This is a genomic window from Achromobacter sp. Root83 (assembly GCF_001428845.1).
GTDB lineage: Bacteria > Pseudomonadota > Gammaproteobacteria > Burkholderiales > Burkholderiaceae_B > Achromobacter.
On record NZ_LMIU01000002.1, the window covers coordinates 1 to 55,026 of the forward strand.

56 protein-coding genes, 1 tRNA gene and 1 riboswitch (1 of these 58 only partly in view) are annotated in these 55,026 nt (G+C 66.8%); of the genes, 30 read left to right on the forward strand and 27 right to left on the reverse strand.

Annotated features, from left to right (window positions below):
* Nucleotides 1–633: 633 nt before the first annotated feature.
* The 10 genes from ASE30_RS05445 to ASE30_RS05490 form a co-directional block, all read right to left on the reverse strand.
* Entirely contained in the window at nt 634–1,764 is a 1,131-nt protein-coding gene (locus ASE30_RS05445) for a M20 family metallopeptidase (protein WP_057283285.1), read from the reverse strand.
* Between the two features lie 36 nt (nt 1,765–1,800).
* Nucleotides 1,801–2,706 (reverse strand): hydrolase, encoded by a 906-nt coding sequence (locus ASE30_RS05450; RefSeq protein ID WP_057283286.1) that lies wholly within the window; start codon nt 2,704–2,706, stop codon nt 1,801–1,803.
* Nucleotides 2,706–3,716, reverse strand: coding sequence for an ABC transporter ATP-binding protein (locus ASE30_RS05455; protein WP_057283287.1), 1,011 nt, complete (start codon nt 3,714–3,716; stop codon nt 2,706–2,708). Before ASE30_RS05455 ends, ASE30_RS05450 begins: the two co-directional genes overlap by 1 nt.
* The gene (locus tag ASE30_RS05460) at nt 3,713–4,696 is read right to left on the reverse strand and encodes an ABC transporter ATP-binding protein (RefSeq protein WP_057283288.1); all 984 of its coding nucleotides are present in this window, start codon (nt 4,694–4,696) and stop codon (nt 3,713–3,715) included. The genes ASE30_RS05455 and ASE30_RS05460 overlap by 4 nt, the downstream gene beginning before the upstream one ends.
* Nucleotides 4,693–5,613, reverse strand: a complete 921-nt coding sequence (locus ASE30_RS05465) for an ABC transporter permease (RefSeq protein ID WP_057283289.1) — start codon at nt 5,611–5,613, stop codon at nt 4,693–4,695. The genes ASE30_RS05460 and ASE30_RS05465 overlap by 4 nt, the downstream gene beginning before the upstream one ends.
* A 6-nt stretch (nt 5,614–5,619) precedes the next feature.
* Entirely contained in the window at nt 5,620–6,597 is a 978-nt protein-coding gene (locus ASE30_RS05470) for an ABC transporter permease (protein WP_057283290.1), read from the reverse strand.
* A 75-nt stretch (nt 6,598–6,672) separates the two neighbouring features.
* The gene (locus tag ASE30_RS05475; RefSeq protein WP_057283291.1) at nt 6,673–7,644 is read right to left on the reverse strand and encodes a succinylglutamate desuccinylase/aspartoacylase family protein; all 972 of its coding nucleotides are present in this window, start codon (nt 7,642–7,644) and stop codon (nt 6,673–6,675) included.
* Nucleotides 7,645–7,730: 86 nt separating this feature from the next.
* On the reverse strand, nt 7,731–9,344 hold the full coding sequence (locus tag ASE30_RS05480; RefSeq protein ID WP_057283292.1) for an ABC transporter substrate-binding protein: 1,614 nt from the start codon (nt 9,342–9,344) through the stop codon (nt 7,731–7,733).
* 378 nt (nt 9,345–9,722) lie between these two features.
* The gene (locus ASE30_RS05485; protein WP_057283293.1) at nt 9,723–9,956 is read right to left on the reverse strand and encodes a hypothetical protein; all 234 of its coding nucleotides are present in this window, start codon (nt 9,954–9,956) and stop codon (nt 9,723–9,725) included.
* A gap of 119 nt (nt 9,957–10,075) precedes the next feature.
* Complete coding sequence (locus ASE30_RS05490; RefSeq protein WP_057283294.1) at nt 10,076–10,936, reverse strand: NAD(P)H-hydrate dehydratase; 861 nt, start codon at nt 10,934–10,936, stop codon at nt 10,076–10,078.
* A 116-nt stretch (nt 10,937–11,052) separates the two neighbouring features.
* Here ASE30_RS05490 and ASE30_RS05495 point away from each other — a divergent pair, with 116 nt between their 5' ends.
* Nucleotides 11,053–11,886, forward strand: coding sequence for an enoyl-CoA hydratase/isomerase family protein (locus ASE30_RS05495; protein WP_057283295.1), 834 nt, complete (start codon nt 11,053–11,055; stop codon nt 11,884–11,886).
* Nucleotides 11,887–11,895: 9 nt separating this feature from the next.
* On the opposite strand, the gene ASE30_RS05500 is transcribed toward ASE30_RS05495, so the two are convergent.
* Both ASE30_RS05500 and ASE30_RS05505 read right to left on the reverse strand, forming a co-directional pair.
* Nucleotides 11,896–12,633 (reverse strand): enoyl-CoA hydratase-related protein, encoded by a 738-nt coding sequence (locus ASE30_RS05500; protein ID WP_057283296.1) that lies wholly within the window; start codon nt 12,631–12,633, stop codon nt 11,896–11,898.
* Nucleotides 12,630–13,601, reverse strand: a complete 972-nt coding sequence (locus ASE30_RS05505; protein ID WP_057283297.1) for a nitronate monooxygenase family protein — start codon at nt 13,599–13,601, stop codon at nt 12,630–12,632. The genes ASE30_RS05500 and ASE30_RS05505 overlap by 4 nt, the downstream gene beginning before the upstream one ends.
* A gap of 149 nt (nt 13,602–13,750) precedes the next feature.
* Between ASE30_RS05505 and ASE30_RS05510 the strand changes: the two genes are divergently transcribed.
* The 4 genes from ASE30_RS05510 (at nt 13,751) to ASE30_RS05525 (ending at nt 18,535) form a co-directional block, all read left to right on the forward strand.
* On the forward strand, nt 13,751–14,374 hold the full coding sequence (locus tag ASE30_RS05510; protein WP_057283298.1) for a TetR/AcrR family transcriptional regulator: 624 nt from the start codon (nt 13,751–13,753) through the stop codon (nt 14,372–14,374).
* A 52-nt stretch (nt 14,375–14,426) separates the two neighbouring features.
* Entirely contained in the window at nt 14,427–15,575 is a 1,149-nt protein-coding gene (locus ASE30_RS05515; RefSeq protein ID WP_057283299.1) for an acyl-CoA dehydrogenase family protein, read from the forward strand.
* A gap of 114 nt (nt 15,576–15,689) precedes the next feature.
* Entirely contained in the window at nt 15,690–16,919 is a 1,230-nt protein-coding gene (locus ASE30_RS05520; RefSeq protein ID WP_057283300.1) for a CaiB/BaiF CoA-transferase family protein, read from the forward strand.
* Nucleotides 16,920–17,011: 92 nt separating this feature from the next.
* Nucleotides 17,012–18,535, forward strand: a complete 1,524-nt coding sequence (locus ASE30_RS05525; RefSeq protein WP_057283301.1) for a 3-hydroxyacyl-CoA dehydrogenase — start codon at nt 17,012–17,014, stop codon at nt 18,533–18,535.
* 85 nt (nt 18,536–18,620) lie between these two features.
* On the opposite strand, the gene ASE30_RS05530 is transcribed toward ASE30_RS05525, so the two are convergent.
* Complete coding sequence (locus tag ASE30_RS05530; RefSeq protein ID WP_057283302.1) at nt 18,621–19,502, reverse strand: cytochrome c5 family protein; 882 nt, start codon at nt 19,500–19,502, stop codon at nt 18,621–18,623.
* Between the two features lie 231 nt (nt 19,503–19,733).
* On the opposite strand from ASE30_RS05530, the gene ASE30_RS05535 reads away from it, so the two are divergent.
* From ASE30_RS05535 to ASE30_RS05555, 5 genes are all read left to right on the forward strand, one after another.
* Nucleotides 19,734–19,808: transfer RNA gene (locus ASE30_RS05535), tRNA-Arg, on the forward strand.
* A gap of 173 nt (nt 19,809–19,981) precedes the next feature.
* The gene (locus tag ASE30_RS05540; RefSeq protein WP_057283303.1) at nt 19,982–21,550 is read left to right on the forward strand and encodes a tetratricopeptide repeat protein; all 1,569 of its coding nucleotides are present in this window, start codon (nt 19,982–19,984) and stop codon (nt 21,548–21,550) included.
* Nucleotides 21,551–21,940: 390 nt separating this feature from the next.
* Nucleotides 21,941–22,420, forward strand: coding sequence for a carboxymuconolactone decarboxylase family protein (locus tag ASE30_RS05545; protein ID WP_057283304.1), 480 nt, complete (start codon nt 21,941–21,943; stop codon nt 22,418–22,420).
* 9 nt (nt 22,421–22,429) lie between these two features.
* On the forward strand, nt 22,430–23,185 hold the full coding sequence (locus ASE30_RS05550) for an SDR family oxidoreductase (protein WP_057283305.1): 756 nt from the start codon (nt 22,430–22,432) through the stop codon (nt 23,183–23,185).
* A 20-nt stretch (nt 23,186–23,205) separates the two neighbouring features.
* A complete protein-coding gene (locus tag ASE30_RS05555; protein ID WP_057283306.1) occupies nt 23,206–23,700 on the forward strand; it encodes an Ohr family peroxiredoxin in 495 nt (164 codons plus the stop codon).
* A gap of 4 nt (nt 23,701–23,704) precedes the next feature.
* On the opposite strand, the gene ASE30_RS05560 is transcribed toward ASE30_RS05555, so the two are convergent.
* The 4 genes from ASE30_RS05560 to ASE30_RS05575 form a co-directional block, all read right to left on the reverse strand.
* Nucleotides 23,705–24,709, reverse strand: a complete 1,005-nt coding sequence (locus ASE30_RS05560) for a LysR family transcriptional regulator (RefSeq protein WP_057283307.1) — start codon at nt 24,707–24,709, stop codon at nt 23,705–23,707.
* 178 nt (nt 24,710–24,887) lie between these two features.
* Entirely contained in the window at nt 24,888–25,322 is a 435-nt protein-coding gene (locus ASE30_RS05565) for a cupin domain-containing protein (RefSeq protein WP_057283308.1), read from the reverse strand.
* A 120-nt stretch (nt 25,323–25,442) separates the two neighbouring features.
* Nucleotides 25,443–26,321: an RNA polymerase sigma-70 factor gene (locus ASE30_RS05570; protein WP_057283309.1), complete on the reverse strand. Its 879-nt coding sequence runs from the start codon at nt 26,319–26,321 to the stop codon at nt 25,443–25,445.
* Between the two features lie 131 nt (nt 26,322–26,452).
* Nucleotides 26,453–27,454, reverse strand: coding sequence for a bestrophin family protein (locus ASE30_RS05575; protein ID WP_057283310.1), 1,002 nt, complete (start codon nt 27,452–27,454; stop codon nt 26,453–26,455).
* 288 nt (nt 27,455–27,742) lie between these two features.
* Between ASE30_RS05575 and ASE30_RS05580 the strand changes: the two genes are divergently transcribed.
* The 3 genes from ASE30_RS05580 to ASE30_RS05590 are packed head-to-tail and all read left to right on the forward strand — an operon-like array spanning nt 27,743 to nt 30,319.
* Nucleotides 27,743–28,576: an alpha/beta fold hydrolase gene (locus tag ASE30_RS05580; protein ID WP_057283311.1), complete on the forward strand. Its 834-nt coding sequence runs from the start codon at nt 27,743–27,745 to the stop codon at nt 28,574–28,576.
* A 31-nt stretch (nt 28,577–28,607) separates the two neighbouring features.
* On the forward strand, nt 28,608–29,525 hold the full coding sequence (locus ASE30_RS05585; RefSeq protein ID WP_057283312.1) for an MBL fold metallo-hydrolase: 918 nt from the start codon (nt 28,608–28,610) through the stop codon (nt 29,523–29,525).
* A 44-nt stretch (nt 29,526–29,569) separates the two neighbouring features.
* Nucleotides 29,570–30,319 (forward strand): SDR family NAD(P)-dependent oxidoreductase, encoded by a 750-nt coding sequence (locus tag ASE30_RS05590; protein WP_057283313.1) that lies wholly within the window; start codon nt 29,570–29,572, stop codon nt 30,317–30,319.
* A 96-nt stretch (nt 30,320–30,415) separates the two neighbouring features.
* Here the strand turns inward: ASE30_RS05590 and ASE30_RS05595 are convergent, their stop codons facing one another.
* Nucleotides 30,416–30,661 (reverse strand): hypothetical protein, encoded by a 246-nt coding sequence (locus ASE30_RS05595; protein WP_057283314.1) that lies wholly within the window; start codon nt 30,659–30,661, stop codon nt 30,416–30,418.
* 209 nt (nt 30,662–30,870) lie between these two features.
* Between ASE30_RS05595 and ASE30_RS05600 the strand changes: the two genes are divergently transcribed.
* From ASE30_RS05600 to ASE30_RS05655, 12 genes are all read left to right on the forward strand, one after another.
* Complete coding sequence (locus tag ASE30_RS05600) at nt 30,871–31,995, forward strand: cupin domain-containing protein (RefSeq protein WP_057283315.1); 1,125 nt, start codon at nt 30,871–30,873, stop codon at nt 31,993–31,995.
* Nucleotides 31,996–32,084: 89 nt separating this feature from the next.
* Nucleotides 32,085–32,996 (forward strand): fumarylacetoacetate hydrolase family protein, encoded by a 912-nt coding sequence (locus ASE30_RS05605; protein ID WP_057283316.1) that lies wholly within the window; start codon nt 32,085–32,087, stop codon nt 32,994–32,996.
* A 47-nt stretch (nt 32,997–33,043) separates the two neighbouring features.
* Nucleotides 33,044–34,237 (forward strand): ABC transporter substrate-binding protein, encoded by a 1,194-nt coding sequence (locus ASE30_RS05610; RefSeq protein WP_057283317.1) that lies wholly within the window; start codon nt 33,044–33,046, stop codon nt 34,235–34,237.
* The gene (locus ASE30_RS05615; protein WP_057283318.1) at nt 34,234–35,148 is read left to right on the forward strand and encodes a branched-chain amino acid ABC transporter permease; all 915 of its coding nucleotides are present in this window, start codon (nt 34,234–34,236) and stop codon (nt 35,146–35,148) included. The genes ASE30_RS05610 and ASE30_RS05615 overlap by 4 nt, the downstream gene beginning before the upstream one ends.
* The gene (locus ASE30_RS05620) at nt 35,145–36,131 is read left to right on the forward strand and encodes a branched-chain amino acid ABC transporter permease (protein ID WP_057283319.1); all 987 of its coding nucleotides are present in this window, start codon (nt 35,145–35,147) and stop codon (nt 36,129–36,131) included. The genes ASE30_RS05615 and ASE30_RS05620 overlap by 4 nt, the downstream gene beginning before the upstream one ends.
* Complete coding sequence (locus tag ASE30_RS05625) at nt 36,121–36,891, forward strand: ABC transporter ATP-binding protein (protein WP_057283320.1); 771 nt, start codon at nt 36,121–36,123, stop codon at nt 36,889–36,891. The genes ASE30_RS05620 and ASE30_RS05625 overlap by 11 nt, the downstream gene beginning before the upstream one ends.
* Nucleotides 36,878–37,570, forward strand: coding sequence for an ABC transporter ATP-binding protein (locus ASE30_RS05630; protein ID WP_057283428.1), 693 nt, complete (start codon nt 36,878–36,880; stop codon nt 37,568–37,570). The genes ASE30_RS05625 and ASE30_RS05630 overlap by 14 nt, the downstream gene beginning before the upstream one ends.
* A gap of 87 nt (nt 37,571–37,657) precedes the next feature.
* Entirely contained in the window at nt 37,658–38,419 is a 762-nt protein-coding gene (locus ASE30_RS05635; RefSeq protein WP_057283429.1) for a GntR family transcriptional regulator, read from the forward strand.
* Entirely contained in the window at nt 38,412–39,296 is an 885-nt protein-coding gene (locus ASE30_RS05640; protein ID WP_057283321.1) for an alpha/beta hydrolase, read from the forward strand. Before ASE30_RS05635 ends, ASE30_RS05640 begins: the two co-directional genes overlap by 8 nt.
* Nucleotides 39,297–39,326: 30 nt before the next feature.
* Complete coding sequence (locus ASE30_RS05645; RefSeq protein WP_057283322.1) at nt 39,327–40,241, forward strand: LysR family transcriptional regulator; 915 nt, start codon at nt 39,327–39,329, stop codon at nt 40,239–40,241.
* 136 nt (nt 40,242–40,377) lie between these two features.
* On the forward strand, nt 40,378–41,370 hold the full coding sequence (locus ASE30_RS05650; RefSeq protein WP_057283323.1) for a tripartite tricarboxylate transporter substrate binding protein: 993 nt from the start codon (nt 40,378–40,380) through the stop codon (nt 41,368–41,370).
* Between the two features lie 110 nt (nt 41,371–41,480).
* The gene (locus tag ASE30_RS05655) at nt 41,481–42,425 is read left to right on the forward strand and encodes a succinylglutamate desuccinylase/aspartoacylase family protein (protein WP_057283324.1); all 945 of its coding nucleotides are present in this window, start codon (nt 41,481–41,483) and stop codon (nt 42,423–42,425) included.
* Between the two features lie 33 nt (nt 42,426–42,458).
* Here ASE30_RS05655 and ASE30_RS05660 read toward each other — a convergent pair whose 3' ends face one another.
* From ASE30_RS05660 to ASE30_RS05670, 3 genes are all read right to left on the reverse strand, one after another.
* Nucleotides 42,459–42,980, reverse strand: a complete 522-nt coding sequence (locus tag ASE30_RS05660; RefSeq protein WP_057283325.1) for a lipocalin family protein — start codon at nt 42,978–42,980, stop codon at nt 42,459–42,461.
* Nucleotides 42,981–43,058: 78 nt separating this feature from the next.
* Complete coding sequence (gshA, locus tag ASE30_RS05665) at nt 43,059–44,630, reverse strand: glutamate--cysteine ligase (RefSeq protein ID WP_057283326.1); 1,572 nt, start codon at nt 44,628–44,630, stop codon at nt 43,059–43,061.
* A gap of 32 nt (nt 44,631–44,662) precedes the next feature.
* Entirely contained in the window at nt 44,663–45,562 is a 900-nt protein-coding gene (locus ASE30_RS05670) for an alpha/beta hydrolase (protein ID WP_057283327.1), read from the reverse strand.
* A 60-nt stretch (nt 45,563–45,622) separates the two neighbouring features.
* Between ASE30_RS05670 and ASE30_RS05675 the strand changes: the two genes are divergently transcribed.
* Nucleotides 45,623–46,162, forward strand: a complete 540-nt coding sequence (locus ASE30_RS05675; protein ID WP_057283328.1) for a hypothetical protein — start codon at nt 45,623–45,625, stop codon at nt 46,160–46,162.
* Here ASE30_RS05675 and ASE30_RS05680 read toward each other — a convergent pair.
* Nucleotides 46,152–46,352, reverse strand: a complete 201-nt coding sequence (locus ASE30_RS05680) for a helix-turn-helix domain-containing protein (RefSeq protein WP_057283430.1) — start codon at nt 46,350–46,352, stop codon at nt 46,152–46,154. The two genes, ASE30_RS05675 and ASE30_RS05680, sit on opposite strands and share 11 nt — an antisense overlap.
* A 226-nt stretch (nt 46,353–46,578) precedes the next feature.
* Here ASE30_RS05680 and ASE30_RS05685 point away from each other — a divergent pair, with 226 nt between their 5' ends.
* On the forward strand, nt 46,579–47,478 hold the full coding sequence (locus ASE30_RS05685; RefSeq protein ID WP_057283329.1) for an AEC family transporter: 900 nt from the start codon (nt 46,579–46,581) through the stop codon (nt 47,476–47,478).
* A gap of 15 nt (nt 47,479–47,493) precedes the next feature.
* Here ASE30_RS05685 and ASE30_RS05690 read toward each other — a convergent pair whose 3' ends face one another.
* From ASE30_RS05690 to ASE30_RS05710, 5 genes are all read right to left on the reverse strand, one after another.
* Complete coding sequence (locus tag ASE30_RS05690) at nt 47,494–48,501, reverse strand: Ldh family oxidoreductase (protein WP_057283330.1); 1,008 nt, start codon at nt 48,499–48,501, stop codon at nt 47,494–47,496.
* Nucleotides 48,502–48,532: 31 nt separating this feature from the next.
* Nucleotides 48,533–49,468 carry a hydroxyacid dehydrogenase gene (locus ASE30_RS05695; RefSeq protein ID WP_057283331.1) on the reverse strand — a complete coding sequence of 312 codons (936 nt, stop codon included), beginning with the start codon at nt 49,466–49,468 and terminating at the stop codon, nt 48,533–48,535.
* A 46-nt stretch (nt 49,469–49,514) separates the two neighbouring features.
* Entirely contained in the window at nt 49,515–50,528 is a 1,014-nt protein-coding gene (locus ASE30_RS05700; RefSeq protein WP_057283332.1) for a tripartite tricarboxylate transporter substrate binding protein, read from the reverse strand.
* A gap of 150 nt (nt 50,529–50,678) precedes the next feature.
* Nucleotides 50,679–51,854, reverse strand: a complete 1,176-nt coding sequence (locus ASE30_RS05705; RefSeq protein ID WP_057283333.1) for a UxaA family hydrolase — start codon at nt 51,852–51,854, stop codon at nt 50,679–50,681.
* A 27-nt stretch (nt 51,855–51,881) separates the two neighbouring features.
* Nucleotides 51,882–52,163: a UxaA family hydrolase gene (locus ASE30_RS05710; protein WP_057283334.1), complete on the reverse strand. Its 282-nt coding sequence runs from the start codon at nt 52,161–52,163 to the stop codon at nt 51,882–51,884.
* Nucleotides 52,164–52,343: 180 nt separating this feature from the next.
* Here ASE30_RS05710 and ASE30_RS05715 point away from each other — a divergent pair, with 180 nt between their 5' ends.
* The 3 genes from ASE30_RS05715 to metW form a co-directional block, all read left to right on the forward strand.
* Nucleotides 52,344–53,099 (forward strand): GntR family transcriptional regulator, encoded by a 756-nt coding sequence (locus ASE30_RS05715; protein WP_057283335.1) that lies wholly within the window; start codon nt 52,344–52,346, stop codon nt 53,097–53,099.
* 44 nt (nt 53,100–53,143) lie between these two features.
* Nucleotides 53,144–53,225: riboswitch (SAM riboswitch) on the forward strand.
* Nucleotides 53,215–54,474: a homoserine O-acetyltransferase gene (locus ASE30_RS05720; protein WP_057283336.1), complete on the forward strand. Its 1,260-nt coding sequence runs from the start codon at nt 53,215–53,217 to the stop codon at nt 54,472–54,474. It overlaps the preceding riboswitch by 11 nt.
* Nucleotides 54,471–55,026, forward strand: partial view of a methionine biosynthesis protein MetW gene (gene metW / locus ASE30_RS05725; RefSeq protein ID WP_057283337.1) — the 5' portion only. Its footprint extends 59 nt past the window's final position; 556 of the gene's 615 nt are visible here — the first part of the coding sequence; the start codon lies at nt 54,471–54,473; the stop codon falls past the right edge of the window. The genes ASE30_RS05720 and metW overlap by 4 nt, the downstream gene beginning before the upstream one ends.

Consider the following 55,026-nt stretch of genomic DNA (forward strand, 5'->3'; position numbering starts at 1 on the left):
CCCGGATCGCACGCCGCCACACGCGAAGCGTCATCGGCACGACGCAAGACACCGCGTAAGCCCCAAAAGGCCGCCCGGGCGGCCGTTTTGGGGCGGGCAGCGCAAGCGAAATCTCCCGCAAACGCGCAGCGGCATCACCAATCGCAAGACACCGCCAAAGCCCCCGAGGCCGCCCGCGCGGCCGACCAGGGGCGAGCCCCGTAAGATCTTCCTCAAACCCAAAACCGCGGCTAGAACTCAAATACCACGCCGCCATACGCGAAGCGACACCCGCACGACGCAAGACACCGCGTAAGCCCCCGAAGGCCGCCCGCGCGGCCGGCCGGGGGCGGGCCCCGCAAGATCCACCACCACAACCCCGCTGTTGGCGAGAACCTCAAGAACCCAATTCGCCCCCGCGCCCGCGAAGCTGAAACCAAAAAAGCCCGGTGTGGCATGGGCCTGGGGTGGGCGGGGCGTCAGATGCGCCCGAGGGAATCCGAAGGCAGCCGCCGGAGGCGGCAACGAGGATGACGACGGGGGGGCCCGCCTAGGGCAGTCCGGAGCGAAGGCTCCGGACCGCAATCGCAGCCCCGCCCACCCCAGGCCCATGCCGCGCCGGGCGTCTTAAGAACCAACCCCCGGCGCAAAAAATTAACCCAATTCCCGAAGCAACAATTCCCAGAACTTCAACCGCTGCTCCAACGTAGAAACCAGCACATACTCATTCAACGTATGCGCCCCATCCCCATCGGCCCCTAGACCATCCAACGTAGGAATCCCCATCGCCGACGTGAAGTTCGCATCGCTGCCACCCCCCGTCATCGGCGCATCTTCCAGCAGAAAACCCGCCCGGTCCGCATACCCCTGCACCAGCGCAAGCAGTTCAGCCGCGGCTTCCGTCTTCACCATCGGCGGACGGTTCAGTTCAACATCGATGTCGAGTTCCACATCGGGACCCACCGCGCACAACTCACGCATCCGGCGCTGCACGTCCTCCGCGGCCCCCATGTCCGGCACGCGGAAGTCCACCACGCAGCGGCACAGGGCCGGCACCGTGTTGGTCACAGTCCCGCCGGCAATGGTGCCGACGCTGACCGTGATGCCGCGCTCGTAGTCGGTCATGGCTTCCAGCGCCAGCACCTGGTGCGCCATCTCGCGGATCGCGCTGCGGCCCTTCTCGTGCTGCATGCCGGCATGGGCCGGGCGGCCCTTGACGTTCAGGTTCAGCATGCCCGTGCCCTTGCGGGCGGTCACGCACTTGCCGCCATTGGGGCGGGCCGGTTCGCAGACCAGGGCGTACTTGGCGTTGGCGGCGAAGCGCTCGATATGCGTGCGCGACGCATGGCTGCCGGTTTCTTCGTCGGGCACCACCAGGAAGTCCACGGGCAACTGCGTTGCACCCGGGCGCGCCACGCCGGCCAGCGCCGTCAGCGCCAGATAGATGCCCGCCTTCATGTCGTAGCTGCCGGGGCCGTAGAGGCGGTCGCCGTCGATACGCACGGGGTTTTCAAGCAGCGTGCCGACCGGGTGCACCGTGTCCATGTGCGCCAGGATCAGGATGCCCGGGCGCGTGTCGCCGGGGGCGCGGTTGGTGGCGTACAGCAGCGGGCCCGTGGCGGGGCCCAGCGACGACAGTTCCACCGTCAGGCCGGCGGCGGCGGCATAGTCGGCGATGATGCGGGCCATCGCGGCGATGCCTTCGGGAAAGTTCGAGGGCGATTCGCATTGCAGCCAGCCTTGGATGCCAGCGACGATCTGTTCGGTGCTCTGAGTATTGGACATGGCGGTATCTGAATTCAGCAACGGGAAAAAGGAAGGTCAGGCGACCTGCTGGCCAGCCAGACGGGCGAGCTCGGCGTCATCCGGCATCTTGCCGTCGAACCACAGGCTCGCGCAGACGGCGGACATGGCGCGGCCATCGTGGCCGATGCCGGGCACGACCTGCAGCGTCCAGCCAAAGGGCACACCACGGCGCTCGGCTTCCCGGCGGCCGGATTCGTAGTAGTTCTGCGCGCGCGCAAAACGGTGTGGACCCTGGCGCATGGCGGCGGGTTCGGATGGCAGGTTGGGGTCGTCCGTGGCGATGTCCTGGTCGCCCGCCAGGATCGTCATCGGATAGGCCAGCAGCTTCACCAGGTGCTCTTCGGTCAGGCCCACGCCGTCCATGCCTTCCGGGAACGGATGCTCGAACGTCGGCAGCGTGTACCAGCCGGGGTTGCCGGCCGTCACGGCCTTGAACGGGGCGTGCGGCTGGCTGCTCATCAGGCGATGGACGAACTGGCCGCCCGCGCTGTGGCCGAACAGATAGATGTTCTGGCCGTCGGTGATCTCGCCGGCGATCATGTCCTTGATGACGTTGCCCACCAGCGCGTAGGTCCAGCCGTCGATGTGGCGCGGATTGCCGCCGGCCGAGAACACGCGGCCGTTGTTGTAGCTTTCCACGCCAGGCCAGATCTCGTTCGAGAAGGTCAGCGCCACGATCAACAGCTTGTGCTTGTCCGCGGCCTCGACCCAGAAATCACGGTATTCGTCGCCATTGCGCAGCACGCCGTGCTGCACGATGACCACCGGCCGGTCCGGCGTGTAGCCGTACGGGCGATACGTCTGCAGCTTGAACGGGCGGTCGGAATTGCGGTCCTCATCCACGTACAGGATGGCGTTGCGGCCCGCATGGCCCATTTCGATGGCGATGCGATCGGTGTTGGACATCTCGGAGGGTTTCATCAGGCGCTCGCTTCATTCAGGTGACAGGCCGACCAGTGGCCCGCCGAGATTTCTTTCAGGACCGGCGCCTGCTCGCGGCAGCGCGGCATGGCGTGGGGGCAACGGGGATTGAAGGTGCAGCCGGACGGCGGGTTCAGCGGAGACGGGATCTCGCCCTTGATCGGCGTGAACTTGCGGCCCCGGCGGGCCACGTCCGGCACCTCGGCCATCAAGGCTTGAGTGTAGGGGTGATTGGCCCGCGCGAATATCTCGGCCGACGTGGAGATCTCCACGATCTTGCCCAGATACATGATCGCGACGCGGTCGGAGATGTGCTTGACCACGCCCAGGTCGTGGCTGATGAACAGGTACGTGAAACCGTGCTGTTCGCGCAGGTCCATGAACAGGTTGATCACCTGCGCCTGGATGGATACGTCCAGCGCGGCCACGGGCTCGTCGCAGACCAGGAACTTCGGCGCCACCATCAGCGCGCGGGCGATGCCGATGCGCTGGCGCTGGCCGCCGGAAATCTGGTGCGGGAAACGGTCACGGTATTCGGCGTCCAGGCCCACTTCCTTCAGCGCCTGGTCGATGCGGGCGGGAATCTCGGCCGTGGGCGCCAGCTTGTGGACCTTCAACGATTCGCCCAGGATCTGGCGCAGGCGTTGGCGAGGATTCAGCGATGCCTGCGGATCCTGGAAGATCATCTGCACGCCCAGCGTGTAGGCCAGCTTTTCGGCGCCGCGCAGGCGATTGGCGTCCTGGCCCTGGTACAGCAATTCGCCTTCGGTCTGGCGGTGCAGGCCGGCCACCACGCGGCCCAGCGTGGACTTGCCGCAACCGGATTCGCCCACCAGGCCCACCACTTCGCCGCGCTTGATCGACAGATCGACGCCGTTGACCGCATACACGGTGCGGCGGTCGATGGGGCGGCCGGCCAGGGCCAGGATGCGCTGGGCCAGATCGGGCCGCTGCTCGAAGCGCTTGTGGACGTTCTTGAGCTCGATGACGGGGGTATCGGCTTGGCTCATTGTTGCTGTGCCTCGCGGGCTATCGGCACGTAGCAGCGGTAGCTGCGCGGACCTTCGGTGGTGACGGACGGGGCTTGCTCGGTGCAGCGCGTGACCGCGTTGGGGCAACGCGGACGGAATGCACAGCCCGAGGGGCGGCCAGCCAGGCTGGGCGCCATGCCGTTGATCTGGTGCAGGCGCGCACCCGGTTGCGTGGTCCCGGGCATCGAATCCAGCAAGCCCTTGGTGTAGGGGTGGCGCGGCGCATCCAGCACCTGTTCGACCGGGCCGCTTTCGACGATGCGGCCGGCATACATCACGGCCACGCGGTCGGCCAGTTCGGACACTACGCCCAGGTCGTGGGTGATCCAGATCAGGGCGGTGTTGTGCTCGCGGCAGATCTCCTGCATGCGGTAGAGGATCTGGCCCTGGATGGTGACGTCCAGCGCGGTGGTCGGCTCGTCGCAGATGATCAGGTCGGGCTTGTTCAGCATCGCGATGGCGATCGCCACGCGCTGGCGCATGCCGCCGGAGAACTCGTGCGGGTAGCTTTTCAAGCGCGTTTCGGGCGACGGGATGCCCACCATGGCCAGCGCCTCGCGGCAGCGTTCCTCGGCGGCCGCGCGCGACACGTTTTCATGCGTGAGGATCGCTTCCATCATCTGTTCGCCGATGCGCAGCACCGGGTTGAGCGTCATCAGGGGATCCTGGAAGATCATGGCGATGCGGTTGCCGCGCAACTGGCGCATCTGCTCTTCGGACAGCTTGCGCAGGTCCGTGCCCTTGAACTTCACTTCGCCGTCCACGACTTCGCCCGGCGGGTCGATCAGACCCAGCAGCGAAAAGCCCGTGACGGACTTGCCGGAGCCCGATTCGCCGACCAGGCCGACGATCTCGCCCCGGCGCACGGTAAGGTCGACGCCGTCGACCGCCAGCCACGCGCCGGCTTCGGTATGGAATGCAGTGCGCAGTCCGCGCACATCAAGAAGAATGTCGCTCATGCTCGTCGGGGGTCCAGGCTTTCGCGCAGGCGGTCGCCCACGATGTTGATGGAAAGGATCAGCAGCAGCAGCGCGATGCCCGGGAACAGGCTGATCCAGTAGTCGCCCGACAGCAGGTATTGGAAGCCGTTGGAGATCAACAGGCCCAGCGACGGTTCGGTGATGGGCACGCCCACGCCCAGGAAGGACAGCGTCGCTTCCAGGGCGATCGCGGTGGCGATCTGGATGGTGGCGAACACCATGACGGGGCCCAGGCAGTTGGGCAGCAGATGGAACAGCATGATGCGCCACGCCGGGAATCCCAGGTTGGCGGCGGCTTCGACATATTCCTTGCGGCGCTCCTGCAGGGCGCGGCTGCGCATGATGCGCGCGTAATGCCCCCACTGCACCAGCACCAGCGCCAGGATCACCTTGTCGACCCCGCGCCCCAGGACCACCAGCAGCACCAGCGCCACCAGGATGGTCGGAAAGCCCAGGATGAAGTCGACGATGCGCATAAGCACGGTGTCGACCAGGCCGCCCACATAGGCGGCCACCAGGCCGATCGCGCCGCCGATGGCGGTGGCCAGCACGACGGCGGACAGGCCCACCATCAGGCTGATGCGCAGGCCATACAGGATGGCGCTGAGCATGTCGCGGCCCTGATCGTCCGTGCCCAGCCACGCGATGCTGCCGTCCATCAGCGCCTGGCGCGGCGCCAGGCGGCCGTCCATCAGCGACAGGTTGGCCAGGTCGTACGGGTTCTGGGGCGCGAAATACGGCGCGAAGACCACCAGGATAATCAGGATGGCCAGCGCGATGACGGAGCCGCGCACCGTGGGGCGCGCGTGCAGTTTCTTCAGGATGGCGGCGCGCCTGGGCGTCTCGGCCAGAGGCTGGACGGTGCGGGTGCGGCCGGGATTGGGAGAGTTAGCCATGGCGGTCTATTGAGCGGGGGCCACGAGCTGCACGCGCGGATCGAGCGCCGCGTACAGGATGTCCACAACCAGGTTGATGACGACGAAGATCAGGGTGACCAGCATCACGTACGCCACCACGACGGGGCGGTCGAGCTGGTAGACGCTGTCGATAAGCAGCTTGCCCATGCCGGGCCACGCGAACACGGTCTCGGTGATGGTGGAGTAGGCGATGAGGGTGCCGAACTCCATGCCGATCACCGTGACCACGGGGATCAGGATGTTGCGCAGGATATGGCGGCGCACGATGCGCCCGGGCTTCACGCCCTTGGCCCGCGCGAACTTCACGTAGTCCTGGCTGCGGGCCTCGACCACGCCGGAGGCCGTCATGCGCAGCACCAAAGCGATATTCGCCAGGGCCAGGTTGACCGCCGGCATGATCAGGTGGGACCAGCCGTCCGCGGTCAGGATGGACAGGCGCACGCCCAGCACCGTGACCGTGTCGCCGCGGCCGGTAGCGGGCAGCCAGCCCAGCCACACCGCGAACAGCAGGATCAGCATCATGCCTTGCCAGAAGTTCGGCAGCGAGAAACCCAGCACGGACGAGGCCATGATGCCGCGGCCCAGGTACTCGTCGCGGTACAGGCCCGCGACCAGGCCCAGGGGAATGCCGATCACACAGGTGAGCAGGATGGCGACGACGACCAGCTCGAACGTGGCGGGGATGCGCTGCACGATCAGTTCGATCGCGGGGATGCCATGCACGAAGGACGTGCCCAGGTCGCCATGCAGCGCGCGCCACAGGAACCCCGTGTATTGCTGCCACACGGGCAGGTCCAGGCCCAGGCGGGCGATCATCGCCTCGCGCGCGGCCTGGCTGGCTTCGGGGCTGACCAGCAGCTCGATCGGATCTCCCACGGCATACACCGCGAAGAAGACCACGACCGAAACGGCCAGCAGCACGAACAGACTCTGTATCAGTCTGCGTAGGATGAACAAGGCCACGTGATGATTTCCTTGGTGGGCTCGGGGTTTGCGAAGGCGGCGGTGCCGGGGGGGGGGGCGCCGCGCGTGTTTTGCTTAAACGATGGGCTGCGCCAGGCGGACGACGGTCACGCCGGGCCGCAGATTGGCGGTGGAGGGCATGATCAGGACGCAGTTGTCATACGGCGTGATGACCGGCTCGCCTTCGGACCAGCCGATCACGGTGCCTGCCTTGGCCAGCGTTTCCAGGCCCTTCCAGGGCTCGGCGAAACGGAAGTCGGCGCTCTTGGCGGCCACGGCGTGCGTCACGCGCAATGCGCGCTGCATCGGAGCGCCGGGGGCGAACCAGCCGGCGGGGACGTCGCCGCGGTCGACCGTGCCGGCCTCGACCAGGAAGCGCGCCATCTGGTCCACCGCGACGCCGCGCGCCTCGGGGGCGCCGTGAAAGCCGCATTCGATCAGCAGGGAACGGGTGCCATTGTCGCCCGCTTCGCCAAAACGGCCGTAATCGCGCATGCGCACGCCGGCGGCGTGGCCGGCGTCGGCAATGATGGTGGCGGGGTTGCCCAGCGCCAGCGCCAGGTCGATATTGCGCGGTTCCAGGCCGGTGAGCTGCAACGGCACGTCGGAATTGCTCATCGAATGGAAATCCAGCAGCCAGTCCGCCTGTTCCACCCAGGGGCGGATTTCGGCGGCGCGCCGGCGCTCCTGGCTGATCGGCACGGCCAGCTTGTCGTCGCTCCAGACGCGGTTCATGTCTTCGTCGACGAAGCGCGCGGGGGCGTAGTTGCGGGAGTCGAAGCGGTCGAACGCGGCCAGGTTACAGAACGCCAGCGTCAGCGACCCCCGGCGCGGGCGCAGGCCCGCCGCCAGGGCTTCCTTCAGCGCCCAGGCGCCGCACAGCTCGTTGCCATGGATCAGCGCGCTGAGCAGGACATGCTTGCCGGGTGCGCCCGAGTCGAAGTGCCAGACCCCGGGCGTATCCGAGTTGCCCAGGCGTTCCGCCGACAGATCCGGACAGGCAAGAAGAAAAGGACGGGGGCTGGGCGTGGGCGAAGACGTGGGCATGGAAATTCCGATGAAGCGAGAGGATTGTATAGGGATGGAAAAACGGCTGCGCGAGGCAGCCGTTTTTTTCATTCAGGCAAACCCGCTCACTTGGCGTCGGGCGTGACCGAGGTGGCCAGGGTGTACTGGTCGCGGCGGCCTTCGTACGAAATGCCCTTGCGGAAGGCCCAGATGCTGCTTTCGAAGTGCAGCGGGATCAGCGGCACGTTGTCCAGCGCGATCTGGGTGGATTCCTGCAGCAGCTTTTCGCGCTTGGCCGGATCGACCGTCACGATGGCCTGCGTGTAGACCTTGTCGAAGTCGGCATTGGAGAAGCCGCCGTAGTTGCTGGTGCCCAGGCTCTTGGGCGAATCCAGGGACGCAACCCACAGTTGGAACAGCGCCGAGGCTTCACCCGTTTCCGCCGGCCAGCCGCCCATCGAGAAGCTGAATTCGCGCTTGGCGCGCTTGGGGAAGTAGATGGAGGCCGTCATGGCGTCCACGGTGGTCTTGATGCCGACGCGGGCCAGGTACTGGGCCACGGCCTGGACGACCTGGCCGTCGTTGACGTAGCGGTCGTTGGTGGACGACAGCGTCAGTTCAAAGCCGTTCGGGTAGCCCGCTTCGGCCAGCAGCTTCTTGGCGCCTTCGGGGTCGTACTTGATTTCCGGGGCCTTGGGCAGCGCGCCGAACATGCCGTCGGGCATGTACTGGAAGGCGGGGGTGGCCATGCCGTCCATGATGCGGGCGGTGATGGTCTTGCGGTCGATGGCCATCGAGATCGCCTTGCGCACGCGCAGATCCTGCAGCGGGTTCTTGCCGTCGGCGCTCTTGACGAACGGGCTCGGGTTGCGGCCCACGTCCGGCTGGAAGAACACCAGGCGGGTGGACGGGGTGGCCACAAAGCCGAACTTGGGGTTGTCCTTCAGGCGCGGCAGGTCGCGCGCGGCCGGGTTTTCGATCATGTCGAAGTCGCCGGACAAGAGACCGGTCAGGCGCGGGCCGGCCGAGGGCACCGGCACGAACTTCACTTCCTTCCAGTGCGGCTTGGTGCCCCAGTAGTTCTCGTTGCGGACCAGCTCGATGCCGGTGCCCTTGACGTAGGACTTCAGCATGTAGGGGCCGGTGCCGATGGCGTCCTTGCCGTTATTGAAGTCCGCCACGGTGGGCCAGGGACCCGTCACGCCGCAACCCTTCTTGGGTTCGTAGGTGAGCTTGCCGTGTTCGACGATGCCGTTCCAGACGATGGGAAGCGAGCGCGCCAGTTCGGCGGGCATCAGGGGAAAGGGTTCACCGGTCTTGATGATCACGGTGTGCGCATCCGGCGTCTGGACGTCGGTGATGCGCTTGGTCATGTCCATGTAGGACTGTGACACGTTGGTTTCGTTGTTCAGCGTGCGGCAGATCGTGAACAGCACGTCCTCGGAGGTGAACGGTTTGCCGTTCGAGAACTTGACGTCGTCGCGCAGCTTGAATTCCCAGGTCAGGTCGTCCAGGTTCTTCCAGGACGTGGCCAACTGGGGCACCAGCTTCATGTCGGCGCTGCGGCCCACCAGAGAGCTGTAGACGTGCGCGGAAAACGCGTCGTTCTGCGTCATCTTGTGATAGTGGGGGTCCGCGGACGTCGGTTCGGCCGACAGGCCGATCTTCAGCGTCTGGGCTTGGGCGGCTGCCAAGGGAATGGCGGCGGCCACGAGGGCCAGGGTGGTGCGCAACTTCATGGTGACAACTCCGGATGGGAAACGAACCGGATCGTGCTTGCGGATGTTCCCCACGCGCCGGCCAGGCGACAGCGTCGGCCAGGGGCTCATCGGGGTTTGGCGCCAGGCACGACGGCAAGGGGCCGATTATCGGTAGGGGCTTCGCGCGCTGTCAATGCGCAACGGCGAATGAGGCGCTAGGGAAAACGCCGAGAGGGGAGGGTAAAGAGGGCGTCGCGCGGCCCCTCTTGGGGCCTGCGCGGCGCGATGGCGCCGGTGAGGGACGGGCGCCGGATCGTCGCAGCGGGCGCCTGGCGCGGGCCAGGCGGGCGCTGCAACGGCAGCGCGCCGGGCTGATTCGCGGGAGATCGTTCGCGACTCAGTCCAGCGCGGCTGGTCTTACCACTGCGATCCGGAGAAGCGCGAGCTGGCGGCGCGTGCCTTGTTCATCGATTCGTTCACTTCGTCGATGAAGGAAAACACGGCGGCAACAGCTGCGGCTACGGATTGGCCGGCCTTCTTCAGGCTGGTCAGCGGGTGGGAATTCGGTTGGTTTTCGAGGGCGCCGCGGAGCAGGTCGCGCTCCAGCGCGTCGGTCAGGCGGGCAGTGTGGTTCAAGGTCAGTTCGCTCATGGTTTTCTCCAGTCCGTTTCGTCTTGGTGTAAACCATTATAGGGATAACCCTAGGGTGAAAGCAACGACCTTTTTAGGGAAAACCCTAGTATGTTGTAAAAATGTTTACGGACAAGGACTTAGCCCCCATTGCGCAGGGCCCGGGCCGCATCGGCAAGTTCGCCCGCCGTCAGGCCGATAGGACCCACGCCCTGGGCAACCAGGGCGTCCGCCGCCGCGCCGTGCAGCCAGACTGCCCCGGCCACGGCCTGGTCCAGCGGCAGCTTTTGGGCAAGCAGCGAGCCCAGCATGCCGGCCAGCACGTCCCCGGTTCCGGCCGTGGCCAGCCCGGCGTTGCCGCTGGTGTTGACCCGCAGGGCGCCGTCGGGGGCGCAGACCACCGTGCCCGCGCCCTTGAGCACGACCCAGGCCTGATAGCGTTGCGCCAGCTTCCAGGCGGCCGCGGGCCGGTCGCCCTGGATCTGGTCCGTGCCCACGCCCAGCAGGCGGCCGGCCTCGGCCGGATGCGGGGTCAACACCACCGGGCCTGCCCCCCAATTGGGGCGGATGTCCGCCCGGGCCAGCAGGTTGAGGCCGTCGGCGTCCAGCACCAGCGGTGCGTCGCGGCGCAGCACGAACAATTCGGACAGCGCGTTGGCCGCAAGCGCCCCGGTGCCGATCCCGCAGCCGGCGACCCAGGCGGTGACGCCCCAGTCCTCGTCCAATAGCGAGCGGAAGTCGCGCAGCATCAGCTCGGGTTGCAGAAGATCGCACGGCAGCGGGGCCGTGTCCTGGGCGAAACCCACCAGCACCTTGCCGGCGCCGGTCTTCAACGCAGCGCGAGCGGCAAGCAGAGCGGCGCCCGTCATGCCGGGGCCGCCACCCACCACGCCGACGGTGCCGAAGCTGCCCTTGTGGGTGTCCTGCCCGCGGGGGGCGAAGAGGGCGGGCACGGCAGCGCGGTCGATGGGGACGCCGGCGGACGGGATGGGGGTGTTCATGGTCTGAGACTCCTGGGGGAATCGGGGTGGCGGGGGCGGGCGTATCCACTATAGTGCGCAAAAATGCGCCGCCTTTGGCCTATCCAACATATATAAAAGACAACCCGGAGCAGACAATGACCGACATTACGCTGGAACACTATTCGGCCTATGAATCCCTGAAGCTGCGCCGGCATCCCGGCGGCGTGCTCGAACTGATCATGGGGACCAAGGGCGGCCAGCCGGGCAAGCTGTCGACCGCCGACGACCGCATGCACCGGGAACTGGCCGACATCTGGCGCGACATCGACACCGACCCGGATACCCGGGTCGTGGTGATCCGCGGCGAGGGCAAGGGCTTTTCGGGCGGCGGCGACCTGGAGCTGGTGCAGCAGATGGCCGATGACTTCCACGTGCGCACGCGCGTCTGGCGAGAGGCCCGCGACCTGGTCTACAACATCATCAACTGCAGCAAGCCCATCGTGTCGGCCATGCATGGCGCGGCGGTGGGCGCGGGGCTGGTGGCCGGCTTGCTGGCCGACATCTCCATCGCGGCGCACGACGCACGGATCATCGACGGCCACACCCGCCTGGGCGTGGCGGCGGGGGATCACGCCGCCATCGTCTGGCCGCTGCTTTGCGGCATGGCAAAGGCCAAGTACTACCTGATGCTGTGCGAAACCGTGTCCGGCGAAGAGGCCGAGCGCATCGGCCTGGTGTCCCTGTGCGTGGACGAAGCCGAACTGATTCCCAAGGCATTCGAGGTGGCCAACAAGCTGGCGGCGGGTTCGCAGACCGCCATCCGCTGGACCAAATACTCGCTGAACAACTGGCTGCGCATGGCGGGACCGAGCTTCGATACGTCCCTGGCGCTGGAGTTCATGGGTTTCGGAGGCCCGGACGTGCGCGAAGGAATTCAGTCCCTGCGCGAGCGGCGGGCGCCGAATTTCCGGCCGGACTCGCCCTTCTGACGCCTGCCGCTATTTCTTGAAGAACCGGGCGAACGCCGCCTGCGCCTCGTCGGTTTGCAGGCGGGCGCGGAACTGCTGGGCTTCGTAGTCCAGCGTTTCCTGGATGGCCTGGCGGTCGGCGCGCTTCATCATGGCCTTGGTCAGGCGCAGTGCCGCGGGCGGCTGCGCCGCCAGATCGGCCGCGGTGGCCCGGGCCGCCGCCAGGGCCTCGCCCTTGGGCGCGACCGAGGTGGCCAGCCCCGCCTCGTGGGCGTCCGTGGCCGAAAATGCCTTGCCCTGCAGCAGCCATTGCGCCGCCCGGCGCCCGGCCAGGCGCGGCATCAGCAGGCTGGAGGCGCCTTCGGGGCACAGGCCCAGCGCCACGAACGGCATGCGCAGCGTGGCGCCCTCGCCGATATGCACGAAATCGCAGTGCTGCAAAAGCGTCACGCCGATGCCGATGGCGTAGCCCTCGACCGCCGCGATGACAGGCACGTCCGCCGTCGACAGCGCGCGCAGGAACGTCATGCCGGCGCTGTCGCCCGTCCCGCGCTCGGCCTGGAAATCCCGCAGGTCGTTGCCGGCGGTGAAATGTTCGCCCGCCCCGGTCAGGATGACGGCGGACACCGAGGTGTCCGCGCTGGCCAGCGCGATCTGCTCGGCCAGCGCGCCGTAGGTGGCCAGATCCAGCGCGTTGCGGCGCTCGGGACGGTCGATGGTCAGCGTCAGCACCGCGCCATCGCGGCTTGCCTTCAAGCCCGCGCTCATCCGGCGGCCCCGCCGCCCAGCGCGGCCTTCGCGTCCGCATACTCGCGGCGCAGCGTTTCCACGATCTGGCGTGTCGGTTCGACGCTGGCGATGCCGCCTACGCCCTGGCCGGCGCCCCAGATGTCCTTCCAGGGCTTGACGCGCGACGAGCCGAAGTTGGACGCCCCGCTATCCGGCTGCGGCAGGTTGGCCGGGTCCAGGCCGGCGGCGGCGATGCTGGCCTTGAGGTAGTTGCCGGGTATGCCTGTGAAAAAAGGCGTGTACAGGATGTCGGACGCGCTGGCCTGGACGATGGCGGACTTGTAGTCTTCGCTGGCGTTGGCCTCTTGGCTCGCGATGAAGCGCGTGCCCATGTAGGCGAAGTCGGCGCCCATTGCCTGCGCGGCCAGCACATGCGCGCCCGAGGTGATCGCGCCCGACAGGATCAGCGGGCCGTCGTAGAAGCGGCGCACTTCGGACACCAGGGCGAACGGGCTGAGCGTGCCCGCGTGCCCGCCGGCGCCGGCGCACACCAGGATCAGGCCATCCACGCCGGCTTCCAGCGCCTTCTCGGCGTGACGGATCGTGGTCACGTCGTGGAACACCTTGCCGCCCCAATCGTGCACGCCCTTGACCAGGTCGCCGGGGGCGCGCAGGCTGGTGATGATCAGCGGCACGCGGTGGCTGGCGCAAACGGCCAGGTCCTGTTCCAGGCGGTCGTTGGACTGGTGAATGATCTGGTTGACGGCGAACGGCGCCACGCGCGCCTCGGGGTGGGCCTCGCGATGCGAGGCCAGGCCGGCCTGGACTTCGTCCAGCCAATCGGTCAACAGGCTTTGCGGACGCGCATTCAGGGCCGGGAACGAGCCCACGATGCCGCTCGCGCACTGGGCGATGACCAGCTTGGGATTGGACACGATGAACATGGGGGCGCTGATGACCGGCAGGGACATCTGGCCATACAAATCAGTCACGAGGGAGTGGGGCATGGTGTCGTCGCGTTGTGTTTGGGGTATATAATTACCTACCGACCGTCCGGTAATTAATTAATCTTTATTTAACGGCATGCGCGGAACCGCTGTCAATGGAGGTTCTCTCCAACTTCCACGGCTTCCCGCGCGGCCCGGCAAAGGCAGTCATGGCGACCTCCGCCCCTACCTCCCCCAAGCGCGCCCGCGCCGGCCGCCCGCCCACCCTGGCGGCGCCGCGCGAACGCATTCTTGAAGAAGCCGCCAAGCTCTTCGCCCGCAGCGGCTACGACGGCAGCTCCGTGTCCGACCTGGCCTCCGCCATCGGGGCGTCCAAGGCCGCCATCTACCACTATTACCCCACCAAGCAGGACATCTACGACGCCATCATCCTGGCCGTGCTGAACGGCCTGACCCAGACCGTTGGCCAGGACGTGGCCGCGGCCAGCGGCGGCGCGGCCCGGCTGCGCGCGTTCATGGTGGGACACGCGCGCTACTTCGAACGGCACCACGCCGAATTCGTCACCATGCTGATCGGCTATTCCGGCATGGCCCTGCCGGAACGCGAAGACGCCGCCCGCCTGCGCGACAGCTACGAAAAGCGCCTGCGCGAAGTGATTGCGCAAGGCGTGGCCGAGGGCGCGTTCCGCGCGCTCGATGTCGCGGCCGCCGGCCGCGCCGTGCTGTCGATGCTGAATTGGATGGTGCGTTGGTACAAGCCGGGCCAGGGCGACAGCGCCGAAGCCATCGCCGCCGGCTACTTCGATTTGCTGGTGGGCGGCATGCGCGCCTGAGCGCGGCGCCCGTCCGAACCCTTTTTCGTATCTGACTAGTGAGAACCTCATCATGGCCCTCGACACCGAAACCCTGACCCTGCTGCTCGACGCCGTGCGCCGCTTCGTGCATGAACGCCTGATCCCCGCCGAAGACGAGCTTGCCGCAAGCGGCCAGGTGCCGGCCGACATCGTCAATGAAATGCGCGAACTGGGCCTCTTCGGCCTGTCCATATCGCCCGATTTCGGCGGCCTGGGCCTGACCATGGAAGAAGAGGTGCGCGTCGTGTTCGAACTGGGCCAGACCTCGCCCGCGTTCCGCTCGCTGGCCGGCACCAACATCGGCATCGGTTCGCAGGCCATCGTCCTGGCCGGCACCGACGAGCAGCGCGCCCGCTACCTGCCCAAGCTGGCCAGCGGCGAACTGATCGGCTCCTTCGCGCTGACGGAGCCCGACGCGGGCTCCGACGCCATGGCCCTGCGCCTGTCCGCCGAGCGCGACGGTGATGTGTACGTGCTGAACGGCACCAAGCGCTACATCACCAACGCGCCCATCGCCGGCCTGTTTTCGGTCATGGCGCGCACCGCGCCGGAGCGCCGCGCCAATTCGATCTCGTGCTTCCTGGTCGAGGCGGGCACGCCCGGCCTGATCATCGGCAAGCCCGACAAGAAGATGGGCCAGGCCGGCGCGTTGACCAGCGACGTCGTGTTCGACAATTGCCGCGTCCCGGCCAGCGCGCTGCTGGGCGGCGAAGAAGGCAACGGGTTCCGCACGTCCATGCGTGTCCTGGACAAGGGCCGCCTGCATATTTCCGCCCTGTGCGTGGGCATCGCCGACCGCCTGCTGCGCGACGCCGTGAAGTACGCCACCGAACGCAAGCAGTTCGGCCAGCCCATCGCGGAATTCCAGTTGATCCAGGCGATGATCGCCGACAGCCAGGCCGAACTCTATGCCGCGCGCTGCATGGTGCTGGACGCCGCCCGCATGCGCGACCGCGGGGAAAACACCACCATGCAGGCTGCCTGCTGCAAGCTGTTTTCCACCGAAATGGTGGGCCGCGTCGCCGATCGCGCCGTGCAGATCCACGGCGGCGCGGGCTACATGTCCGAGTACGCCGTGGAACGCTTCTACCGCGATGTGCGCCTGTTCCGCATCTTTGAAGGCACCTCGCAGATCCAGCAGCTGGTGATCGCCCGCGAGACCATCAAGGCCCATTCCTGAGCTTTCGGCCGCCGGATATCCGGTGATGGTGCCCAAACGGCTAATATCCAGTCTGGCCTCGCGCATGGCCGCGAGCCGAAAGTTCTCATTTCTCTTCTAGCGAAAAGATTACAGATGTCGCAACGTCCCGCTCCTCTTACCGGCATACGCGTGCTGGACCTGACCCGCGTGCTGGCGGGCCCCTGGTGCACCCAGAACCTGGCAGATCTCGGCGCCGAGGTGATCAAGATCGAACGGCCGGGCTCGGGCGACGACACGCGCGCCTGGGGGCCTCCGTACCTGAAGGACGAAGCGGGCCACGACACCACCGAGGCTGCGTATTACCTGTCGGCCAACCGCAACAAGATGTCGGTGGCGCTGGACATCGCGTCGCCGCGCGGCGCCGAGCTGGTGCGCGAACTGGCGCTGCAAAGCGACATCCTGGTCGAGAATTTCAAGGTCGGCGGACTTTCCAAGTACGGCCTGGACTACGACAGCCTGAAGGAAATCAATCCCCGCCTGATCTATTGCTCGATCACCGGTTTCGGCCAGACCGGCCCGTACGCCAGCCGTCCCGGCTATGACTTCATGATCCAGGGCATGGGCGGCCTGATGAGCATCACGGGCGAGCGCGACGATCTGCCCGGCGGCGGCCCGCAAAAGGCGGGCGTGGCCGTGGCCGATCTGATGACCGGGATGTATTCCACGGTGGGCATCCTGGCCGCGCTGCACGAACGCGCCAGGAGCGGCCTGGGCCAGCACATCGACATGGCCCTGCTGGATTGCCAGGTTGCCATGCTGGCCAACCAGAACCTGAACTTCATGACCTCCGGCGCCGCGCCCAAGCGCGCCGGCAACGCGCATCAGAACCTCGTGCCGTACCAGGTCTTCGCGGCCAGCGACGGCCACCTGATCGTGGCCGTCGGCAACGACAGCCAGTTCCGCAACTATTGCGGCGCGATCGGCCTGCCGGAACTGTCGGCCGACCCGCGCTTCTCCACCAATCCGCAGCGCGTGAAGAATCGCGAAGAACTGGTGCCCTTGCTGGTCGAGCGCATGGCTACAGGCGAACGCGACCACTGGCTCACCGCGCTGGAAGGCGTGGGCGTGCCGGCGGGCCCGATCAACACGCTGGACCAGGTCTACGAAGATCCGCACGTCCTGGCCCGCGGCATGAAGCGGGAACTTCCGCACCCGGCGGCCGGCGCCGTGCCGATGGCGGCCAGCCCGCTGAAGTTCTCGGGCAGCCCGGTCGAGTACCGCCGCGCGCCGCCCATGCTGGGCGAGCACACCGAGCAGGTCCTTTCCGAAAAGCTCGGCCTGTCGGCCGACGAAATCCAGGCGCTGGCGCAGAGCCGGTCCTGAGCGGACGCGGGGCGGCCCCGTGCCGCCTGCCGCGCGCCTTTGCGCCACGTCCGCGGCGCACGAACCATTCCAATACAGGCAGGAGATAGTTGATGACGGAGATTCAAACCATCGGCGTCGTGGGCGCCGGGGCGATGGGGCGCGGCATCGCGCAGATCGCGGCGCAAGCCGGCTTGCGCGTGCGCTTGTACGACACCAGCGCCGATGCCGTTGCCGCCGCGCGCGAATCGTTGCGCCAGACCTGGGACAAGCTGGCGCAAAAGGGCAAGCTGACCGCCGCCGACGCGCAAGCCGCGCTGGAACGCGTGGAATCCGCTACCGCGCTGACCGACATGTCCAAGTGCCAGCTCGTGGTCGAGGCCATTGTCGAGCGGCTGGACGTCAAGCGCGACCTGTTCGCGGCGCTGGAAGGCGTGGTCTCCGAAGACTGCATCCTGGCGTCCAATACGTCGTCCCTGTCCATCACCGCCATCGCGGCGGCCTGCAAGCGTCCGCAACGCGTGGCCGGCTACCACTTCTTCAATCCGGTGGCGCTGATGAAGGTCGTGGAGGTCATCGACGGCCTGCGCAGCGCGCCGGAGGTCGGCGACGCGCTGGCCGAGCTGGCCCGCCGCATGGGCCACACGCCCGTGCGCGCCAAGGACATGCCCGGCTTCATCGTCAACCACGCCGGACGCGGCATGAACACCGAAGGCCTGCGGGTGGCGCAGGAGGCCGTGGCCACCTTCGCCCAGGTGGATGCCGTCATGCGCGAGCAGGCCGGTTTCCGCATGGGTCCGTTCGAACTGCTGGACCTGACCGCGCTGGACGTGTCCCACCCGGTCATGGAGTCCATCTATCGCCAGTTCTTCGACGAGCCGCGCTTCCGCCCGTCGCCGATCACGACGGTGCGCCTGGCCGGAGGCCTGATCGGCCGCAAGGCAGGCGAGGGCTTCTATGTCTACGCCGACGGCCAGAAGCAGGTGCCGGCGGAAGCGCCCGTGCCGGCGCTGCCGCAAGGATTGAAGGTCTGGGTCAGCCCCAAGCACGCGGAAGGCTACGCGCGCGCCTCGGCGCTGGTCGAAAAGCTCGGCGCCACGCTGGTGACGGGCGCCTCGCCCGATGCCGATGCGCTGATCATCGTCACGCCGTTCGGCGAAGACGTGTCCACCGCCGTTTCCGCCCAAGGCCTGAATGCGGCCCGCACGGTGGGCCTGGATGCGCTGTACGCGTTCGACGGCGCCAAGCGGCGCACCCTGATGGCGTCGCCCGCGACCGAAGCAAAATGGCGTGACGCCGCGCATGCGCTGCTGGCCGCCGACGGCGTGCCGGTGACGGTGATCGAGGATTCGCCCGGCTTCATCGCCCAGCGTATCGTGGCGATGATCGTCAACATCGCCAGCGACATCGCTCAGCAGCACATCGCCACGCCGGAAGACATCGACCAGGCCGTGACGCTGGGGCTGGGCTACCCGACGGGCCCGCTGGCCCTGGGCGACAAGCTGGGCGCGGACCGTATCCTGGAAATCCTGAAGAGCATGCAGCGCGTCACGGGCGACCCCCGCTACCGTCCCAGCCTGTGGCTGCAGCGCCGCGTGCAACTGGGCATGTCGTTGCTGAAATCGTCGGCGGACTGACGTCCCGCGGCGTCCGTCGATAAAAAAAGCCCCTTGATGCATCAAGGGGCTTTTTCTTGTCCGCGAACGCGTCGCGGCGCGGCGCTTACTTGGCGGCGTCCACCATGTATTGCACGGCAGCGCGGATGTCTTCTTCCGACGCATTGGCCGCGCCGCCCTTGGGGGGCATTGGCGGCTTGCCCTGCATGGCGACCTGCACCATGGCGTCCATGCCCGTCTTGATGAAGGGCTCCCAGGCGGCCTTGTCGCCGAACTTGGGGGCGTTGGCCACGCCGGTGGCATGGCACGCGAAACAGACGGTCTTGTAGAGCTTTTCGCCAGCCGGGTTGACGGCGGCGGTCTGCTGCGGCGCGGGAGCCGCCGGGGCAGGGGCTGCGGCGGCAGGCGCCGCAGGCGCGGCGGCAACCGGCGCGGCGGCCGGAGCAGCGCCCGCTTCCTTCTTGGCGCCTTCTTCGGCGGGAGCAGCGGGCTCGGGCAGCGAGGCGCCCGACTTGTTGGCCATGTAGACCACGGCGCGCGCGACCTCATAGTCGGACAGCGTCGGATTGCCGCCCTTGGCGGGCATGCCGCCCTTGCCGTGCAGCGCCACATTCAGCATGGCGTCGTAGCCGGCCTTGATGAACGGCGCCCACGCGGCGTTGTCGCCCATCTTCGGCGCGCCAGCAATGCCGGCGGTGTGACAGGCCGTACAGACGGCGGCGAAGACCTGTTCGCCGGTCTTGAAGACCTTGGGGGCGTTGGCGTCGACAAGCTCGAAGCCCGCGACCGGGGCGATCCGCCTGGCGATGGCTTCGCCGGACAGCGCGTCCGAGCCGGCGTTCGTCTTGTTGCCGGTGACCACCATGTTCACCAGTAGGATGATGATGGCGATGGGAACCACGAAAGCCAGGACGATCGTTACGATCAATTGCTTCGGGGTCTTGATGGGGGAGGAGTGCTCTTCTATGTGTTCCTGCTCGTTGCTCATGACCAAATCCTGCTAACGGGTACCGGGGGCGCCTGGCGGCGGCAACAGAAAATCAGTACTGCACAAGTCGGCGGCAACCCATGCCCGCCTGCAAGCAAACGCTGGATTATATAACGGTGTCAGGGACACAGGTCCAATGCAACTGAACGGGTTTTCGATGAGTTTGCCGGAAGATTTGATCCACTTCATGCAGATCGTGGAAAACTAGGTACAATACCGCCTCCTTGCGCTGCGCCCGTAGTTCAATGGATAGAATGAGAGTTTCCGAAGCTCTTGATACAGGTTCGATTCCTGTCGGGCGCACCACAGAATCAAGGACTTACGTTTTTCTGGGCCTTTTTCTGGGCCTTTTTTTGCGCCCGAATTGCGCGGATCAATCCCCGTCCCCAGTCTTTGAGACTCCCGTAGGCGCCAAGTAGAATTGCAGCCGCCGCCCATGCGGCAGCCAATTCCACCGAGCGCGCTTTAGGGAAGTACCAATGGCAGAGGCCCAATCCAAACTGGACATTCTGGCGCAAGCCGCCGCCGCGTTTACCGCCGGCGACGCCAGGCAAGCGGCAGATCTGCTGGAGCCGGCGCTCGCGTCCCATCCTGACGATGCGGAACTTATCTGCTCGCTGGCCTATGCCCTGAGCCGCCTGGATCGCCTGGACCTCGCCGCCGACCGCTTTGACGATGCCGCGCGCCTGCGTCCCAACGATATCGCCGTGTTGCGCGACGCCGGCAGCGTCAACCTCAAGGCCGGCCGGTTGGAAAGCGCGCTGATGCACTTTCGCGCTGCCTACCGCGCCTCGAACAATGATCTTGCCCTGCTGGGCCGTATTGTCGACGTCCTGCTGCGGCTCAAGCGCGCCGGCCAGGCCTTGGCGCTGATCGACGGCACCGTGGCGCTGGCGCCGCGCGTGGCGCCGCTGCACTATCTGCGCGGCATCGTGCTGGGCGCACAAGGTCAGCACCGCCAGGAGAAAGCCGCCTACGAAACCGCGCTCAAACTCGATCCCCGATTGCTGGACGCGCACACCAACCTCGGCGTTCTGGCGCGTGACGAGCAGCGCTTTCAGGATGCATTGCGTCACTTCAAGCAAGCGCTTGCCATCGACAGCGACCACGCCGGCGCGCGCAACAACCGGGCGCAGACCAACTTGCTGCTGGGTCAATACACTCATGGTTGGCGCGACTACGAGTGGCGCTGGCGCGATGGCGTGCAGACCATGCCCTTCAGCGGTGCGCCCTGGTTGGGCGAATCATCGCTGCAAGGCAAGACCTTGCTGGTGCATGCAGAACAAGGCTTGGGCGACACGCTGCAGTTCAGCCGTTACGTGGCGGCCTTGCCCAACCAGGCAGACCGCGTGATCTTCCTCGTGCAGGCGCCTCTCCTGACTTTGCTGCAGGCCAACCTGCCCGGCGTAACCGTCATCAGCCAGAATGACGAGGTCCCTGTCTTTGACCGTCACACGCCCTTGCTGAGCCTGCCGCTGGCACTGTCGCGCCACAGCGCCGAACCCTGGCCGCTGACTCACACACTGCAAGCCGATGCCGCGCGCACGCAAGCCTGGGCCGAATATTTGGGTCCCAAGGGCGCGCGCCCGCGTATCGGCCTGGCCTGGTCCGGCAGCGCGAGCCACCAGGACGATCACAACCGCTCGATTCCGTTTGAAGTTCTGAGTCCGCTGCTCGACGTGCCGGCGGACTTCATCAGCCTGCAGAAGGACGTGCGCGACGACGACCTCGCCGCCATCGAGCGCTGGCGTGCTGGCAACCCCGCCGCCACGCTCCGATTGACCGGCGCTGAACTGAACGACTTCGCCGATAGCGCGGCTCTGGCGGCAAACCTGGATCTGATCATCACGGTGGACACGTCCGCCGCCCACTTGGCGGGCTCGCTTGGCCGACCGACCTGGCTGCTGCTTCCGGCCATGCCCGACTGGCGCTGGCAGCTCAACCGCAGCGACACGCCGTGGTATCCGTCCATGACCCTGCATCGCCGGGGACAGGACTGGAGCGAACTGCTGCAGACGCTGCGCGAGAAGCTGCGAGCGTCAGCCTGAGCCCCTGAAAAGGCCAAGAAAAACAAAGTGGTGAACGCACCCGCCGGGTGCGTCCTGTGAGCGTCACCTCAAGCGCTGATGGCCGAAACCGGGATTTCACCATTCCGTGCCTCAGTCGCGATCGCTTCGCGTGCAAGCACTTGCCCGGCGGCGGCCTGTTTGTAGCGACGCCGCGCGGCGTCGGACAGCCGGAACGTTAGCCCCCGCCCATCAAGGCCCCGGGCTGACCGCCGGCCACCCCAACCATTGTTGCCATTGCGTCAACATCATGGTCCCTTGGCCGGGGCTTCTGCCGATTTCCATGCGGCCCTACGATTCAGGCGTTGTCCAAGCAAACACCACACCCGGTCCAGCACTGGCTGGACGCCGAACCAATCCGAGGGAACCATCATGAGTCAACGTCTGAACGCCTTTGCCCAATCGCCCGAATTGTTCAAGAAATTCGTCGAATTCGGCATGCTCTTGAAGTCCGGCACGATCGAGCAGTCCATCCTGAGCCTGGTCGAAATCCGGGCCTCGCAGATCAACGGCTGCGGCTTCTGCCTGGATATGCACGTGAAGCAGGCCAAGATCCACGGCGAACGCGAACTGCGCCTGCATCATGTGGCGATCTGGCGCGAATCCACCGAGTTTTCCCCGCGTGAGCGCGCCTGCCTGGCCTGGACCGAAGCGCTGACCACGCTGGGCGCGCATGGCGTGCCCGACGAGATCTATGAGCGTGTGCGCACCCAGTTGTCCGAAAAGGAAATCTCGGACCTGAGCTTCGCCGTCATGGCGATCAATGGATGGAACCGCCTCAACGTGGGCTTCCAGACCGTGCCCGGCTCGGCCGACAAGGCCTATGGCCTGGACAAGGCCAAGTTCAACTAAGGACTCATCATGAAAATCCTGGTAATCGGCGGTACGGGCCTGATTGGCTCCAAACTTGTCAAACTGCTCACCGAGCAAGGCCACGAGGCCATCGCCGCGTCGCCCGCGACCGGCGTGAACACGATCACCGGCGAAGGCCTGGACCCGGCGTTGGCCGGGGTTGATACCGTGGTCGATGTCGCCAATTCGCCCTCGTTCGAAGACCGGGCCGTGCTGGAGTTCTTCCAGACCTCGGGACGCAACCTGCTGGCGGCGGAAGCCCGGGCCGGTGTGCGCCACCACGTCGCCCTGTCGGTGGTGGGCACGCACCGCCTGGCCGAAAGCGGCTACTTCCGCGGCAAGATCGCGCAGGAAGAACTGATCGAGGCCGCCGGGATTCCGTACACCATCGTTCACAGCACGCAGTTCTTCGAGTTCCTGGGCGGCATCGTGCAGTCGGGCACCCAGGGCGACGAAGTGCGGCTGTCGCCCGCCTTTGTCCAGCCGATCGCGTCCGACGACGTCGCGCGGGCGATGGCCGATGCCACGCTGGGGGCGCCGGTGAACGGCACCGTGGAAATCGCCGGCCCCGAGCGGGTGCGTCTGGCCGAACTGGCGCAACGCTACATGGGTAAAATCGGCGACACACGCACCGTTCAGGCAGACGCGGGCGCGCGCTATTTCGGCGCGTTGCTCACCGATGACACACTGGTGCCCGGATCCGGCCCGCGCCTGGGCAAGATCGACTTCGAAACCTGGTTCAGCCGTTCGGGCGCACGAAAGTAGCGGCGGGCACGAGGACCTTCATGAGCAAACTGCGGCCTCCTCCCCAGACTCTCCTGGACAAGTACCGGGGCGAGGATTTCCTTCCCCTGTACACCACCAGCGTGACGGTGCGCGGCGGAGAGGCCGCGCACGGTCGCGCCTCCGGCATCGCCATTTCCGATGATGGCGAGCTGTTTGTCGAACTGCGCCTGCCGGTCGAGTTGGGCGGCAAGGGCGGGGGAACGAATCCTGAACAACTGTTTGCCGCCGGTTATGCGGCGTGCTTTCACGGCGCGCTGAGCATGCTGGCCGGGCGGGCCGGCGTGGCCGTCCCGGACGCCTCCGTGACGGCCACCATCTCGTTCGGCCGCGATCCCGTGGACGGTTTGTTCGCGCTGACGGCGGATGTCAATATCCACCTGCCCGGCGTGGACAAGGCCGTGGCCGAAGAACTGGTGCGCAACACGGAACGCCTGTGCCCGTATTCCAAGATGGCCCAGGGTGGAATCGAAAGCGTGGTGGCGTTGACGCAATAGCCGTTCACGCCTGCTTGAGCAGCAGGCTGTCGAGTATTTGCAGATCCAGCGCGCGGATGCGTTCGGTCATGTAGTCGATGAATACGCGCATGCGTGCCGGCAGGTGCTGGCGGCTGAGGAAACACAGGTAATGTCCGCGATCGTCGGGCGCGTGTTGCGGCAGGCAGGCGACCAGCCTGCCGGCGCGCAGGTGGTCGCAGACCTGATAGCCGGCCATTTGCGCGATGCCATGGCCGTCCAGCACCGATTGCAGAACGAGATCGGCATCGTTGAACGTCAGCATGGCGGGCGGCGCAACCTTGCGCAGGTGGCCGCTCTCCTTGAACTCCCATTCGTACACCCGCCCCGAGGACAGCCGAAAGTTCACGCAGCGGTGGGCCTCGAGTTCGTCGACGCTGCTGGGCAGGCCGTGCGCGGCGGCATAGCCGGGCGAGGCGCACAGCATCATCTGCATGGGGATCACTTTCTTGGCGATCACCTGGCTGTCTTCCATGCGGCCGTTGCGGAACGACACGTCGACGCGGTCCGTGGTGAAGTCGGTGGGGCCGTCATCCAGCAACAGCTCCACCGAGATATTCGGGTTGATCTCCCGGAACTCCTTCAGCAAGGGGGCGACGACCTTGCGGCCAAAGCCCACGGTGGAGCACACGCGCAACTGACCGGTGGGCGGGCCCTCGCGCAGTTCGCGCATGTCGTCCAGCGCCTGGATGATGCGCTCGACGCCGGGATGGCATTGCTCATAGAAGCGTTTGCCCTCGGCAGTCAGAGAGGTGCTGCGGGTGGTGCGGACGAACAGCCGGATACCCAACTGATCTTCCAGCTTTTGCACGCTGCGGCTGACCGCCGAGCGGCCGATGCCCAGGCGGTCGCCGGCCTTGGCGAAGTTGCCTTCCGCGGCGACGGCGATGAAGGCCATGACGCCCGCGTAGCTGGTGGCGAAGCTGTCGGCCAGTGAATCTGGCCCGCTGGATTGGGTGGTGACCGGGGAGGCTGTAGAGGGTGTCGACATGTTGGCGGCGCCGCGAGTGGGTTGATCCTACCCCTAAGACGGCGCGCCGGGCAATTTTGTGACACTGGCCCGAAGAAAAAAAGCTGGTTTTCCCGAAGGGGATGGCCAGCCCGCTATGCGTGGCGGGTGCCGGGTTGCCTATGCCGGGCACCGCCATGATGGCCTTCTTGAATCGTCCCTATTTAACCGGCACCAAGGCCGGGGCGCCCTGTTTCTTGATCAGGACGACCAGGAACTTGGCGGGCTTGGTCTGGCTGGCATTGCGGCCCACGGTGTGGATGTCGTCCGGCCCTTCGTAGAAGGTCTGGCCCGGGGTCAGCGTGACTTCCTTGCCGCCCTTGACCTGCATGATGATGCTGCCTTCCAGCACGTAGACGAAGCCGTAGGCGTCGTGGCGATGGATGGGGTCGGCGGCTCCGGGCGGGTAGTCGACGATGAGCATCAGCGCATCCTTGCCCGGGATGTCCGGCAGGTTCTTTGTCATCAGCTCCGTGACGATGGGATCGGCGGGCTTGGCGGCGGCCGCGTCGTGGTGGGACGCGCCGTGGGCTATCTGGCCCAGCAACGCCCCGGCGGCAATAAAGGGCAATCCGAACTTCATGATCTTCGACATGGCCTGTCCTTGGTTGAGTGGTGACAGGGCCATCGTAGAAGTGGGGGCGGCGCGGCGGTAGATCCGCGCAAGGGATCACGATGTTGCCCGCCATGCACCAACGGCGGCGCGGGGGCGGCGTCAGCCTTGCGCCAGCGCGGCCGCGATGCGCGCCAGCTTGTCCGGGTTGCGCTGCACCAGGACGCGGGTCAGGCGTACGCCGTCGGTTTCATAGGACTGCACGGATTCAAGCTTGCCATCGATGAAACGCAGCAGCGCCCATTGCCCGTTCACCTGAACCACCTCGGTGCGCAGCGCGTCGCGGAACCTGCGCGTGCCCGCGTAGAAAAGCTGCGCCAGGCGCTTGCCGCCCACCAGGCGCGCAAAGCTGGAGACCTTGTCGCCGCCGTCGCCGATGAGCTCGGCGTCGTCGCTCAGCAGGGCATGCAGGCCATGGAAGTCGCTGCGTTGCATGGCGTCGGCGAAGGCCAGCAGAAGGCGTTGCAGCGTGGCGCGCGGCACGGCCTCGCGCGGGGCGCCCTGCCGTAGCTGCAGCCGGGCCCGCCGCACGAGCTGGCGGATCGCGGCCGGGGTCTTGTCCAGCGTCTGCGCGATGTCTTCGTAGTCGGCGTCGAACACGTCGCGCATCAGGAAAGCCGCGCGGGCGTCCGGCGACAGGCGTTCCAGCATGAACAGAAACGCCACCGAAACATCGTCCGCGAATTCGTGGATCTGCTCGGGCGTGGAGGGCGGGGCCATCAGCATCGGTTCCGGCAGCCACGCGCCCACGTACTGGGCCCGTTCGGCCTTGGCCGCGCGGAGCCGGTCGATGGACAAGCGGGTGGTGACGGTGACCAGCCAGGCTTCGGCGTTATCGACCACGGACCGGTCCGTGCCGTGCCAGCGCAGCCATGCGTCCTGCACCACATCTTCGGCCTCGGCCACCGCGCCCAGCATGCGGTAGGCGATCGCGTACAGGCGCGGGCGGTGACGGTCGAACAGGATCACGGAGTCGGTCATGGAGTGGGCCAACGCCAATGGGGAGAGGGGGCGAAAGGCAGGCTATTTTGCCGCAGCGCGCCAGGGACGACAAGCGCGAAGCGCCTATGCGGGACAGCCGCCCGGGGCGCGCGCGCGGCGGGTCTCCGCGCCTACAGCACGATCACCTTGGAGGACAGCCCGGGCAGGTCGGAGCGGCCCTGCATCTGCTTCAGGTCCCGCTCTATCATCGTGCTCAGGCGGCTGATCGGCACGTCGTTGGCGCTGCCCTCGAAGGGGTTCTCCGTGCTTTCGCCGACCTGCTCAAGCGAGGTGTAGATCCACGAGATGATCACGCTGAACGGCACCGCCAGCCATACCATCTGGCCCTGCATGAAACCGCCCACGTCCTGGCCGAGCTGAGCGAACTGGCCTGTCAGGCCAACCGGCAGCACCACGCAGAAGGCACGCACGAACAAGGTGTTGATGATCGCGTACTGGCGCGGATACGGGAAATTCTTGATCCGCTCGGCCTGTCCCTGCAGATCGAGGAACTCCCGGATGCGGCTGTTGAGCTCGGCATATTCCGAAGCGGTGATGGCACCCTGGTCCAGCAGGCTTCTGACCGCGCGGCCCTGCATGGCAAGCAGTTGCGCGGCCTTGCCGTCGGCCTGCATCAACGCGGCGATTTCCTCTTGCGGCAGGTAACGGGACAGCGCGGATTCCAGGGATTCGCTGCGTTCCGGGATCACGTACCGCTTCCGGTATTCCGTATTGGGCCGGCTTGCCACGGTTTCCCATGCGCGCGCCTCGCGCAATTGATAGCGCAAGGCCGTCAGCCAGGCCAGGTGCCGCTTCAGCAGGCCGGCGGTCTGCTCGGCATTGCCGACATAGGTATGGCTGATCACGCCCCAGTAACGGCTGGCGCTGACGATGCTCATCCAGATCTTCTGCGCTTCGACCGTGCGCGCGTAGGTCTGCACGTTCTTGAAGCCGACGACGAAGGTGGCGGCGGTGCCCAGCAGCGACACCACCGACAAGGGCAGGGTCAGCCATTTCATGCCAGCGACCTGATAGAGCAGCACGGGCACGAGGCTCAGCGCCAGCAGGCCGTAGATATTCCTGCGGGTCCAGACGATGAACTCGCTCAAGCGGTAGGACTTTCCCAGATGCATGATGTCGCTCCCGCGCCCTTGGGCGCTCCAGTAGGACAAATGCTAGAGATGCGGCGGGCGGGGCGGTAGGGCCGCGCAAGGACGCATGGTGTTGTCCCGGCGACAACAATCGTGCCGCGCACAGCCCCAGGCGTGCGCGCCCCTGCGCCGTTGCGCATTGGTGCGCGCCGCACAACAGCGTGCTTCCCGTCACGGGCCTACCGGGCAAAAAACGCCAGACCTACGATGCAGTCGTCGATCACCGAAGCACGACGCAACGCAACGCCCAACCCCAACCGGAGCACGTCCATGACCCGCAACACCATCACCACTGAAGACGGTACGCAGATCTATTACAAGGATTGGGGCGACGGCCCCGTCGTCACCTTCTCGCATGGCTGGCCGCTCAATGCGGACGCCTGGGACGGCCAGATGCACTTCCTGGCGCGCAAGGGTTTTCGTGTCATCGCGCATGACCGCCGCGGGCACGGGCGCTCGTCGCAATCCTCGTCCGGCAATGACATGAACGGCTACGCCGACGATCTGGCGCAACTGATCGAAGCGTTGGACCTGAAGCGCATCACGATGGTCGGCCATTCCACCGGGGGCGGCGAAGTGGCGCGCTACATCGGCCGCCACGGCACCGGACGCGTGGCCCGCGCGGTGCTCATCGGCGCGGTGCCGCCGGTGATGCTGAAGTCCGCCGCCAACCCCGAAGGCCTGCCGATCGAGGTCTTCGACGGCATCCGCGAGGGCGTGGCGGGCGACCGCTCGCAGTTCTACAAAGAGCTGGCCATCCCCTTTTACGGCGCCAACCGCCCTGGCGCCAAGGTGTCGCAAGGACTGCTGGACCAGTTCTGGCTGTGGAGCATGCAAAGCGGCCAGAAGAACGCCTACGAATGCATCAAGGCGTTCTCCGAGACGGACTTCACCGAAGACCTGAAGAAGATCGACGTGCCGACATTGTTCATGCACGGCGAGGACGATCAGATCGTGCCTGTGCACGATTCGGCGAAGAAGGCCGCACGCCTGGTGAAGAACGCCAGGGAAATCTACTACCCCGGCGCGCCGCATGGCCTGACCGCCACCCTGCAGGACCGCATCAATGCCGACCTGCTCGATTTTCTGAACGCCTCTGCCTGACACGTTTCACTTTTCTTTTGGAGATTCCGCCATGTCTTCCGTAATCAATCCCACGAATTCCGTCGGCCAGACGCCCATCGATCTGGTTCCTTCGCGTTACGCGCTGCAAATCGGCGACATCGACGCGCTTGTCGTCAGCGACGGGGTGCTGCCCTTACCCACCTCGACCATGGCGACCAATGCCGATCCCGCCGACCTGGCGAACTGGCTGGACTACATGTACATGCCGCCGGACGCATTCGACTGGCCGCTGAACGTGATGGTGGCCCGCAGCGGAGACCAGACCATCCTGATCGACGCGGGGCTGGGCGGGCAGTTCCCGGGATTCCCGCGTGCTGGGCAATTCCCGCAGCGCCTGCAGGCCGCCGGCATTCCGCTGGAATCCGTGACGGACGTGATCATCACCCACATGCACATGGATCACGTGGGCGGCTTGCTTGTCGCCGGCGTGAAGGAGCGCCTGCGTCCCGACGTGCGCATCCACGTATGCGCGACCGAAGTCGACTTCTGGACCTCGCCCGATTTCACGCAGACCGTCATGCCCAAGCCTGTGCCCGCGGTGCTGAAGACCACGGCCACCAGCTTCTACAACGAATACCGCGACCGGATTCGGACCTTCGAGGACCGCTACGAGGTGGCGCCTGGCGTGATCGTCCGTGTCACCGGCGGCCACACCCCGGGGCACAGCGTGGTGGATCTGATCTCGGGCGATGACCGGCTGACCTTTGCCGGCGACGCCATGTTCCCGGTCGGGTTCGACCACCCCGAGTGGCACAACGGCTTCGAACACGATCCCGAGAAGTCGGCCGCTGTCCGGATCGGCCTGTTCCGGGAACTGGCGGAAAGCCGCGGGCTGCTGGTGGCCGCTCACCTGCCGTTCCCGTCCGTAGGCCGGGTGGCGGTCGACGGCGACGCGTTTCGCTGGGTTCCGGTCATCTGGGATTACTGACTTCAACAGGCCGTGCGGCTATCCGTGCCCATGAAGGAACAAGCATGAAAAAACTCTCAGGAAAGACCGCCGTCATCACCGGCGGCAACAGCGGCATCGGCTTCGCGGCCGCCCAGGCCTTCATCGCCGAAGGCGCGCGTGTCGCGATTCTCGGGCGCCGGCAGCGGGCCGTCGACGATGCGGTGGCGCTGCTGGGCGCATCCGCTTTCGGCGTGGTGGGGGACGTCGGCGAGCTGGCCACGCATGATCGCCTGGTGGCGCAAGTGCGCGAACGGTACGGCGCCATCGACATCTACATGGCGAACGCCGGCATGAACAATATCGAGCCTTCGCAAGCCGTCAGCGCCGACAGCTACGACATCCAGTTCGGCACCAACACGCGCGCCGTGTTCTTCGGTGTCACCAAGGCGTTGCCGCTGATGCGCGACGGCGGCTCCATCATTCTGACGGGCTCGATCGCGAGCGCGAAGGTATTGGACGGCCACGCCGTCTACGCGGGCTCGAAGGCGGCCATCGAAGCCTTTGCCCGGGCCTGGGCGCTGGAATTCAAGGCCCGGAAGATCCGCGTCAACGTGCTGAGCCCCGGCCCCACCGACACCCCCATTCTTGAAAAGCTGGGCGTGGCGGAATCGGACCGCTCGGCGTTCGAGCAGAGCGTGGCCGCGGCGATCCCCTTGGGACGGCTGGCGCAATCGGGGGAATTGGCCCGCGCTGCGTTGTTCCTGGCGTCGGACGACAGCAGTTTCATCACCGGCGTGAACCTGCGTGTCGACGGCGGCATTGCGCTGACCTGACGCCGGGCCGGACCTGGCTCCCCTGCGGGCAGGCCAGGGTCCGGCGCCCGGTGGCGCGTGCCTGGCGGCTTTACGCCGCCCGCGCCAGGCCGGGAGCTAGTCGTCCAGCGAGGGCACGGTGCCGATCTGCGCGAGGATGCGGGGCGATTCCATGTCGCCGGTTTCTTTATCGATCAGCACTTCATACGCGGCGACGCCCGCGAATTTGGATGCCATCGAATTCGCGATCCGGATGGCTCCGAATTCGCTGCTGGCCGGACGGATTTCCCCGGGGGCGACGCCATTGGCGGCGGCGCGATAGGGAACGACGATGTACTGGACGAGATGAGCAGCTTCTGACACAGGATTCTCCCCTGGACGACAGTTTTTCGGGCGAGCGAAATGTATCACGTCGCACTGTGTTTTTGTACAGTATTTTTTGACGGTGCGCCAATAAATCCGACCCGCTTGCCGGTTCTCAAGGAAAACCCCTAGTGCGCAATCATTGCCCGATCCGGGCCTCGCCACTATGATTTTCGAAAATCCAATGATTTTTATAAAAAAGGAATCAGATGGAAGCGAACCGGTACGACACCTACCGCGAGGACACCGCAGGCCGCGCCAATGTGGCTGATTCGCCCGAGCGCATCGCCTATTACCAGGAGCTGGCTCGCCTGGAGACGGGCGCGCTGTGGACGGTGGCGAACAAGATCGAGCCCTGGGCGCCGCGTTCCGCGTCGGTGCCGGTGGTGTGGCGCTACCAGGAATTGCGCGGCCATGTCCTGCGGTCGGCCGAACTGGTGTCTCCCGAAGAAGCGGGGCGGCGCGTCATCTATCTCAACAATCCCGGCCGCCGCGACGTGGCCGCCGCCGTGGGCTGGCTGTATTCCGGATTGCAGGTGATGCAGCCCGGTGAGCTCGCGTCCGCCCACAAGCATTCGCATTCGGCGCTGCGCTTCATCATGGAAGGGCGCGGCGCGTACACCGTGGTGGACGGCCACAAGATGACCCTGGGCGCGAACGATTTCGTGCTGACGCCCAACGGCACCTGGCACGAGCACGGCGTTGCCGAAGACGGCACCACCTGCATCTGGCAGGACGGCCTGGACATCCCGCTGGTCAACGCGCTGGAAGCGGGCTTTTACGCCGTGCATCCCGACCTGAACCAGACGGTCACCCATCCGGTGGACGACACCAGCGCGGCATGGGGCGGCGTGGCCCTGCGGCCCCAGGTGTCGGGGTGGGCCAAGCCCTATTCCCCGCTATTCAAGTACGAATGGGAACCCACGTACGAGGCGCTGCGCCGCTACGCGCGCACCACCGACGGCAGTCCCTATGACGGCATCCTGCTGAATTACGTGAACCCGGCCACGGGTGGCCCGGTCATGCCGACCATCGGCGCCAGCATGCAGATGCTGCGGCCCGGCGAACACACCAAGGCCCATCGCCACACCGGCAGCTTCATCTATCAGGTGGCCAAGGGCAGCGGCTTTTCCATCATCGACGGCAAGCGCTACGACTGGACGGAACGCGACATCTTCTGTGTGCCGTCCTGGGCCATCCACGAACACGCCAACCTGTCTTCCAACGACGATGCCTGCCTGTTCTGCTTCAACGACCTGCCCGTGCTGCGGTCGCTGGCGCTCTACCGCGAAGAAGCGGTCAAGGAAAACGACGGCCATCAAGTGCTGATCTAGCGTCGCCCGGCCCCTCATCGAATCTTTATCCGCCGCGCGGGCCTGGCCCGCGCGCCCGGCTCAACTCGTCCTGAATCTATGGAGTACCTATGCGCTTGGTGACTTTTCGCGCTCATCCCGCCGCCGCCGCCCGGCTTGGCGCGCTGGCCGAAGGCTATGTGGTGGACCTGGCCCTGCTGGGCCGCGCCGGCGGCGTCGACCTGCCCGACGACATGCTCGCCTTCATCGACCTGGGGCCGGTTGCCGTGGCGCAAGCCAGCCGGCTGCTGGAGTCGTTCCGCGGCGCCTGGCCCGTGGGCACGGCCTTGCCCCAGGAAAACGTGAAACTGCTGGCGCCCATTCCACGGCCCCGCAAGAACATTTTCGGCATCGGCCTGAACTACGTTGAACACGTGGCGGAGTCCAGCCGCACGCTGGACACCTCGGCCGACCTGCCCAAGCAGCCGGTGATATTTTCCAAGCCGCCTACCACCGTCATCGGTCCGGGCGACGCCATCGAGCACAACGCCAAGATCACGCAGCAACTGGACTGGGAAGTGGAACTGGCCGTCATCATGGGCCGGCGTGCGACACGCGTGGCCGAGGCGGACGCGCTGTCCTACGTGTTCGGCTATAGCGTGATGCTGGACATGAGCGCCCGCGACTGCCGCCGGGCCGGCCAGTGGATCTACTCCAAGGGCCAGGACACCTATGCGCCGTTCGGCCCCTGCATCGTCACCGCCGACGAGATCCCCGATCCGCAGGTGCTGGATCTGTGGCTGACGGTCAACGGCGAAAAGAAGCAGGGTTCCAACACCCGCCACATGCTGTTCAAGGTGCCTTTCCTGATCTCGGACATCAGCGCCGGCATCACGCTTGAGCCGGGCGACATCATCGCGACCGGCACGCCGGAGGGCGTGGGCGCGGGCCGCAAGCCCCAGGAATGGCTATGGCCGGGAGATGTGGTGGTGGCCTGCGTGGAAGGCATCGGCACGCTGCGCCATCCGGTGGTGGCCGTCTAGAACCCGCACCGCCGCAAGGCGGGCAATCCAGTCCTCAGGGGGAAAACATGATCAACAAGCACGTATTCGGCGGCATGACCGCCATGCTGGCCGCCGCCGTCTCGATGGGGGCCGCGAATGTGGCGATGGCAGCCCCGGAGCCGGTCAGGATCGGCTTCATCGCCACCTTGTCCACGCCGGCGGGCTACATCGGCGAAGACGAACGCGACGGCTTCAACCTGGCCGTCAAGCAGGGCGGCGGCAAGCTGGGCGGCGTGCCCGTGCAATTGGTCAATGAAGACGATGGACTCAAGCCCGCCAATGCCAAGCAGGCGGCCGACCGCCTGCTGCAATCGGGCGTGAAGCTCTTTACCGGCGTGAACTTCTCGAACGTGCTGGCGGCGGTCGTGCCCAGCGTGGTGAAGTCGGGCGCCTTCTATGTCAGCCTGAACCCCGGCCCGTCGAACTTCGCGGGTGAAAAGTGCGACCCGAACTACTTCGTGGCGTCGTACCAGAACGATGCCTTCCACACGGCCGGCGGCGTGGCCGCCAACGAGCTCGGCTATAAGCGCGTGGTGCTGCTGGCGCCGAACTACCAGGCCGGCCGGGACGCGATCGAAGGCTTCAAGCGCACCTACAAGGGCGAGGTCGTCGCCGAGATCTACACCAAGCTGGACCAGTCCGACTTTTCGGTGGAGCTGGCGCGCCTGCGGTCGCTGGCGCCCGAAGCCATCTACCAGTTCCATCCGGGCGGCACCGGCATCAACTTCGTCAAGCAGTACGCGGCCGCGGGCCTGAACAAGACCATCCCGATGCTGATGCCCAGCTTCTCGATGGATGCGCGCATGATCCAGGCAACGGGCGAAGCGTCGGCGGGCTCGTACACCACAGGGATCTGGTCGCAGGATTTCGACAATCCGCAGTCCAAGGCCTTCGTGCAGGCCTTCAAGGACGCCTATGGCCGCGTGCCCACGGACTACGCGATGCAGGCGTATGACACCGCCCAGTTGATCGGCGTGGGGTTGAAAGCGACCGGCGGCGACCTGTCCAAGGCCACGGAATTCCGCGCCGCCTTGCGCAGCCCGGAATTCACGTCCCTGCGCGGCAAGTTCGTCATGAACACCAACCAGCATCCCATCCAGGACCTCTACCTGATGCGCATCGAAAAGGGCAGCGACGGAAGCCTGTCGCCGCGTCTGGTCCGCAAGCTGGTGTCCGACGACAAGGACGCCTACGCGCAATTCTGCAAGATGCCGTCATGACGCTCCTGTTCGAACAGTTGCTCAACGGGCTGCAGTTCGGCGCCATGCTCTTCCTGCTGGCGGCCGGGCTGACGCTGATCTTCGGGATCATGGGCGTCGTGAACCTGACCCATGGGTCGTTCTACATGGTGGGCGCCTACTGCGCGGCCTACGCCATCGGCACCACGGGATCGTTCCTGGCTGGTGTGCTGGCGGCGCTGCTGGGCGCGGGACTGTACGGTGTGTCGGTGGAAGTGCTGGTGATCCGCAGGCTGTACAAGCGCGATCACCTGTACCAGGTGCTGGCCACCTTCGGGCTGCTGCTGTTTTCGAACGAGGCGGTCAGCCTGATCTTCGGGCGGCGTCCGCCGCTGGTGAACATCCCTTCCTTTCTGGAAGGGGCGGTGACCCTGGCGCCGGGCTTTCAGTATCCGCTGATCCGCCTGTCGTTCATCGCCATTGGCGCGCTGGTGGCGGTGGGCCTGTGGTGGCTCGTCAACCGCACCCGCATCGGCATGCTGATCCGCGCGGGCGCCGACGACCGCGAGATGGTGGACGCGCTGGGCGTGGACATCAAGAAGCTCTATACGCTGGTGTTCGGCCTGGGCGCCTTGCTGTGCGGACTGGCCGGCGTGATGGCCGCGCCGCTGTTGGCCGTCGAGATCGGCATGGGAGAACGCATCCTGATCACGACCTTCGTGGTCATCGTGATCGGCGGTGTGGGATCGGTGCGCGGCGCGCTGGCGGGCGCCCTGCTGGTGGGCATGGTGGACAGCATGGGACGCGCGTTCCTGCCGCAACTGCTGTCCACGATGTTCTCGCCGGCCACCGCGGACCCGCTGGCCGCGGGCATGGCCTCGGCCAGTATCTATGTGTTGATGGCGATCGTGCTGATCGCCAGGCCGGGCGGACTGTTTCCGGCGCGAGGATGATGATGCCAAAGACACTTACGAATCGCGCCCGCTGGGGCCTGGCCGGGTTGACGGTGCTGATCCTGCTGCCGGCCGCGGCGCTGGCCTCGGGCTCGCCCTTCCTGATCGGCGTGGTGACGCGCTTTCTGATCTACGGACTGGCCGCGGTCAGCCTGGACCTGGTGATCGGCTACGGCGCCATGGTCAGCTTCGGCCATGCCATGTTCTTCGGGCTGGGCGGCTATGCGGTCGGCATCATCGCCTTCCATACCGCCGAGGCCGGCCCCATCTTCGGCTGGGACGGCAGCAACGCGGCCCTGGTGGTGTGGCCGATCGCGCTGGTCGTGTGCGCGCTGGCCGGGTGGGTATTCGGCTATCTGGCGCTGCGCACGCGCGGCGTGCAGTTCATCATGATCACGCTGGCGTTCGGACAGATGGTGTACTTCATCCTGGTGTCCCTGCAGTTCTACGGCGGGGACGACGGACTGATGATCCCGCAACGCAATGTGCTGCCGGGCATCAACCTGGAAAGCCCGATGGTCTTCTACTACGTCTGCCTGGCGCTGCTGACGGCCTGGACGCTGCTGTGCATCCGCGTCACCAATTCGCGTTTCGGCATGGTGCTGCAGGCGCTGCGCCAGAGCGAGCGACGCGCGGTGAATCTGGGCGTGGCGCCCACGCCATACCGGCTGAGCGCCTTTGTGCTGTCGGCGGTGGGCACGGGTTTGGCCGGCGTGCTGTGGGCCAATTATGCGGGGCTGGTCACGCCCGACATGGCGGCCTGGACCAAGTCCGGCGAACTGATGGCCATTGTGATCCTGGGCGGGGTGGGCACCTTGCTGGGTCCGATCGCGGGCGCGGCGGTGTTCCTGGGACTGGAGCAAATGCTGTCCTCGCTGACCGAGCACTGGCTGCTGTACATGGGGCCCATCCTGGTGCTGGTGGTGCTGTGGGGGCAGAAGGGCCTGTTCGGCAAGCTGCTGGAGACGCGCCATGCGGACTGATGCTCCCCACAGCCTGTTGCGCCTGACGCAGTTGCGCAAAGCGTTCGACGCCGTGGTGGCCACCAATGGCGTGGATCTGGATGTGCGCGCCGGTGAAATCCACGCCATCATCGGCCCCAATGGCGCGGGCAAGTCCACCTTGATCGCGCAGATCTGCGGCGAGATCCGGCCGGACTCGGGCACCATCCATCTGGACGGCCAGGATGTGACCCCGCTGCGCGCCTTCGAGCGGGCGCGGCTGGGGCTGGGCCGGTCGTTTCAGATTACCGAGCTCTGCCATGAATACACCGCGCTTGAAAACGTGATCCTGTCGCGCATGCTGAAAGGCGGCCGCGCCTTCCAGGCCTGGTCCAATCCGCGCCACGACGCGGGCCTGAAGGCCGAGGCCATGCAATGGCTGACGCACGTGGGGCTGGAAGACCGCCGCCACGTGCGGTCGGCGGACCTGGCCCACGGCGAGAAGCGGCAACTGGAGCTGGCGGTGGCGCTGGCGCGTTCACCGCGCCTGTTGCTGCTGGACGAACCCATGGCCGGGATGGGCCCCGAGGAATCGGCGCGCATGACGCGGCTGCTGCAAGGCATGAAGGGCGACTACGGCATCTTGCTGGTCGAGCACGATATGGATGCCGTTTTCGCGCTGGCCGACCGCATCAGCGTGCTGGTCTACGGGCGCGTGGTGTTCAGCGGCGCGCCCGACGAGGTGCGCCGTCATCCGGAGGTGCGCGCGGCCTACCTGGGAGAAGAGCATGTTGAAGGTTGACGGGCTGACCGGCGGTTACGGATCCAGCAAGGTGCTGTTCGGCATGTCGTTCGAGGCCAGCGAAGGCGAAGTGATCTCCTTGATCGGGCGCAACGGCATGGGCAAGACCACTACCATCAAGACGCTGATGGGCATGCTGCCCGCCACCGGCGGCGCGGTGGCGTTCCGCGGCCAGTCGCTGGCGCGCTCCGCGCCCAGCACCGTGGCGCGCCTGGGCGTGGGGCTGGTGCCGGAAGGGCGGCGCGTGTTTGGCTCGCTGACGGTGCAGGAAAACCTGGTGGCCACATCGCGCGCCGCGCAGGGCGGATGGAATCTGGACCGTGTGTATGCGTTGTTTCCGCGCTTGAAAGAGCGCCGGACGCAGTCGTCCCGCACCTTGTCGGGCGGCGAACAGCAGATGCTGGTGGTGGGCCGCGCGCTCATGACGAATCCCAAGCTGCTGATCCTGGACGAGGCCACCGAAGGCCTGGCGCCGTTGATCCGCCTGGAAATATGGCGCTGCCTGCGCGCCTTGAAAGGCGAAGGCCAGACCATTCTGGTGATCGACAAGAATCTGCCCGAGATGGCGACGCTGGTCGACCGCCACTACATTGTGGACAAGGGGCGCGTGGCCTGGTCGGGCAGGCCCGCCGAATTGTCCTCCCAACCCGAACTGGCGCAGCGCTACCTTGGCATATGAAGCAAGCGCGGGACGCCCCGCACGCGCGGGTAGAATGAGCCGCCTGTGCGCGGGCCGGCGGGCAGCCGCCGACATCTGGAGAGCATGTTGAAGCCAAGAATCAAAGCTTCCCGCCAGGACGATTCCGGATCGGGCGGGAATGCGGAAATAGAAGAAATCACGCTGTCCGAGCAGGTCTACCGCCTGCTTCGGCGCGACATCATGAGCGGCGCCTTCGCGCCGGGCCAGTCCCTGCGGCTGGAAGTGCTCAGGCAGCGCTATGGCAGCAGCTTTTCTCCCATCCGCGAGGCGCTCAACCGCCTGCGCAGCGAGCGCATGGTGATCAACACCACCTCGCGCGGCTTCAGCATCGCGCCCTTGTCAGTGGAAGAAATGTGGGACGCCTGCGAGACCCGCATCCTGATCGACTGCGACGCGCTGCGCCGTTCGCTGGCCCATGCCGACGACGCCTGGGAGGCGCGGCTGGTGGGGGCCTACCACGCGCTGACGCTGGCCGTGCAGCGGGCGGGCAAGGCGTCTCCGCCCGCCGAGGACCTGGAAGAACTGCTGGAGGCGCGCCACCTGGATTTTCACCATGCGCTGATCGGCGCGTGCCGGTCACGCTGGCTGCTGGACCTGTCCACGCAGCTCTATGCGCAAACCGAACGCTATCGCCGCCCCGCGCGCGCGGGCGCCACGGCCTATGGACCGGAGCGCGATGTCGACGACGAGCACCGCCAGCTACTGGACGCCGCGATCTCGCGCGACGTCGACGGCTCGGTCGCCATGCTGGCCGCGCATTACCGCAAGACCGCCCAGTTCATCGAACGCATCATTTCGCAACCCGACTCGCAGGCCCGGCATGCATGACACTGGCATCGACCTTTTCTTTCCGACCATCGCCGAGCGCGAGGTGCAATACAACGCGCGCGAGTCGGTCGAGGACTTCGACGCCTGCGTGCGGCGCTATGCGGAGTCGTCGGCCCGGGTGAAGACCCGCCGTCCTGGCCTGCTGGACCTGCGCTATGGCATGGGCCAGGACGAAAGGCTGGACTTGTTCCTGCCGGCCGCCTCGCGCGCGCCGGCCCCGCTGTTCGTGTTCATCCATGGCGGGTACTGGCGCGCGCAAACCAAGGAAGACGCTCCGGTCATGGCCGAGGCATTCAACGCCGCGGGCGCCGCCGTGGCCGCACTGGAATACACGCTGGTGCCCGAGGCCACGCTGGGTGAAGTGGTGCGCGAAGTGCGTTCCGCCCTGGCCTGGCTGTACCGGAACGCGGCGGCCTATGGGGTAGACCCGGACCGGCTGTATGTGGGAGGCAGTTCGGCGGGCGGCCATCTGGCCGCCATGCTGGCCGCGCCGGGCTGGCCCGCCCGCTATGGCGTGCCAGCCGACATCGTCAAGGGCACGCTGGCGCTGAGCGGGCTGTTCGACCTGCGGCCGCTGTGCGATATCCTGCCGAACACGTGGCTGCAACTGACGCCGGCGCAGGCGGCCCATCAAAGCCCGATCTTCAACCTGCCGGAACAGGCGGGTCCGATGCTTCTGGCCGTGGGCGGCCGGGAGACCCAGGGCTTCAAGAATCAGACCGCTGCCTTCGAGGCGGCCTGGAATGCGGCGGGCCTGGCGTCCACGCGCATCCCCACGCCGCATTGCAACCACTTCGATCTGGTCAATGAACTCGAAGACCCGGACAGCGATCTGACGCGCGCCACCCTGGCGATGATGGGTCTGGCGGCGGGGTGAACGGCGGGCGATGCCGTAAGCTTGTCATCCATGGCGGACCTGAAACTTCTTGAAGACCTGATTGCGCTGGCGCAGACCGGCAGCTTCGTGCGCGCCGCGGAATTGCGCCATGTGACGCATCCCGCGTTCGGGCGCCGCATCCGCGCGCTGGAAGCCTGGGCGGGCGCGCCGCTGGTGGAGCGCCAGCGTCTGCCGGTGACGCTGACACCCGAAGGCGAAGCGCTGCTGAAGACCGCGACGCAGGTGATCGAGCAGATGGGACTGGTTCGTCACCGTATCCGGAGCTCGGGCGCCGGCGGCGAAGCGGTGCTGCGCATCGCCACGGGCCGCAGCCTGGCGCGCACGCTGGTGGCGGACTGGATTGCGCGGCTGCGGCACCGGACGCCCAAGGTGCTGACGGAGGGCACGCAGGTCGAACTATCCACCGGCAAGGCGCAGGACCTGGTGATCCGGCTGGAGCAGGGCAAGGTGGATCTGCTGTGCTGTTACGAGCATCCGGCCCTGTCCGTGCCCTTGAGCCCCGCCCGCTACCGCTATATGACCTTGGCGACCGACAAGCTGGTGCCGGTCAGCCAGGTGGACGCCCGCGGGCGGCCGCGCTATCTGCTGCAAGAGGGCGGAGCGGCCGTGCCGCTGATCACCTACACGGGCGGGCTGGCGATGGAACGCATCGTGGGCGACCGGCTCGAGGCCACGCCCTATGCCCTGACGCCCTTCGTGCGCAGCGATTCCCTGGACGCGGCGCATGGCGCCGTCGCCAAGGGCGTGGGCGTGGCGTGGCTGCCCTGGTCCATGGTTGCCGCGGACTGCCGCCGCGGGGTGCTGGTTGCGCTGGGCGGGCGCAGCGAAGAGATCGCCTTCGAGGTCCGCTTGTACCGGCCGCGCGCCCGGCTGACGGATCTGGCGGAGGCCGCCTGGGAAGCCACCGCCAACCGCAAGGCCTGATTCCGGGCAAAAAGCTCGATAAGCACAAAGATGTGCCGTTTCGGCACGGCTTTCGATTAAGCCACGTCCGAAAATGTCTCCCGAAACTCAAACGAGACGGCTACGCCGTCCATCACAGCACCCCAGGGAGAAATTCATGAAGTCCATCCTGCCCCCGTTGCGCGCAGCGCTAGTCGCGCTTGGCGCCGCCTCTGCCCTTGCCGCCGCACCCGTTGCCAGCGCGGCCGATTATCCCGCCCGCAGCATCTCGCTGATCGTCGGCTACCCCGCCGGCGGCAGCCTGGACCTGACCGCCCGCCTGCTGGGCGAAGAACTGGGCAAGCGCCTGGGCCAGACCGTCGTGGTCGAAAACGTGGGCGGCGCGGGCGGCACGATCGGCGCCCAACGCGTGGCGCGCGCCGCGCCCGACGGCTACACGATCTTTCTGGGTTCCACCAATGAAATGGTGATCGCCCGCATGATCAACACCGCGGTGAAGTACGACAGCGCCAAGGATTTCACGGCGCTGGGCATCGTGGCGTCGCAGCCGATGCTGCTGGCCGCCAGCAAGAATTCGGGCGTGAAGACCGCCGCCGACTATCTGCAGAAGCTCAAGGGCGCCGAGCCCGGCACGTTCAACTATGGCTCGTCCGGCGTGGGCACCACGCTGCACCTGGCCGGCGAAATGATCAACCAGGCAACCGGCACGCGCGCCGAGCACGTGCCTTACCGCGGCGTGTCGCCGCTGGTCACGGACCTGATGAGCGGCCAGCTCGATTACGGCATGCTTGTGCTGTCTTCGGGCCTGCCGCAAGTGCGCAGCGGCAACATCGTGGCGCTGGGCCTGACCGAGAACAAGCGTTCGCCGGCCGCGCCCGAGATCGCGCCGTTGGCGGCGACGCCGGGCTTCGAGTCCGTGGACATCAATCTGTGGTTCGCGCTTTACGGCCCGGCGGGCCTGCCCGAGCCGGTCGTGGCAAAGCTGCGCGGCGTGCTGGACCAGACGCTGCAGTCCGAGCAATTCCGCGCCAAGATGCAGGAAGCCGGCGGCGAAGTCGCCAAGCCGGGTATCGATCCCGTGGCCTATCAAGCCGAAGAGACCAAGAAATACGCGGCGCTGGTCAAGGCCGCCAAGATCGAAGCGCAGTAAACCGGCTGCAGTAAACCGGCTGCAGTAAATGGGCTGCAAGAAGCGGGCCGCAATAAGCGGCCCGCAGCCGATCACGACAACGAACGACCAGGCATCAAGCGACTGACACCATGGAATTCAAGCTCTCCGTCCCCGACCTGAGCGCCGAGCGCGCCGGCAACACCGGCACGCCGGGCGTGTGGCATTTTGACTCGGGCGTCCCGGGACGGACGCTCATGGTGTCCGCGCTGGTGCACGGCAACGAACTCTGCGGCGCATGGGCGTTGAAGGATCTGCTGGCCGCGGGCGTGCGCCCGCGTCGCGGCAGCCTGGTGCTGGCCTTCTGCAATCTGGATGCGTTCGACCGCTTCGACCATGCCAGCCACGACGCCTCGCGTTTCGTGCAGGAAGACATGAACCGCGTCTGGAGCGCCGAGCGCCTCGACAATCCGACGACGCCGGACCGGCAGCGCGGCGCGGCGCTGCGGCCCTGGGTGCGGCGCGCGGACTGGCTGCTGGACCTGCATTCGATGCACGAGCCCGGCGCGCCCCTGCTGTTGACGGGCGTCCTGCCGCGCAATATCGCGCTGGCGCGTCGCCTGAAGGCGCCGCAGCATGTCATCGTCGACGCCGGCCACAAGGACGGCGTGCGCATGCGCGATTTCGAACACTTCGGCGATCCGGCCCGGGAAGACGCCTGCGCCCTGCTGATCGAATGCGGATTCCATGGCGACCTGTCGTCGCGCGAGGTGGCGCGCGACATGGTGGCGCGGATGCTCGTGGAGTCGGGGGTGGTGGATACGGCGGACCTGCCCGACGGGTGGCTGTTGCCCGATCCCGCCGGGCAGCGGGTGCTGGAAGTGACGGATGCCGTAGTGGCGCCGTCCATGAACGTGCGTTTCGCCGGCGGCTGGACGGGCCTGGAAACCTTTGAAAAGGCCGGCTCGCTGATCGGCTGGGCCGACGAGCAGCCCATTGTGACGCCGTACGACCACTGCACGCTGATCATGCCGTCGCTGCGGCAGCTCAAGCCTGGCGTGACGGTGGTTCGCCTGGCCCGCGATTACGCGGGCTGACGGGGGCAGTGCGCCGCAAGAGCCGGCGCCGACCTACTTTTGCGGGGTGTAGCGCAGCTCGTCGAGCTGATAGCCCTGCGCCGTGGCGGCGGCCAGCGCCTTGTCCAGCTCTTCCTTGGGCAGTTGCGGCGAACGCGAGAGAATCCACAGATACTTGCGGTCGGGCGTGCCGACGACGGACCAGCGGTATTCCGGATCCAGTCCGATCACCCAGTAATCGCCCTTGAACGGCTTGGCGAACGAGACTTCCAGCTTGGCGTTGTTGCTGCCCTCGACCACCGTGGCGGTGCCCGACGCCGAATCGATATCCCCGTCCTTGGTGCGGCAGCGGTTGTTCACGCCGATCGTGCCGTCAGGATGCGCGGTGTATTCCGCCGTGGTGTCGCCCACGCAATTGCGTTGGAAGAACATCGGGAAATTCGCGATTTCGTACCACATGCCGGCATAGCGCTTCAGGTCCACCGAGGGCACGGTTTGCATGGGCGGCGGCGCGGCATGGGCGATTCCCGCCATGCTGGCGGCCAGGGCCAGCAGGATTGTTGCGGTGCGGCGCATGGAAAATCTCCTTTGTGACTGCTGCGGTCCGCGCGGCCCCGTTGCCGGGCCACGCGGACCAAACCTTAACGATACGCCTTATTTGCGCGGCGCCTTCAGCGCGGCGTGGTAGCGCGCCACGTAGGTGGCGAAGTCTTCGGTGTCCGACTGCTCCAGGCGCAGTTGCTCGGCGGCGGACTGCGCGGCGGCCTCGCGATAGGCGGCGGCCAGATCCGACGGCAGGGGTTGCGCGCGCAGCGCGTCCGCATGCTTGCGGCTCAGGTCCAACGAGTAGTCGTGGAACGAGAGGCCGCTGTCTTTCAGCGACGCCAACAGGCGCGCCGACGGCGTGGAGTCCGGCTGCTCAAGCTTGGCGCGCTGCGCCGCCAATGCCTCGGCGTAGGCGCTGCCGCCCAGCGCGGAGTCGAACAGCGCGGCGTAGGGCGCGATCTGGTCGAGCAGTTCGCGGCCCCATTGCGCCAGGCTCACGGCCTGCCCTTCGCGGTCGAGCATCAGGCCCGGCTTGCGGCCTTCCTTGACGACCACCGAGAAGTTGTCGGCGCTGCGCTGACAGTAGCCATTGGCCGGGAAGAAGGGGCTGTCGGACGCCGTGCAGAACAACAGGAAGGCGTCCACGAAGCGGGAGGTGGCGGCGTCGATGCCCACGGGCGAGGCCGGGTCGATGTCCAGGCAGCGGACTTCGACGTACTGCACGCCGCGTTCGGCCAGCGCCGTGATGGGCCGTTCGCAGCGGCCGGTGGCGCGTTTCGGCCGGATGCTGGAGTAGTACTCGTTTTCGATCTGCAGCACGTTGGTGTTGAGCTGGATCCATTCGCCGTTGCGATGCGTGCCGATCTTCTGGTAGTCGGGCCAGGGTTGCGTCACGGCGTCGTACAGGCGGCCGAGGAAGGTGTCCAGATCGTTGTAGCAAAGCTTGAGCTGCGACTGCGCCTTGTTCTGATAGCCCAGGTCGCTCATGCGCAGGCTGGTGGCGTAGGGCAGGTACAGGGTGTGGCCGCCCAGCTTTTCCAGCGCGTGGTCGTGGCCGCGCAGGAAGTCGCTGGCCAGCGCCGGGGCTGCGCCAAACAGGTACATCAGCAGCCAGGAATAGCGCGTGAAGTTGCGGATCAGGCTGATGTAGCCGCGCGAGCGGCGGTCTTGCGCCGAACCGGGCTGCGTGTCCAGGACGGACCACAGGTCCTCGGACAGCGAGAAGTTGTAATGTACGCCGGCGATGCACTGCATCGTCTTGCCGTAGCGCTCGGCCAGGCCGCGGCGGTACACATGCTTGAGCATGCCCGTATTGGACTTGCCGTACCAGGCGATGGGAATGTCCGCTTCCGGCGGCAGCGTGGCGGGCATGGACTGGTTCCAGATCAGTTCATGGTCCAGCACGCTGTAGACGTGGCGGTGGGTGTTGGTGAGCTCGGCCAGCAGGGCGTCCACGTCCGTATGCGTGCCCGTGATGAGTTCGAGCAGGGATTCGGAGTAATCGGTGGTGACGTGCTCGTTGGCCAGCGCCGAACCCAGTCCGGCGGGGTGCGGGGTGCGGGACAGGATGCCCTGTTCGTCCACGCGCAGGCCTTCTTTCTCGATGCCCCGCAGGGTCTGGGTCAGCAGCGAGCGGTTGGCCTCTAGGCGGGAGAGGCGGTTGGCGGCGGTATCGGTCACGGATTCTTCTCGTTGGGGGCTGTCGCCGGATTTTACGGGGTGCTGGCCTCCTGTGCCGAGGGAACCAGTACTGGGGACAGGGACAATGCCTGGGACGCGCGGACCAGCCACTCGTCCAGGTCGGCGTAGACCGGGTCGGCGATGGGGGCGGTTTCGTTGAAGATCTCGTGCCAGGCCGTGTCATACCAGCGCAGGGTCAGCAGTTCCGCCGGCGCCCGCTGGGCGAACTGGCGGCTGCCTTCGGCGGCCACGATGGAATCGTCGCCAGCCACCATCAGCAGCGTGCGGCAGGGCAGCAGCGAGGCTTCCCGCAGGGCTTGCCGCCCGCCTTCGTCCACGAAACGGGCCAGCCGTCCCGTCATCCGGCGCCGCACCAGCGGGTCGGACCGGTAGGCGCGCACGACCGCCTGGTCATGCGAGATCCGGGCGGCCGCCAGCCCGTGCGGCACCCGCAGGTCCGGCGCGTGCAGCGACATCCAGGTCAGGGTGCGGCGCACCCACAGTGGCACATTGACAACAAATGGCGGTGAACTGAGCACCAGGCCGTCCAGCTCGGCCAGGCGGCATTGGGCGATCCGCACCGCCACCAGGGCGCCCAGGCTGTGGCCCAGCAGGATGGGCGGGCGGCCCCGGGCCCGGGTCCAGGCCTGCAGGCGGCCCACGGCGTCGGTGATCAGGTCTTCCTGGTGGCCCAGGGTGGCGGGGCGTCCGCCCGAGCGGCCGTGGCCGCGGTGGTCGTGCGCGCCCACGGTCCAGCCGCGGGCCGTCAGCCAGCGCGCCAGCCGGTCATAGCGCCCGGCGTGCTCGCTAAGCCCGTGCAGCAGGTAGATACTGGGAGCGCCCGCGCCCGCGCCGGCGACAGGCGAGGGCACGTTGGGGGCGGCGAGCCACGAATAATTGGCTATCGGCGTGCCGTCGGGCGCGGGGGTCATCGAAATCGGCGACAATTTCTGGCTTCCTCGAATTGAATAGACCGTCCGGGTCCTCGGGTAATGATGATTTCATCGCTGTTTCGTTTCATGTTGAAGAAAGCCGGCGTCTTGGCAGGGTTGGCCGTGCTGCTGGCAGCGTGCTCGCCCAGTTACAACTGGCGCGAAATGGATGTGGCCGACGGCCACGTGCGCGCGGCGTTTCCCGCCAGGGTTTCGACCGATACCCGCGACCTGAAGCTGGATACCCATACCCTGCAGTTCACGTTGGCCAGTGCCACCGTCGGTGAAGGGGTTTTTGCCGTGGGGTCGGCCCCGCTGCCCCCGGAGATCGCGGGGAACCCGGCGGCCAAGCGGGCGCTGGGCGTGGCGTTGATGCGTTCGCTGTACGTCAATATGCAGTCGACGCCGCCGATGGAATGGCCCCCTTATGGCGAGGCAATCGAGGTGCATGGCAAGGTGGCCGGCAAGCCCGGATGGCTGCAGGCCAAGGTCTGGGTGACCGACACCATGCTGATCGAGGCGGTGGCCGCCGGCACCCAGGAAAGCCTGCCGGCCGAGCGCGCGCGCGAATTCCTGCGGTCGGTGGTGGTCAAGCCTTGAGGGTGTCCAGGAGCCCCAGCCGAAGGGCCGCGACCACCGCGGCGCGGCGACCTCGCACGCCGAGCTTTGCGCAGGCGTTGCGCAAGTGAAAGTTCACCGTGCTTTCGCTTACCCCCAGGATTCGGGAGGTTTCCCAACTGGTCTTGCCCGCGGCGGACCAGTGCAGGCAGGCCGTCTGGCGGTCGGACAGCGGCTTGCCCGGCGGCGGCGCGCCGCCGCATGCGGCAAGGAGCGATCGGGCGGGCTGGGGGCGCAATGGGTTGACGGGCGGGTCGGCGGGCGGGTTGACGGACATGGCGGCGGGGGCTGGTCGCCCTTCTATGAACGATGGCCTCATGCTGCGGTTTGCATAGCCAGCGGGGCAAGCAACGATGCCTTGATGCATCAATCCTTTTATCTTTGATGGAATAAGCCGCATGTTGGCCATCGCGCAGTTTTACTTTTCAGCCATTGTGCTGATGCTGCCCCTGCTTTCCTGCGTGGGAATCGGCCTGTTCTGGGGCAAGCGCGGTCTTCCGTTCGGCGGCTCGTTCATCACGACGCTGGTGACGTCGGTGACCACGCCTGCCCTGGTGTTCCACACCTTTGTCACGACCCACCTGGATGACCGCGCGCTGGCCGACGTTGCCGTGGCGACCCTGCTCGCCCTGCTGCTGTGCGCCGTGGTTTGCGCGCTGCTGCTCAAGGCCTGGAAGCTGCCGGTGCGCAGCCTGCTTCCCACCGCCTTCCTGCCGAACGCCGGCAACCTGGGGCTGCCGATCTCCCAGCTTGCCTTTGGCGATGCCGGCCTGTCGGTGGCGGTGGCGTTCTTTGCGGTGAGTTCCTTCGTCATGCACACCATCGCCGTGCGGCTGCTGCCGGGCGTGAACACCAAGGGAAGCTGGAAAAGTCCGATCCTGCTGGCTTCCGTGGTGGCGGTGGCGATGCGCGTGCTGCACATTCCGGTGCCGGACTGGATCATCGAAACGGCGCGCATGCTGGGCGCGGTCACGGTGCCGCTGATGCTGCTGAGCCTGGGCCATGCCCTGGCGCTGATTCCGTCCAATGGCATGCGCGATGGCGCCAAGGTCGGGGCGATCCGCCTGGCCGTGGGCCTGGCCGCCGGACTGGCCGTGGTGTGGGCGCTGGACCTGGAACCGTTGCTGGGGGGCGCGCTGGCCTTGCAGATGGCGATGCCCTGCGCCGTGGTCAGCTATATGTACACCAAGCGGTACGCGCCTACGCTGGGAGACACCGCGGCGGGCGCCGTGCTGGCGTCCACCGTGGTGTTCCTGCTGCTGGCGCCCCTGATGCTGTGGTTTTCCCACGGGCAATAGGAGCAGGGGGCTGGCTCAGCTTGCGCCGGCCATGGCGCGCAGCTGCGCCATCAGCGTGTCGGGCAGGTCCACGCCGTGCTTGATGGCTTCGTCGCGCAGTTTGCGGCGGCGGTCGCCGGGCAGGCGCACGCCCTCGTCTTCGAGCATGGCGTCCACCAGGGTTTCGACACGGTCCAGGTAGGCGTTGTTGCCGGCCAGCGCGCCCGGATCGATGGCCATGAAGGCCTGCCCCAGGCGCGCCGGGCCGCCCTCGTCCACGAAGAATGACTCCGTTTCAAAGCCGAAGTGCGCGCCGGTCAGCGCGCAGGCCAGCAGTTCGACGATGAGTGCCAGCATGGCGCCCTTGACGCCGCCGGCGGGCAGCATGCTGCCTGCCAGCCCGGCCTTGGGATCGGTGGTGGGCTGGCCGTCCGCGTCCAGCGCCCAGCCCAGGGGGATGGGCTGGTTGTCGCGCGCGGCGATCATCAGCTTGCCGCGGGCCACCTGCGACAGCGAAAGGTCGATCACCAGGCGCGCGCCGCCCCGGCGGGGAAAGATGGCGGCGATGGGGTTGGTGCCGAACAGCGGGCGCTTGCCGCCCCAGGCGGGCATGGCCGCCGGAGAATTGCTCAGCGCCAGCGCCACCAGCCCCGCGTCGGCCAGGGCTTCCAGGTGATAGGCGGCTTCGCCGAAATGGTGGCTGTTGGCGACGCCGACGAATGCCACCCCGTGTTCGCGGGCCCGGATCGCGGCCTGCTCCACAGCCAGGGCGCAGGCCGGGAATGCCAGGCCCGAGCCCGCGTCGATCAGCGCCGCGCCGCCGCGCTCGTGCACGATGCGGGGCACGGCCGAGCCGATGGCGCGGCCCGTGCGCAGGTGCCCGGCGTAGAAGGGCACGCGCGACAGGCCATGGGAGCTGAGCCCCTGGCTTTCCGCGAAGACCAGAGCGCGCGCGGTGCTGTCGGCCATGGCCGCGTTGGCGCCCGCGGCGGCCAGGCCGGCCGCCGCCAGGTGTTGAAGTTCGTCCAGATAGATGTGAGCCATATCCTTCCTGTCGAGGGGCGCGCGCCGCGAGTCAGCGGGCGCCGCCGGTAAGCGCTATTGTCACCCCGGCGGCCACCATGTCGGAAACCCGGGTGTTGGCTTCTTGCGTCAGGCCGGCGATATGGGGCGTGAGGATCAGGTTGGGAGCGTCCGCCAGGGGGCCGCCGGCGGGCAGCGGTTCCTGTTCGAATACGTCCAGCGCCGCGCCGCGCAGGCGGCCGGACCGCAGCGCGGCGGCGAGCGCGGCTTCGTCCACGATGCCGCCGCGCGAGGTGTTGATCAGGATGGCGCCTTGGCGCATGCGGGCGATGCGGGCGGCATCCAGCAGATGACGGGTATCCGGTGTAAGCGGGACATGCAGCGTCACCGCGTCGGCCTGCGCCAGCAGTTCGTCGAGTGCTAGCGGCTCGGCGCCGGTTTCCTGCCAGGCCGGATGGTCCGGCGGCAGCGCCGCGTCGCTGCCCACGACGCGCATGCCCAGCCCGCGCGCCAGGTGGGCCGCCAGCCGGCCGATGCCGCCAAAGCCCACCACGCCCAGCGTCCGGCCATGCGCCTCCAGCCCCTGCGACAGGGCGGCGCGCGGCCACCGCCCCGCCGCCACGTCGGGCGTGGCCGCGTAGGCGCCGCGCAGCAGCGACAGCATCGTGCCGATGACGTATTCGGCCACCGCGCGGGCGTTGGCGCCGGTTGCCGGCACCACCTGGATGGCGCGCGCCGCGCAGCCCGGCAGGTCGATGTTGTCCAGCCCCACGCCCAGCCTGCCCACCGCCCGCAGGCGCGGGGCGGCCGCCAGCAGTTCGGCGTCCACCTGGCTGCGGTTGCGCACGATCAGGGCGTCGGCATCGCCCGCGGCCTTGAGCAGCGCGCCGCGCTGTTCGACCATGTCGGGCGCGTAGTGCACGTCGAACCGCTGGCGCAACGCATCCACGGCGGGCGCATCCATGAACTCCGAAATAAGAACTCGCATCTGCCGGACTCCTTTCGTGGTTGGCAGTGTTGGCGGCCTTGCGGCGTCAGGCGACCTGGATGTTGGCGTCGCGGATGATCTTGGCCCAGCGGTCCACCTCGGACTTGAGGTAAGCGCCGAACTCCTCGGGGCCGCGCGCCTGCGGCACGAAGCCCAGTTGCAGCAGCGCCTGCTTCATGGCGGGCTGCGACACCTGCTTCACGATGGCGGCGCCGATGCTCCGGACCAGTTCGGGGGGCGTTCCAGCGGGTGCGAGCACGCCGGTGAAGTTCTCGACGATCAGGTCCGGCAGGCCGACCTGCGCCACCGTCGGCACGTCGGGCAGGTCGGCGCTGCGGTCGCGCGTGGTGATGGCCAGCGCGCGCAGCGATCCGTTCTTCACATGGGCAAGGGACTCGGGATAGTTCGAGAACACGACGTCCAGATGTCCGCCGATCAGGTCGGTGAGCGAAGGCGCGCCGCCTTTGTAGGGCACATGGGTCAGCGGCGTTCCCGTGAGTTTCTGGTACAGCGCCAGCGTCAGGTGCGGAGGCGTGCCGTTGCCGCTGGAGCCGGCCGCCAGCGGCTTGGCCCGGGCCGCGCGCGCAAGGTCATCCATGCTCTTGATGGAACTCTTGGCATTGACCACCACCATGATGGGCGAGGACGCCAGCCCCGCCAGCGGCGTCAGGTCGCGGGTCAGGTCGTAGCCCGCCTTGCCCGCGAAGAGCGTGGCGTTGGCGGCGTGCGACAAGGTGATGGCCAGCCAGGTGTAGCCGTCGGGCGCGGCATGCGAGACATGGGCGGCGCCGATGTTGGCGCTGCCGCCCGGCTTGTTCTCCACCACCACGTTCCAGCGTTCGGCGTCGCCCAGCGCCTTGGCGACCTGGCGGGCGGCGACGTCCGTCAGGCCGCCGGGCGGGAAGGGCACGACGTAATTGATGGGCCGCTGGGGCCAGGGGCCACTCTGCGCCAGCGCCCGTTCCCACGGGGCCAGCGCACAGAGGCCCGCGGCGCCCAATGCGCCAAGCATGCGGCGGCGCCGCGCGTCCTGCAGGGGGTGTTGCGGTTCGCTACTCATCTGTCTTCCTCCTTGGGGTGCGCCCGGGTAGGAATGCATACGCCTTTGTTGCCGCGGTCTGCGCCCGGGTCTGCTGGTTCTTGTCGGTGATGCTGCGATGGTGCCGCGAGGATTGCCGGCGCGTTCTCCTGGACGCGCCGGCGGGGGGCGCTATGCGCTTTCGAATATCCGCGTCAGGACGAATTCGCGGTGGCCCAGGGCCTCGGCCGCGGTCCACCGGCCGTTGGCCGTGGCCAGCATGCATTCCAGCAGCTTGTCGCCGGCCTGGTTCAGGTCGATGTCGCGTTGCAGCAGGCCGCTGGTGTCCACGTCGATGTGCTCGGACATGGTGCGGACGGTGCGGGGATTCGCGCAGATCTTGATGACCGGCAGGATCGGGTTGCCGATGACGTTGCCCTGTCCCGTGGGAAAGAAGTGCACGGCATAGCCCGATGCGGCGCACAGGGTCACCATTTCGGCCGCGGCCGAGGACGAGTCCATGAACCACAGGCCCGGCCCGTCGGGAATCTCGGCCTTGTCGATCACGCCGTCCACGCGGCATTTCTTGCCGATCTTCTGGATGTTGCCCAGCGCCTTTTCCTCGATGGTCGTCAGTCCGCCGGCGATGTTGCCCTTGGTGGGCTGAGACTCCGACAGATCGCTGGTCTTCCAGCGGTCGATCATGGCCTGATAGCGGTCGAACATGAACATGAACCGCTCGCGCACCGCGTCGTTCGCGCAGCGCTCGGCCACGATGTGCTCGCCGCCGGTCAGTTCCGAGGTTTCGCCGAACACCAGCGTGGAACCCAGCGCATAGAGTTTATCGAACGCGTTGCCCACGGTGGGATTGGCGCCGCAACCGGAGGTGGTGTCGGATTCGCCGCACTTGGTGGAGACCCACAGATCCGAGATGGGGCATTCGCTGCGCGTCAGCGCGGTGGCGTAATGCACGTATTCCTTGGCGCAGCGCGAGGCGCGCATGATGGTGTCGTGGTCGCCATGAAGTTCGATGGAAAAGCCCATGACGGGCTTGCCGGTGGCGGCGATGCCGTCGACGACTCGCTTGGTCCAGCCTTCTTCGATGCCGATCACCACCACGGCGGCGACGTTGGGGTTACAGCCGGTACCGATCAGCGTGCGGAAGTGCAGTTCCAGGTCTTCGCCGAATTGCAGCCGGCCATAAGGGTGGGGCAGGGCCAGGGTGCCCTTGATGTTGTTGGCGACGGCTTCGGCCGCCGCGTTGGAGATGTCGTCCACGGGCAGGACGATGACGTGGTTGCGCACGCCGACGCGGCCGTTGTCGCGACGATAGCCTTGGAACGTGGTCTGGGCAGTGATGATGGACATGGTGGTTTCCTGTGCGGTGGGGGACGCTTACCAGCGCTTGGTCTTGATGTTGTGCACATGGGCGTGCTCGCCTGCCTTGATGGGCGCCACCACGCGGCCGATGTCGACGCCGTACTTGAACACCGTGTCGCCCTCCGCCATATCCCGCATCGCGACCTTGTGGCCGATGGGTATGTCCTGGGAGGCGCGCACATGGATGATCTTGTCTTCATCCATGATCCAGGCGTTCAGTTCCGTTCCGGCCGTCAGGCCTTCCACCACGGCAACCGCGACCGTGTCCTTCGCATCGTGCAATACGGCGTGAATCATTGTCTTCCTCTCTTGGTCAGGGGCGCCGCGGAGGCTGCGCGCGGCGCGGATCACAACGGCCAGGAAATCTTAGGACGGTCCTTTTCCAAAGTCAACTACATCATATATATGAATTGTATGACTTGAGGATGCGCCGTCCGCGCCGCTACACTGGGGGTCCATGAATATTGCGATGCACCCATGAATACCAGCCTGTCATCGACTGTGCCCCTAGGCAGTCCCTTGTACGAACAGGTCAAGCAGGCCGTGCTTGCCGCCCTGGCGCAAGGCGAATGGACGCAGGGCGAGGCGATTCCGCCGGAAAAGCATCTGGCCGAGCGCTTCGGCGTGTCGATCGGCACTTTGCGCAAGGCCATCGACGAGCTGGCGGCCGAAAACATCCTGGTCCGCCATCAGGGGCGCGGCACTTACGTCGCGGTGCACACGCGCAATCACCATTTCTTCAAGTTCTTCCGCATCGTCGGCCAGGATGGGAGCAAGTCCTACCCCGCCACCGAGCTGCTGCGTTTCCGGCGCGCCAAGGCGTCGGCGGTGGCGCGCGAAAAGCTCTCCCTGCCGGCCGGCGCCCACGTGTACGAATTCATGAACGTGCTGTCGCTCAACGGCGACGTAGTGATGGTGGACGACGTCTGCCTGCCCGAATCGCGATTTCCCGGGCTGGTCGAAGCGCATCTGCGCGAACGCGCCAGCACGCTTTACGCCCTGTACCAGGACCTGTTCGGCGTGAATGTGATCGCAACGGACGAGCGCCTGCGGACATGCCTGGCCGAACGCCCGCACGCGCGCTGCCTGGGCGTGCCCGAGGGCAGCGCGCTGCTGGAGATCCGCCGCATCGCGTTTTCGTACAACCGCCAGCCCGTCGAGTGGCGCGTCTCGCGAGTGAACACCGAACGCTACGAGTACCTGGGCCAGGAGCCCTGGGAGGCTGGCTCCTGAACCGTCCCGCGGCGAAAGCAGTGCTAGAATTCTTGCCGCAGTACCCAATTTTCGGCGCCGATTTGCCTGATCCGCTTGCGGGCGCCTTCCAATAAATCCAGCTAAAGAGGTCCGTATGACCACTCCTGCCCAACATTTGGCCGGTGATTCGGCCAGCGGGTTCGTACCCGCAACCGTCACGACTTCCGATGCCGCCGATCCCGGTTCGGTTGGCCTCGTTTCTCCCACGTTCATCCGCTTCGATGAGCCGCTGCCTTTGCTCAGCGGCCAGTCGCTGGCCGCCTACGAACTTGCCGTGGAAACCTACGGCACGCTCAATGCCCAGCGCACCAACGCCGTCTTGATCTGCCATGCGCTGAACGCCTCGCACCACGTGGCGGGGCAGGCGGCGGACAATCCCAGCGACGTGGGCTGGTGGGACAACATGGTGGGTCCCGGCAAGCCGGTGGACACGAATATCTTCTTCGTGATCGGCGTCAACAACCTGGGTTCGTGCTTTGGTTCGACCGGGCCGGCCAGCATCAATCCCGAAACCGGCAAGCCCTGGGGCGCCGCCTTTCCGGTCTTGACCGTGGAAGACTGGGTGCGCGCCCAGGCGCGCGTGGCCGACCACTTCGGCGTCGAGCGCTTCGCGGCCGTGATGGGCGGATCGCTGGGCGGCATGCAGGCCCTGAGCTGGTCCATCACCTTGCCCGACCGCGTGGCCAACTGCATCGTCATTGCCAGCACGCCGCGCCTGTCGGCGCAGAACATCGGCTTTAACGAAGTGGCCCGCCGCGCCATCATCACCGATCCGGATTTCCACGGCGGTGACTATTACGCGCAAGACACCGTGCCGCGCCGCGGCCTGTCGGTGGCGCGCATGATCGGCCACATCACCTATCTGTCCGATGACGACATGGCCGAGAAATTCGGCCGCGCGCAGCGCGCGCCCGCCGAGAACGGCGCTTACCACTACGGCTACGACGTCGAGTTCGAAGTGGAGTCCTACCTGCGCTACCAGGGCGAGAAATTCACGCGCTACTTCGACGCCAATACCTATCTGCTGATCACGCGCGCGCTGGACTATTTCGATCCGGCTCGCATGACGGGCGGCGATTTGGCCCGCGCCCTGGCGCCGGCCAAATCCGACTTCCTGCTGGTGTCGTTTTCGACCGACTGGCGCTTCCCGCCCGAACGTTCGCGGGAAATCGTGCGCGCGTTGCTCAAGAACGCCAGCCCCGTCACGTACGCCGAAATCGACGCGCCGCACGGCCACGACGCCTTCCTGCTGGAAGACGCGCGCTACCACGCCGTGGTTCGCGGCTACTACGAACGCATCGCCCGAGAACTTGGACTGGGCGCCGCCGCCTTGACCGAAGGACGCCCCGAATGACTCCCGTTACCCCCCGCTATGCCCACAGCGCGCTGCGGCCCGATCTGGCGCGCATCGCCGGCTGGATCGAACCCGGCAGCCGCGTCCTGGATCTGGGCTGCGGCGATGGCGCCTTGCTGGCGCACCTGCGCGACCACCGCCAGGTCCGTGGCGCCGGCGTGGAACTGGACGACACCTGCGTGATCGCCTGCGTGCGCCGCGGGGTAGAGGTCATCCAGCAGAACCTGGAAGACGGCCTGGCCCTGTTCGACGACAAGCAGTTCGACACCGTGGTGTTGTCGCAGACCCTGCAGTCGATGCACCGCACCGAGCACATCCTGCGCGAAATGGCGCGCGTGGCGCGCTACGGCGTGGTGTCGTTCCCCAACTTCGGTTATTGGCCGCATGGCTGGGCCATCCTGCGCGGCCGCATGCCGGTGACGGGGCAGATGCCCTACCAGTGGTACAACACGCCGAACATCCATCTGTGTACGCTGCGCGACTTCGAGCAGCTTGCCGAAGAGGTGGACGTGAGCATCCTCGAGCGCGCCACCTTCAATGAAGGCAAGGAAG

Coding starts and splice junctions, on each gene's coding strand:
- ASE30_RS05445 (WP_057283285.1), bottom strand. CDS start 1,764: ATGTCCAATACTCAGAGCACCGAACAGATCGTCGCTGGCATCCAAGGC.
- ASE30_RS05490 (WP_057283294.1), bottom strand. CDS start 10,936: ATGAACACCCCCATCCCGTCCGCCGGCGTCCCCATCGACCGCGCTGCC.
- ASE30_RS05660 (WP_057283325.1), bottom strand. CDS start 42,980: ATGCGCCGCACCGCAACAATCCTGCTGGCCCTGGCCGCCAGCATGGCG.
- ASE30_RS05510 (WP_057283298.1), top strand. CDS start 13,751: ATGGCGACCTCCGCCCCTACCTCCCCCAAGCGCGCCCGCGCCGGCCGC.
- ASE30_RS05720 (WP_057283336.1), top strand. CDS start 53,215: ATGACCACTCCTGCCCAACATTTGGCCGGTGATTCGGCCAGCGGGTTC.
- ASE30_RS05650 (WP_057283323.1), top strand. CDS start 40,378: ATGAAGTCCATCCTGCCCCCGTTGCGCGCAGCGCTAGTCGCGCTTGGC.
- ASE30_RS05630 (WP_057283428.1), top strand. CDS start 36,878: ATGTTGAAGGTTGACGGGCTGACCGGCGGTTACGGATCCAGCAAGGTG.
- ASE30_RS05700 (WP_057283332.1), bottom strand. CDS start 50,528: ATGAGTAGCGAACCGCAACACCCCCTGCAGGACGCGCGGCGCCGCCGC.
- ASE30_RS05715 (WP_057283335.1), top strand. CDS start 52,344: ATGAATACCAGCCTGTCATCGACTGTGCCCCTAGGCAGTCCCTTGTAC.
- ASE30_RS05530 (WP_057283302.1), bottom strand. CDS start 19,502: ATGAGCAACGAGCAGGAACACATAGAAGAGCACTCCTCCCCCATCAAG.
- ASE30_RS05500 (WP_057283296.1), bottom strand. CDS start 12,633: ATGAGCGCGGGCTTGAAGGCAAGCCGCGATGGCGCGGTGCTGACGCTG.
- ASE30_RS05710 (WP_057283334.1), bottom strand. CDS start 52,163: ATGATTCACGCCGTATTGCACGATGCGAAGGACACGGTCGCGGTTGCC.
- ASE30_RS05465 (WP_057283289.1), bottom strand. CDS start 5,613: ATGGCTAACTCTCCCAATCCCGGCCGCACCCGCACCGTCCAGCCTCTG.
- ASE30_RS05610 (WP_057283317.1), top strand. CDS start 33,044: ATGATCAACAAGCACGTATTCGGCGGCATGACCGCCATGCTGGCCGCC.
- ASE30_RS05550 (WP_057283305.1), top strand. CDS start 22,430: ATGAAAATCCTGGTAATCGGCGGTACGGGCCTGATTGGCTCCAAACTT.
- ASE30_RS05655 (WP_057283324.1), top strand. CDS start 41,481: ATGGAATTCAAGCTCTCCGTCCCCGACCTGAGCGCCGAGCGCGCCGGC.
- ASE30_RS05570 (WP_057283309.1), bottom strand. CDS start 26,321: ATGACCGACTCCGTGATCCTGTTCGACCGTCACCGCCCGCGCCTGTAC.
- ASE30_RS05620 (WP_057283319.1), top strand. CDS start 35,145: ATGATGATGCCAAAGACACTTACGAATCGCGCCCGCTGGGGCCTGGCC.
- ASE30_RS05505 (WP_057283297.1), bottom strand. CDS start 13,601: ATGCCCCACTCCCTCGTGACTGATTTGTATGGCCAGATGTCCCTGCCG.
- ASE30_RS05580 (WP_057283311.1), top strand. CDS start 27,743: ATGACCCGCAACACCATCACCACTGAAGACGGTACGCAGATCTATTAC.
- ASE30_RS05675 (WP_057283328.1), top strand. CDS start 45,623: ATGATGATTTCATCGCTGTTTCGTTTCATGTTGAAGAAAGCCGGCGTC.
- ASE30_RS05495 (WP_057283295.1), top strand. CDS start 11,053: ATGACCGACATTACGCTGGAACACTATTCGGCCTATGAATCCCTGAAG.
- ASE30_RS05545 (WP_057283304.1), top strand. CDS start 21,941: ATGAGTCAACGTCTGAACGCCTTTGCCCAATCGCCCGAATTGTTCAAG.
- ASE30_RS05555 (WP_057283306.1), top strand. CDS start 23,206: ATGAGCAAACTGCGGCCTCCTCCCCAGACTCTCCTGGACAAGTACCGG.
- ASE30_RS05705 (WP_057283333.1), bottom strand. CDS start 51,854: ATGTCCATCATCACTGCCCAGACCACGTTCCAAGGCTATCGTCGCGAC.
- ASE30_RS05615 (WP_057283318.1), top strand. CDS start 34,234: ATGACGCTCCTGTTCGAACAGTTGCTCAACGGGCTGCAGTTCGGCGCC.
- ASE30_RS05485 (WP_057283293.1), bottom strand. CDS start 9,956: ATGAGCGAACTGACCTTGAACCACACTGCCCGCCTGACCGACGCGCTG.
- ASE30_RS05605 (WP_057283316.1), top strand. CDS start 32,085: ATGCGCTTGGTGACTTTTCGCGCTCATCCCGCCGCCGCCGCCCGGCTT.
- ASE30_RS05685 (WP_057283329.1), top strand. CDS start 46,579: ATGTTGGCCATCGCGCAGTTTTACTTTTCAGCCATTGTGCTGATGCTG.
- ASE30_RS05625 (WP_057283320.1), top strand. CDS start 36,121: ATGCGGACTGATGCTCCCCACAGCCTGTTGCGCCTGACGCAGTTGCGC.
- ASE30_RS05475 (WP_057283291.1), bottom strand. CDS start 7,644: ATGCCCACGTCTTCGCCCACGCCCAGCCCCCGTCCTTTTCTTCTTGCC.
- ASE30_RS05560 (WP_057283307.1), bottom strand. CDS start 24,709: ATGTCGACACCCTCTACAGCCTCCCCGGTCACCACCCAATCCAGCGGG.
- ASE30_RS05600 (WP_057283315.1), top strand. CDS start 30,871: ATGGAAGCGAACCGGTACGACACCTACCGCGAGGACACCGCAGGCCGC.
- ASE30_RS05575 (WP_057283310.1), bottom strand. CDS start 27,454: ATGCATCTGGGAAAGTCCTACCGCTTGAGCGAGTTCATCGTCTGGACC.
- ASE30_RS05695 (WP_057283331.1), bottom strand. CDS start 49,468: ATGCGAGTTCTTATTTCGGAGTTCATGGATGCGCCCGCCGTGGATGCG.
- ASE30_RS05480 (WP_057283292.1), bottom strand. CDS start 9,344: ATGAAGTTGCGCACCACCCTGGCCCTCGTGGCCGCCGCCATTCCCTTG.
- ASE30_RS05670 (WP_057283327.1), bottom strand. CDS start 45,562: ATGACCCCCGCGCCCGACGGCACGCCGATAGCCAATTATTCGTGGCTC.
- ASE30_RS05460 (WP_057283288.1), bottom strand. CDS start 4,696: ATGAGCGACATTCTTCTTGATGTGCGCGGACTGCGCACTGCATTCCAT.
- ASE30_RS05455 (WP_057283287.1), bottom strand. CDS start 3,716: ATGAGCCAAGCCGATACCCCCGTCATCGAGCTCAAGAACGTCCACAAG.
- ASE30_RS05640 (WP_057283321.1), top strand. CDS start 38,412: ATGCATGACACTGGCATCGACCTTTTCTTTCCGACCATCGCCGAGCGC.
- ASE30_RS05690 (WP_057283330.1), bottom strand. CDS start 48,501: ATGGCTCACATCTATCTGGACGAACTTCAACACCTGGCGGCGGCCGGC.
- ASE30_RS05450 (WP_057283286.1), bottom strand. CDS start 2,706: ATGAAACCCTCCGAGATGTCCAACACCGATCGCATCGCCATCGAAATG.
- ASE30_RS05520 (WP_057283300.1), top strand. CDS start 15,690: ATGTCGCAACGTCCCGCTCCTCTTACCGGCATACGCGTGCTGGACCTG.
- ASE30_RS05540 (WP_057283303.1), top strand. CDS start 19,982: ATGGCAGAGGCCCAATCCAAACTGGACATTCTGGCGCAAGCCGCCGCC.
- ASE30_RS05565 (WP_057283308.1), bottom strand. CDS start 25,322: ATGTCGAAGATCATGAAGTTCGGATTGCCCTTTATTGCCGCCGGGGCG.
- ASE30_RS05585 (WP_057283312.1), top strand. CDS start 28,608: ATGTCTTCCGTAATCAATCCCACGAATTCCGTCGGCCAGACGCCCATC.
- ASE30_RS05515 (WP_057283299.1), top strand. CDS start 14,427: ATGGCCCTCGACACCGAAACCCTGACCCTGCTGCTCGACGCCGTGCGC.
- ASE30_RS05645 (WP_057283322.1), top strand. CDS start 39,327: ATGGCGGACCTGAAACTTCTTGAAGACCTGATTGCGCTGGCGCAGACC.
- ASE30_RS05525 (WP_057283301.1), top strand. CDS start 17,012: ATGACGGAGATTCAAACCATCGGCGTCGTGGGCGCCGGGGCGATGGGG.
- ASE30_RS05590 (WP_057283313.1), top strand. CDS start 29,570: ATGAAAAAACTCTCAGGAAAGACCGCCGTCATCACCGGCGGCAACAGC.